Raw genomic sequence first — 55,684 nt, 5'->3', positions numbered from 1 at the left:
CACGCGACGCCCGGTTCGATCCACTCGCGGCCCTCCCACTCGGGGTGCCGCGCGATCATCAGCTCCCGCACCTCCTCCGCGACCAGCTCGGAACCACGGCGCCGCCACGTCTCGTCGCGCAGTTCGACCAGGTAGGACCGCACGTCCGCAAGCACCTCCTGCCCGCCGACATCGCCGTGGCCGGGCACCACGACGGACGGCCGCAGCGCGCTCAGCCGGTCCAGCACGTCGATCCAGCCCAGGCCGGACACGTCGGTGTCGTGCGGCGGGAACCACGGGAAGATCGCGAACTGCCCGGTCTCGGCGAGGTCGCCGGTGAACAGGACGCCGGCGTCGGGCACCTCGACCACCTGGTCGCCCAGCGTGTGACCGCGCCCCGTGGCCCGCAGCCGCACCACCCGGCCACCGAGGTCCAGGTCGTACGAGTCGTGCACGACGTCCGGCACCGGCACCTCGACGCCTTCCAGCCGGCGCGCGACCACGTCGCTCAGCCCGCGGAACATCTGCAGATAACCGGCGCCCTTGCGGTCCAGATCGGCGGCCTGCGCGCGGTTCACCAGGTACGTGGCCTCCCCCGCGAACACCTGCGCGCCGAACGCGTGCTCCGGGTGGAAGTGCGTCGTGGTCAGGTAGATCCGGCGGCCGCGCGCCACCTCCTGGGCGAACGCCAGCACGGCGGAGGCGTTCTCCACGCCCAAGCCGGTGTCCACGACGAGCACCGCCGCGGAACCGCCGATCACACCGATGTTCGGCACGAGCGGCACGCGTTCGCCGGGCACCACCAGCAGGTCGCGGGCGATCTCGACCGCCTTCCACCCGGACGACCGGGTCCATGAGCTCCATGACCACCAGCTCACCCGCGGGACCGCGCGCTGTCCAAGACCGGCTCCGCACACCCGATACCGGGCCGGTATCGTCGCTGATCGTGGAGCTGCGCACCCTGCGGTACTTCGTCGCCGTCGCCGAGGAGCTCCACTTCGGCCGCGCCGCCGCGAGACTGCACCTGAGCCAGCCGCCGCTGAGCCGGGCGATCAAGCAGCTGGAGCACGACCTGGGCGCCGTGCTGCTGCACCGCTCCCCCGCGGGCGTCGCGCTCACGCCGGCCGGTCGCCTGCTCCTGCACGGGGCGCGCGACCTGCTGGACCGGGCGGACCGCCTGCGCGACCGGGTCGCGGGCGCGGCCACCCTCACGATCGGCGTGCTCGCCGACAGCTCCGACCAGGGCGCGACCCGGCTGGCGGCCGCGTTCCGGCGCGAGCACCCGGACGTCGAGGTGCTGGTCCGCGAGACCGACCTCACCGACCCGACCTGCGGCCTGCGGGCCGGGCTCGTGGACGTGGCGCTGACCAGGGCGCCGTTCGACCTGACCGGGCTGAGCACCCACGAGCTGCGCGGCGACCCGGTCGGCGTGGTGCTGCGCGCGGACGATTCCCTGGCACAGCACGGGGAACTGCGGCTCGCCGACCTCGCGGACCGCCGCTGGTTCCGGTTCCCCGAGGGCACCGACCCGGCCTGGCAGAGCTACTGGCACGGCGGCGAGCCCCGTGAGGGCCCGGTCGTGCGCGCGGTCCAGGAGTGCCTGCAAGCCGTGCTGTGGAACGGGACCGTCGGCATGACCCCGTTGGGACACACCCCACCGGCCGAGCTCGCCGTCGTGCCGCTCACCGACATGGCACCGAGCCGCGTCGTCGTGGCGTGGCAGGACGGCGACCCGAACCCGCTGATCAGCTCGCTGGTCCGGACCGCCGTCACGGCGTACGCCTAGCGCAGGGCGGCCTGCAGGTCGTAGACGCCCAGGGTCTCCTCGGAGACCTTCCACAGCAGTGCCGCTGACTCCTCGTCCTGCGCGTACGGGGCCAGGCCGTGGTAGCTGCCCGGCAGCACCGCGGTCGTCGTGATCCCCTCGGCGGCCCACCGCTTGCCGGCCTCGATCGCGAACAGGATGTTCGCGGTCTTGGACTGGCCGTAGGCCTGCCAGCGGTCGTACTCGCGGTGCTCGAAGTGGAGGTCGTCGAACACGACATCGCTCTTGAGGTGCGCGGACGAGCTGACGTTCACCACGCGCGCACCGTCGGCCCGCAACGAGTTGAACAGCCCGAGCGTGAGCGCGAAGTGCCCGAGGTGGTTGGTCGCGAACTGCAGCTCCCAGCCCTCGGCGGTGCGGGTCAACGGCGTGGCCCGCACCTCGGCGTTGTTGACCAGCAGGTGCAGCGGGCCGTCCCAGTCGCGCGCGAACGCCTTCACCGACTGCTGGGACGCGAGGTCCAGCCGTGCGGCTGAGATCCGCTTGTTGCCGGTGGCCACCATCAGCTCCACGGCCACCCGTTGCGCGGCATCGAGGTCACGTGCCGCGATGGTCACCTCGGCGCCCGCGACGGCCAGCGCGCGCACGGTCTCGACACCGATCCCCGACGCCCCGACGGTCACGACCGCGCGGCGGCCGGAGAGGTCAGCGCCCTCGACGACGTCCAGTGCGGTGGTCTCGAACCTGGTGTTCATCACTGTTCCCCAACGTTGAGCGTGTCCTCGGAGACCTTCCACAGCTGTGCGGCGGCCTCCGGGTCGTGTGCGTATGCGGCGAGCCCGGCCGAACCGGTGGCAGGCGAGGCCTGGTTGCAGTCTTCGAAGTAGAGCCCCGACCGTCCGTCGACCAGCGGCGAGACGGCGAGCACGAGCGTGGTGGCCGCGCCCTGCTCCGGCGTCTTGAGCCGCACCGGCCGGTCGCCGCCGCGCAGCCGGCGCCGTTCCTCCAGCTCCTCCGGCGTGATGTGCCGCTGCAGGTTCGTCAGGATCGCACCCGGCATCAGCGCGTTCATCGTGATCCCCTCGGCGCCCCAGCGCTTCCCGGCCTCGACACCGAACAGGACGTTCGCGGTCTTGGACTGGCCGTAGGCCTGCCAGCGGTCGTACTCGCGGCGCTCGAAGTGGATGTCCTCGAACACCACCGGGCTCGAGAGGTGACCGGCTGAGCTGACGTTCACGACGCGTGCGCCCTCGGCCCGCAGCGCGTCGAACAGCCCGAGCGTCAGCGTGAAGTGGCCGAAGTGGTTGGTGGCGAACTGCAGCTCCCAGCCCTCCGGCGTGCGGGTCAGCGGCGTGGCCATGACGCCGGCGTTGTTGACCAGCAGGTGCAGCGGCCCGTCCCAGGACCGCGCGAACGCCTTGACCGACTCCTGGTCCGCGAGGTCCAGCGGCGCCACGAGGACGTTCTTGTTGCCCGTCGACTCGGCGAGCGACGCGGCCACGCGCCCGCCCACCTCGACGTTGCGGGCCGCGATGGTGACCTCGGCGCCGGCGGCGGCCAGTGCCCGCACGGTCTCGACGCCGATGCCCGACGCCCCACCGGTGACCACGGCGCGGCGGCTGGACAGGTCGACGCCGTCGATGACCTCGAGAGCGGTGGTCTCGAAGCCGAACGGGGTGGTGATGCGCTCCGTCATCTTCTTTCCCAACCTGTCGTACACTGAAACGGAGGTTCCTCCGGTTCGAGTTCCACACTAACCGGAGGCCCCTCCGGTTAGCAAGTGATCCCACGGGGAGTGTTCGAAGTGCGTGCTGATGCCGCCCGCAACCGGGCGTTGCTGCTCGAGGTGGCGCTCGACGCGTTCACCCACGGGAAGGACGTGACGCTCGGCGCCGTCGCCAAGAAGGCGGGCGTCGGGATCGGCACGCTGTACCGGCACTTCCCCACCCGCGAGGCGCTGATCGAGGCCGTCTACCGCGCGGAGCTGGAGAAGCTCTGCGACCTGGCCCCGCTCGCCGGCCTGCCGGCCGAGGAGGCGCTGCGGGCGTGGATGGACCGCTTCACCGCCTACATCGCGACGAAGCGCGACCTCAAGGACGCGTTGCAGGCGGTGATCGCGAGCGGCGTGAACCCGTTCGAGCACAGCCGCGCGAAGATGGTCGGCGCGTTGCGGGAGCTGCTGGAACCGCTGGGTGCCCGCAACGAGCCCGCGGACGTGATGGCGATGCTCGTGGCCGTCGCCCAGAACGACGACCCGGCTCAGGCCCGCAGGATGCTCGACCTCGTCATGGACGGGATTCGCTTCGGCGCTGCTCGAACCGCTCCACCAGCGCCGGCACCTCGCTGAGCAGGAACTCGTAGAAGTCCCGCATGTAGACCAGCCGCTCACGGGCGGGCCCCGGCTCGACCGACTCGACCCCGCGTGCGACGGCGTCGAGGATGTCGTCGATCGGGGCGTGCTGGCGGCCGTAGAGCGTCGTCCACGCCCGGTCGCGCATCCGGTAGTGCTCACGGCGGCTGCCCTGCACCGGCACGCGTTCGATCAGCCCCATCTGCATGACCATCTTGACCGCGCCGGACACCGACCCCGCGCTCGCGCCGAGCTCCTCGCTCAGGTCGCCCGCGGTCAGCGAGTCCTCGTCGGTGAACAAGAACGCGGCGAGCACGCGCGCGGCCATCCGCTGCATCCCGGCGCCGACCAGCGTCAGCGCCAGGTGCTCGGCCACCTGCCTGCGGTCTGTCTCGCCCGTCACAGTGCCCCAGTCTTCAGAAATTTCTGAACGTTCGCTAGCCTCAATCCTAGGGGGAAGGGGCAGGTCATGGCCACAGCACTCGTCGTCGGAGCCGGGACCGCCGGGCTCGCGACCGCTCTCCGGCTGGCCCGCAGCGACTGGCACGTCGTCGTCCTGGACCACGGCGTGCGGCAGGAACCGATGCCGGTGCTCGGACCGGACCGCCACGCCGCCCGCCGGCTCGCCGCGCTGCCACACCCGCTGCACTACGAGACCCGCCACGACCCGGTCACCGCCCTGTGCCCGGACCGGTTCGGCGTCACCGTCGCGTTCCCCGGTCACGACGAGTGGTTCGACATCGTCGTGTGCGCGCAACCCTGCTGCCAGGCGGAGCGATTACCGGGCCTGCGCCTCGACGCCTGGTCACGCGACCACGTGGCGCTGCTCCACCGGGCCGTGCGGGACACACGGCTGCCGCTGAGCTCGGCGGAGGCACTGGCGGACGGACTCGACCTGCACCGCGACCACCACGACGCGTTCTCGTGGTGGGAGAGCACATTAAGACCGCATACCACCGCCGTTAGGCGGTCCTTTACTCGCGCCGGGTAAGCCTGCGAGGCATGACCACGTTACGGAGACGCACCTTCATCGTGGGAAGTCTCGCCGGAGCGAGCGCGGGTGTGTTCGTGCCCCGGCTGGCCAACGCGATCGGCTACCCCTTCACCCTGGGCGTCGCGTCCGGTGAACCGGCGGCCGACGGGTTCGTGATCTGGACCCGCCTCGCCCCCACCCCCCTCAACGCCGACGGTCTCGGCGGCATGCCGAACACCACCACCTCCGTCGAGTGGCAGGTCGCCACCGACGAGCGCTTCACGGGCATCGCCCGCACCGGCACGGTCACCGCGGTGCCGGCGAGTGCGCACTCCGTCCACGTCACGCTGACCGGCCTGGAACCGGGCCGCGAGTACTGGTACCGCTTCCGCGCCGACGGCCACATCTCCCCCGTCGGCCGCGCGGTCACCGCACCCGCCGCCGGCACCTCCCCCGAGCTGTCCATGCTCTTCGCGTCCTGCTCGCACTACGAGGAGGGCTACTTCACCGCCTACCGCAGGATGGCCGAGGAGCACCCGCACCTGATCCTGCACCTGGGCGACTACATCTACGAGGGCGCGGCCACCACCACGAAGGTCCGCAAGTTCGCACCCGCCGGCGAGATCAGCACGCTCGCGAACTACCGGGTGCGGCACGCGCAGTACAAGACCGACCCGGACCTGCAGGCCGCGCACGCGACCGCGCCGTGGCTGGTCGTGTGGGACGACCACGAGGTCGAGAACAACTACGCCAACCTGGTCCGCAACGACTCCAGCCCCGCCGGTGACTTCAAGGCCCGCCGGGCGGCGGCGTACAAGGCGTACTACGAGCACATGCCGCTGCGCTCCGCCCAGGCGCCGAGCGCGGAGAACATGCTGCTGCACCGCAGGGTCCGCTGGGGCAGCCTGGCGACGTTCCACCTGCTCGACACCCGCCAGTACCGCGACGACCAGGCGTGCGGTGACGGCACGAAGGTCTGCCCGGACGCCGACGCCACGGCCCGCACGCTCACCGGCACCGCTCAGGAGAGCTGGCTGATCGACGGCCTGCGGCAGAAGCTCGGCACCTGGGACTTCCTGGGCCAGCAGGTGTTCTTCGCGCAACGGCTGGCCGCTGCGGACGGGTCGAAGAGCATGGACGCCTGGGACGGCTACACCGCCAACCGCACGCGCATCCAGAACGCGTGGGACACCAACGGCAACAAGGGCACCGTCGTGCTCACCGGCGACGTGCACCGCAGCTGGGCCGCGAACCTCATGCAGTCCTACCAGTCGCAGAACCGGATCATCGGCACCGAGCTGGTGACCACGTCCGTCACCTCCGGCGGTGACGGCAACGCCGCCGACAACAGCCTCAACCCGACGCTCAACCCGCACGTGAAGTTCTTCAAGAACCTGCGCGGCTACGTGAAGACCCGCACCACGAGCACCGAGATGCGGGTCGACTTCCGCGCCGTCGACAAGGTCACCGTCCGCGACTACCCGGTGAAGACCGTGCAGAGCTACGTGGTCGAGGCGGACAACCCCGGATTGCAGGCGCCGTGAAGACATTGCTGATCGCCTCGTTGCTCCTCGCCCCCGCCCCCATGACGTGGTCCACGGTCAACAGCGACTCGACCGGTGACCAGGACAACGCCGCCGTCTCCGCCACCCGCAACGGCTACACGGCCGTCGTGTGGGAGGACGACCGCGACACCGCCACCCCCGAGGACCCGGTCCACTCCGACGTCTGGATCCGGCTCTACCGGGAGGGCACGCCGGTCTACGAGAAGAAGCTCAGCACCGGCGGCACCGGCGACTGGCGGCACTGGCAGCCCGACGTCGCGCTGCACGAGGACGGCAGCGCTGTCGTCGTGTGGTCGGAGGACCCGGACGGCAACGGCTACTACAACATCGCGGTCCGCCAGGTGTCGGCCACCGGGACGGTCTCCGGTTCCGGCACCGCCAACGCGAGCGCCGACGGCCAGCAGCACTTCCCGAGCGTGGCGGCGGACCCGGACACCGCGCACTTCGCCGTGACGTGGGAGGACGAGCAGGGCACCGACCCGTCGACCGTCCGGATCGCCGGGTTCGCGTCCCTGACCAGCAAGACCTACGAGGCCCAGGTCAACAACGCCGGTGGCACGCACGCCAAGCCGCAGGTCGCCATGGGTGCGGCCGCCAACGCGGTCGTGGTGTGGGAGGCCGATGCGACCGTGGCCCGCAAGATCCTCACCCCGTCCGGTGGCGTGAAGCAGGCGCAGACCACGACGGGAACGGGGAAACGTCCCGCCGTGGCGGCCAACTTCAACGGCGACTTCGCGGTCGCGTGGGAGAGCGCCGGGGTGCGGACCCAGTCGTTCACCGCGGCCGGTGCGGCCACAGGGACGACCGCGCAGACCACCGGCGCCGACCCGCAGATCGGGGTCGACGACCAGCGCGGCGTCGCGGTGACCACGGCCGAGGCGCAGGACGTGCACACGGTGGTCTACAACCCGGACGGCACCACCACGGGCCGGCCGCCGCGGCAGCTCACGGTCTCGACCGCCACCGGCAGGCAGGACGAACCGGCCGTGGGCGTCGACCCGTGGGGCCGCGTCAGCGTCGTCTACACCGACGACAACGACGGCAACGGGTTCGACCAGGTCTACCTCGGCACGGGCCTCACGACCCAGGCGTGGTGAGCTGAGCCCCTGGCCAGAAGCCTTGCCCGACCCCTCGTTGCTTCCCAAGGATGTTGAGTTGGTGGTGCTTGCAGACGCCAGCAGAGCCAGGGGGCGAAGGCACGACAGCTGGCAACCTGCTCAGCGGAGGTCCAGGGGCCTGCGTCGCCGGTGGACGTCCACCAGCGACGCGGGCTTCCAGAACCCGTGCACGTCGTAGGTGTCGGTGCCGGGCGGCACGATCTCGTCGACGCGGTCCAGCACGTCGTCGGTCAGCACCAGGTCGGCGCCCTCCAGCAGCGACTCCAGCTGCTCCATCGTGCGCGGCCCGGTGATCGCCGAGGTCACGGCGGGGTGCGTCGTCACGAACGCGATCGCGAGCGCGGGCAGCGTCACGCCCATCTCGTCGGCGAGCTTCGCGAACTGCTCGACGGCGTCGAACTTCGCGGCGTTGCCCGGCAGCGACTCGTCGAACCTGTCCGGCGTGAGCGTCGCGCGGAACGCCTCGGCCGCCGCGCCCCTGCGGTGCTTGCCCGACAGGAACCCGCTGGCCAGCGGCGACCACACCAGCACGCCCATGCCGAGCCGCTGGGCCGTGGGCAGCACCGAGCGCTCGACCCCGCGCGCCAGCAGCGAGTAGGGCGGCTGTTCGGTGCGGAACCGCAGGAAGCCGCGGTTCAGCGCCACGTGGTGGGCCTCGACGATCTCCTCCGCCGGGAACGTCGAACACCCGAACGCGCGGATCTTGCCGTCCCGCACCAGGTCCGTGAGCACGGACAGCGTTTCCTCGACGTCGGTCGAGCAGTCCGGCCGGTGCACCTGGTACAGGTCGATCCAGTCGGTGCCGAGCCGGCGCAGGCTGTCCTCGACCGCGCGCATGATGTACCGCCGCGAGTTGCCGCTGCGGTTGCGGCCGTCGGTCAGCGGGAAGTGCACCTTCGTCGCCAGCACCACGTCGTCGCGGCGGCCGGCGAGCGCCTTGCCGACGATCTCCTCGGACTCCCCTGCCGAGTACATGTCGGCGGTGTCGACGAAGTTGATCCCCGCGTCCAGCGCGCGGTGGATGATCCGCACGCCCTCCCCGTGGTCGGCGTTGGCCACGTTCCCGAACATCATGGCGCCGAGGCAGTGGTGGCTGACCTCGATGCCCGTTCCCCCAAGTACGCGATAGCGCATCGTCATGAGCGAGAACGTACGAACTAGAGCCGCCTCTAGGTCAAGAACCTATGCTCGGGGCATGGGGATGAGCATCGGCGAGGTCGCCGAACACACCGGGCTGAGCGTGCACGCGCTCCGGTTCTACGAGAAGGAGGGCATCCTCGCCCACGAGGTCCACAGAGGACCGGGCGGTCGCCGGGTGTACACGCAGCAGGACGTGGACTGGCTGCGCATGTGCATCATGCTGCGGATGTCCGGAATGCCCGTCCCGGAGATCCGCCGCTACACCGAGCTGGTCCGCCAGGGCGACGGCAACGAGCTGCAGCGCCTCGACATCCTCAAGGAGCACCAGGACCGGGTCCGCGAGCAGATGGCGCGGCTGCAGGAGTGCCTGGACCTCATCACCTACAAGGTGGGCAAATACCAGGACTACGTCAATTCGATCGCATCGAGGGCAGTCGGCCAATAATGTCGATGCCATGCCAGTAGTGCTCTCGCTGAACGTCGCCTCGAAGACCGTCCCGGTCGACTACGCCCGCGCCGGCACCACCGGCATCGACAAGCGCCCGGTCGACGGACCGCTGCGGGTCGGCCCGGTCGGCCCCAAGGGTTCGGCCGGCAGCGGCGTGGCCGGTGACGAGATCGGCGACTGGACGGTTCACGGCGGCGCCCACCAGGCGGTGTACGGCTACGCCCGCGAGGACCTCGACTGGTGGCAGGCCGAGCTCGGCGTCGAGCTGGACAACGGCCAGTTCGGCGAGAACCTCACGACCCAGGGCATCGACCACACCCACGCGCGCGTCGGTGAACACTGGCGCGTCGGCACCGCGGTGCTGGAGGTCACCGGTCCGCGCGTGCCGTGCCGCACGTTCGCGACGTTCCTCGGCCAGCCCGGCTGGGTGAAGCGGTTCACGCAGGAGGCACGGCCCGGCGCCTACTTCCGCGTCCTCGAACCCGGCCTGGTCGCGCCCGGCGACGAGATCACCGTCGTGCACCGCCCCGGCCACGACGTCACGGTCGAGCTGTTCCTGCGCGCCATCACCACGGAGGCCGCCCTGCTGCCCAGCCTGCTGGAGGCGGGCGACGCGGTGCCGCCGGAGGTCCTCGAACTGGTGCACCGGCGGACGGTGATCGACCTGTCGCCGGAGATCGCGGCGAGCCGGGTGCCCTCGGACGGGTAGCTTCGAGATCATGACCGAACCAGGGTGGCCGCCTTCCCCGATCAAGACGGAACGGCTGGTGCTGCGCCAGTCCGAGGCACGTGACCGCGCGGCGTTCGTCGAGCTGTTCTCCTCACCCGAGGTCGGCACCCACATCGGCGGCTCGAAGCCGCGGGCCGAGGTCGAGGCCGCGGCCCCGGAGGTGCCGGGCCGCCGGTTCGGGTTCTTCGCCGTCGAGCTGGACGGCGAGACGATCGGGATGGTCACGTTCGACCGGCGGCTGCCCGACCAGCCGGGGCACTACCGGCCAGAAGGCGGCGAGCACCAGCTCGGCTACCTGTTCCTGCCCGCCTCGTGGGGCAACGGCTACGCCACCGAGGCGTGCGCGGCGGCACTGGGGTGGTTCGCCGCCGCGCTGCCCGGTGAGCCGCTGGTGCTCACGACCCGGGTGGCCAACGAGAGCTCGCTGCGGCTCGCGAAGCGGCTGGGGTTCACCGAGGTGGAGCGGTTCGACGCCTTCGGCGCCGAGCAGTGGTTCGGTGTGCTGGAGCCCGCTAGCTGACCGGGAACCGGCGCACCCAGCGCTTCTGCCACGGCGTCTCCACGGCACGGCGGTGGTAGTGGGCACGGGTCCACGCCACCGCCTCGTCCGCGGGCACCCCGGAGAGCACCGCCAGGCACGAGATCACGGTGCCGGTGCGGCCGACACCGCCGCTGCACGCCACCTCGACCCTGTCACCGGCCAGTGCGCGCCGGTGCAGCGCGCGGATGAACCCGATCGCCGCCGCGGGGTCGCGGGGCAGGCGGAAGTCAGGCCACTCGACCCAGTCGTGCTCCCACGGCAGGTCGACCGCGCGCGCCTGGAGGTAGAGGCCGTAGGCAGGGGCGGGCTCGACGAGCCTGCCGTCGCGCAGGCCGCGACCGGTCACCTCGGCGCCGTCCGGTAGCTGAACCGTCTTCACGAACTTCCCCCCAAATGGTGCTCGGCCGGCGTCACCGGACAGCAACACCACCGGCGCCGGGAGCTCAACGTCAGCTGGTCGGCGACGGCCGGCACGACGCCGGACGACACCATGAGCACCGCCGTGTATACCAGCAGCGTCCGCGCGCCCGGTGTGCACCGCCACCAGCCCCCGCGCCAGGAGCTGCGCCGACGGCGTGTGCGCGGTGACCGCGTCTCACCGGCTCGCGCCCTCGGGCCACAGCACCGTGACCGGCACGCCCCGCGACCGCGCGTAGGCGACCACGTCCGCCGTGCCGCCAGGGCCGCGCCCCGGCAGCCCGTCCCACACCGCGAGCAGGGCGGCGGACTCCCCCAGCTCGTCCACCATCCGCTTGCCCGCCTCCATGTAGGCGGTCGGGTCGGGCGTCACGAACGGCAGCTGCACCACCCGGCCCGCCTCCGCGAGCAACCGGTCGTAGACGGGCCGGAACTCCTCCGGCAGCGACGCCCGGTACTCCACCGCGGGCAGCACGGCCACCAGTTCGCCGCCCACGTCCAGCACGGCCTGGGCGAACACCGCGTCCGCGCCGTCGGCCAGGCAGGACACCCCGACCACGTCGTCGTCCGCGGTCACGGCGGCCCGGATCATCCGGTCGACCTCCGCCTCCAGCTCGGCGGAGAGCCCCCGGTGCCCCGTGATGGCGAGCTGCGTCGTCATCCCTGCAGCATAGGTGTCCGAGCAGCACAGCGGGCCTTTCCGCGCAAGACCGGTCCCGGCTCACCCCTGCCCGGCCAGCACCGCGAGGTAGTGGACGTTGGTCATCACGCCGAGCACGTTGCCGAACGGGTCGACCACCGACGCCGTCACGAACCCCTCGCCGCGCACCCGCGGTTCGTCGTGCACCTCCGCCCCCAGCTCGAACAGCCGGTCCAGCGTCGCCCGCAGGTCGTCCACCGCCCAGTAGAGGACCGCCCCGGACGGCCCGTCCGACGGCGTGACCTCGAAACCGCGGTGCACCAGCCCCAGCTCCGCCTGGTGGTCGCCGATGCGGAACTCGACGTAGGCCAGCAGCCCGTCCGGTGTGCGGCGCTCGAAGTAGGCCTCGACGCCCAGCAGTTCGGTGTACCAGGCGCGCGCCTCCGCCAGGTCGTCGGCGTAGTAGGACACGGTCGACATGCCTCGCAACATCTCGTTCTCCTTCGCAGGTCCGACTTGCTGATGTCCCCCAGCTTCGGCTGTGAAGTGCTCATCTTCTGAGCACTTTGACCGGGAAGCTGTCGACATGCGCGCAGACCGGCTCGTGGCCATGTTGTTGCTGATGCAGGCCCGCGGCCGGGTGACCGCCGCGGAGCTCGCCGAGGAGCTGGAGGTCTCCACGGCCACCGCCCGGCGCGACCTGGAGGCGTTGTCCGCGGCCGGGGTGCCCGTGTACCCGCAGCCGGGCCGGGGCGGCGGCTGGTCGCTGGTCGGTGGCGCGCGCACGGACCTCAGCGGGCTCACCGCGGCCGAGGCGCAGGCGTTGTTCCTGGTCGCCGGACCGGCGGCGGCCGTCGCGCCGCAGGTGAGGTCGGCGCTGCGCAAGCTCGTCCGGGCGTTGCCGGGCACGTTCCGGGCCGACGCGCAGGCGGCAGCGGAGGCGGTCGTCGTCGACACCGCGGCCTGGGGCGAGCACACCGGCGACCGGCCGGCGCTGGTCACGGCACTGCAGCAGGCCGTGGTGCGGCAGCGGAAGGTGCGGCTGACCTACGCGAAGCGCGGTGCCGGGGCGAGCGAGCGCGTGGTCGACCCGTGGGGGCTCGTCGACAAGGACGGCACCTGGTACCTCGTGGCCGGGACGCCGGACGGTCAGCGCACGTTCCGGCTGGACCGGGTGCGGGAAGCGGCGCTGACCGACGAGCAGGCGAGCCGTCCCGCCGGCTTCGAGCTCGCCGGTGCCTGGGACTCGGTCGTCACGGAGGTGGAGCGCAGGCGGGCGGAGACCACGGCCGTGCTGGTGGTGCCGACGCGGTTCCTCGACGTCTTCCGGCACCAGCACGGCCGTCACTGCACGGTCGTGGCGGAGCTCGGCGACCGGACGCGGGTCGAGCTGACCGCGCCCCGGCCGCTCGACCTCGCGCGCAACGTCGCCGGCTGGGGCGGCCTGGTCACCGTCGAGTCGCCAGAGTCCGTCCGCGACCACCTGGCCGCCATCGGGGCGGAGCTGGTCAGCCGATACCCGCGTGCCGCTCCAGCCGGGCCAGCCGACTCATGATCATTTCCAGGACCTTCGCCGCGTCCGGCGTGCTCTGCTGCTGCTTCTTGAGGTGGACGATGCCCGCGAGCGCCGTCTGCACCGCGCGCCGGGTGGACTTGAGGTCGGCACCGCGGTCCCGCAGCACCTGACCGCCCGCCCCCTCCGGTTCGGCGACCAGACCGAGCAGCAGGTGTTCGCAACCCACGTAGTTGTGGCCCAGTGCGATCGCCTCGACGACGGCCAGCTCCAGCGCGTTCGCCGCGTCGGCCGCCAGCCCGGCAGGAGCGGCACCCTCGGAGGCGGAGGTGTGGCGCAGGGTCGCGGGATCGATGTCGATGGCCTGCAGGACGTCCAGCGCGAGGTTCCCCCCTTCGCGCAGCAGTCCCTCCACCAGGTGTTCGCTGGTCACGCTCGGTTGTCCGCCCGCAGCCTCGACGGCGAGCCGGAGGGCGTCCTTGGCGCGCTGGGTGAAGCTCTCGATCCGGTCCGACCCTCTCACCAGGTCTTCGGGTTTCACCGCCCGGATGGCGGCTATGCGTTTGACGGAACCTTCGAGTGCACGCTGGCAGATCGCGGAAAGCGGGATGTTGAGGTCCTTGACGGCCTCGGCCAGGTCGTCCGGCAGGTACACGTTGACTTTAGGCATAACCCCATCTGTACCCCCAGTAGGGGTTACAGTCAATCGACATCGCGTCGCCCGTCACACTTGTAGGTGATCGAGGGGACAGGGAGAGCACACGTCGTGGAGGAGAACAAGCGGCTCATCGGGAGCCGATACCGGTTGAGGACGAAAGTCGGCCAGGGCGCCATGGGTGTCGTGTGGCAGGCCTACGACGAGAACCTGCACCGCGTCGTCGCAGCCAAGGAGCTGCTCGTGCTGGCGGGACTCGACGACTCCAAGATCGACCGCGCCAAGCACCGGGCCATGCGCGAAGCGCGCTTGGCCGCCCGGCTGGAGCACCCGAACGCGATTCGCGTGTACGACGCCGTCGAGGACGACGGCCAGCCGTGGCTGATCATGGAGTACCTCCCCTCGCGCAGCCTCGCGGCGGTGATCGCCGAGCAGGGCACCCTGCCGCCGCGCGAGGTCGCCCGCATCGGCTGCTACACCGCCGCCGCTCTGGCCGCCGCGCACCGCAACGGCATCCAGCACCGCGACGTGAAGCCGGGCAACGTGCTGATCGGCGACCAGGAGGTCAAGATCACCGACTTCGGCGTCTCGCGCGCCACCGGTGACGACGGCACCGCCACCGCGACCGGCACGGTCGGCACCCCCGCGTTCTTCTCCCCCGAGATCGCCCGCGGCGAGGAAGCCGGTTTCCCGTCCGACGTCTTCTCCCTCGGCGCCACGCTCTACAACGCCGTGGAGGGCACGCCGCCGTTCGGCGCGGCCGACAACCACATCGCGATGCTGCACCGCGTGGCGAGCGGCTCGATCATGCCGCCCGCGAACGCCGGCCCGCTGCTCTCGCCGGTGCTGTTCCGCCTGCTGGCCACCGACCCGGAGCGCCGCCCCACGATGGAGGAGGCCGTGCACCTGCTGGCCGCCGTCGTGAACGAGACGCCGCAGGCGTCCGAGGCCACGGTCGTCATCCCGGCGACGGTGGAGCTGCCGGTCGAGGCGCAGCCGGAGGAGAAGGCCAAGCAGCAGAAGAAGGCGGGCGCCTCGGCGGCCGGTGCGGCGGCGGCCGGGCTCGTGGCCGGTGCGGCGCAGGCGGAGGCAGCGGGTCTGACGGCGCCGGGCAAGGCCGATGCCGAGCAGGAGAAGGCCGACGCGGACCAGGCAGGCGCTGACGAGGCCGGCGCTGACGAGGCCGGGAACGCCGGTGCGGAGGCGAGCGAGCCGGAGGCAGCGGTCGCCGCCGCGGCAGCCGGGGAGCCGGAAGCAGCCGCCGCCGTGGAGCCGCCGCCCGCGGACACCGCCGACGCGCCCCCCGCGGAGCCTGCCGCGCCCCCCGCGGAACCCGTTGCGGCACCGGAGAAGACCGCGGTCGCAGCGACCACGCCGGAGGCCGCTCAGCCCGAACCCGTGCAGCCCGAACCCGCGCAGCCCGTTCCGGCACCGGCACGGCCTGAGCCCGCCACCCCGGCCGCGCCCGTCCGGTCCGCCCAGGAGGAGGAACGCCGCAGGAACCCGCTCGCCCTCCTCGGCATCATCGTCCTGGTGATCGCGGTGGGTGTCGGCGCGTTCCTGCTGTGGCCGAAGGGGGACCGGGAGCAGGCGGGGAACGACCCGACCGGCTCGGCGAACCCGCCGGCGGCGAGCCAGTCCCAGCAGCAGCCGCAGCAGTCCCAGTCACAGCAGCCGACCACCACGGCAGCGGAGACCACGACCCCGCAGGAGACGACGACCACGCCGGTCGTCCCGCCGAACACCGCGACCCCGCCGCCCGCGACGACGCCGGGCACGGCGCAGGAAGCGCTGACGGCGTACTACGCGCTGATCCCCGGCAACCTCGAAGCCGGGTACGCGACGCTGACGGACAGGTTCAAGGCGACCAGGACGCCGACGTTCCAGGAATACCAGCAGTGGTGGGGCCAGTTCAGCAGCGTCGACCTGTCCGACTTCGCGCCGCAAGGCGACAACGTGGTGGCAGCGACGCTCACGTACCGCAAGGGCGGGGCGGTCACGACGACCGAGCGCAACACGTACACATTGGTGCAGGTGAACGGCAAGTGGATGATCGACAGTCAGTCGCCGTGACCAGGCGCGCACTCGTGACCGGTGCCTCCCGGGGCATCGGAGCGGCCATCGCCCACGCGCTCGCCGCCGACGGGCACCGGGTCGCCGTGCACTTCCGCAGCGACCCGGAGCAGGCCGCGGAGGTGGCCGCGGGCCTGCCCGGCGACGGCCACGTGACCGTGCGGGGCGACATCGCCGCGGGCGAGGCCGAGCAGGTCGTCACCGAAGCGGTCGAGCGGCTCGGCGGGCTCGACGTGCTGGTGAACAACGCGGGCGTGTACTTCCTGCACCCGATCACCGCGACGAGCTTCGCCGAGTGGCAGGACGCGTGGCGGCGCACGGTCGAGCTCAACCTGTACGGGCCGGCCGACCTGGCGTGGCACGCCGTGCGGCACCTGCCAGAGGGCGGGCGGATCATCAACGTGGGGTCGCGCGGCGCGTTCCGGGGCGAACCCGACGCGCCCGCCTACGGTGCGGCGAAGGCGGGGCTGCACGCGTTGACCCAGTCGCTGGCGCAGTCACTGGCACCGCAGGGGATCGCGGTGGCGGCGGTGGCGCCGGGGTTCGTGCGCACCGACATGGTCACGGACCTGCTGGCCGGGCCCGCCGGTGACGCCATCCGCGGGCAGAGCCCGTTCGGGCGGGTCGCGGAACCCGAGGAGGTCGCGGCGGCCGTCGCGTGGCTCGCGACCCCGGCCGCGACGTGGGCCAGCGGCACGGTCATCGACGTCAACGGGGCCTCGTACCTGCGCTGATCTCCTGCTGCCACGACCGGAACCAGTTCCGGTCGGCTGCCGACCTTCCCGGCAACCGGTCTAGACCACTACCGTCGCTGTGGGCGCTCGACGTTAGTGAGAGGCAACCCTGCACATGCGTTCACTCCGCTTCCGCCTCGGTTCGGCCTGCCTCGCGCTGGCCGCCGCCGCGGCGACCATCACGGTCACGGCGCCTGCCGCGCAAGCCGCTTACCCGGCCGGGTTCAAGAGCGTCGGCTACCTGCCGTCGTGGTCCGGCAGCGTCAGCTCCATCCAGTACGGCAAGCTGACGCACATCAACTACTCGTTCGTGCTGCCGAACTCGAACGGCACGCTCCAGGGCGTTCCCGACCCCGGCAAGCTGCAGCAGCTGGTGAGCCTCGGCCACCAGAACGGCGTGAAGGTCTCGATCGCGGTCGGTGGCTGGAACGACGGCAACGACGACAACTTCGAGGTCCTCGCCGCGAGCGCGAACGGCCGCACGACGTTCGTCAACGCGCTCGTCGGCCTGGTGAACCAGTACAACCTCGACGGCGTCGACATCGACTGGGAGTACCCGGACCCCGGTGCCGAGGGTGACAACTACACCCTGCTGATGCGCCAGCTCGGCGACGCGCTGCACAGCCGGGGCAAGCTGCTGACCGCGGCCGTCGTCTCCGAGGGCGGCACGGCGGGCGGCGTGCAGCCCGCGGTGTTCGGCATCGTCGACTGGCTGAACATCATGGCCTACGACGGCGGCAACCCGCACGCGAACTACGACTGGTCGATCAACAGCGTCAACTTCTGGAAGGGCCGCGGCCTGCCCGCGAGCAAGGCAGTGCTGGGCGTGCCGTTCTACAGCCGGCCGACCTACATCGCTTACAAGGACCTGGTCGCGCAGGACCCGGCCAACGCCAACCGCGACAGCTACAACGGCAACTACTACAACGGCATCCCCACGATCAAGCGCAAGACGACGTGGGCGCTGTCGAACGCCGGCGGCATCATGAACTGGGAGCTGTCCCAGGACACCACCGGCAGCACCAGCCTGCTCAACGCGATCTGGGAGGCCGCGAGCGGCGGCACCCAGAACCCGCCCACCGGCGGCACGATCACCGGTTACGGCGGCAAGTGCGTGGACGTGGCGGGCGCGAGCTCGGCCAACGGCACGGCGGTGCAGCTGTACACGTGCAACGGCACCAACGCCCAGCAGTGGACCCGCACCGGTCAGACGCTGCGCGCACTGGGCAAGTGCCTCGACGCGTCGGGCACCGCCAACGGCGCCGTGACGCAGCTCTGGGACTGCACGGGCGCCGGCAACCAGCAGTGGACCGCTGAGTCGAACGGCCAGCTGCGCAACGCGGCCTCAGGGCGTTGTCTCGACGCCACCGGCCCCAGCTCGGCGGACGGCACCAGGCTCCAGCTCTGGGACTGCGCCGCCACCGCCAACCAGCGGTGGACGCTCAACGCCTGAGCCCTTCAGGAACTTGAGCCCGATGACGCAGGCGATGATCCCGGTGAGGAAGACGACCTTCCAGGCGGAGACGGCTTCCGCACCGGTGATCATCGCCCACGTCACGGTCAGCGCGGCACCGACCCCGACCCACACCGCGTACGCGGTGCCGACCGGAATCCGTTTCATCGCAACGGAAAGCCCCACCATGCTGAGCGTCGTGGCCACCGCGAAGACCACATAGGACTGTTCGGACAACGCGGTCGCCCACACCGCTTCGAGCACGGCGCTCACCAGCAACACGGCCCAGTGCACTCAGCTCACCACCTTCAGCCCGGCGACGCAGCCGATCAACGCGGCCAGCAGCACCGCCTTGGCGACCCCGAGCCTCTCCTCACCCCGCGCGACCGCGACGAGGACCGTGAGCACGGCCCCCACCCCGACCCACACCGCGTAGGCGGTCCCGACGGGAATGCCCTGCATCGCCCACGCCAGCCCGGCAACGCTCAACGTCATCGCCACGGCGAACACGACCACCGGCCACGGCCGGCGAAAACCGCGCGACGCGGCGAGCGCCGTGGCCCACACGGCCTCCAGCACTCCTGACGCGACCAGCACCACCCAGTACATTAGTACGACCGTACCAGAAAAACTTCCGCTGGTTCGCCCCCGTCCCGCTCGGATGAGTAGCCGTACTCATGACAGGCCCGGTGTGACCCAGGACGCTGGACGGCATGACCACCAAGCCCGCCAGCACCCCCACCTCCGGCGCCTTCTACGTGCAGGCGGTCCTGTCCTTCGGCCTGTCGCTCACCGCCGTCGGCATCGGGGTCGTGTTCCTGCCGGTCGACGGCTGGGTGCGGGCGTTCCTGGGCATCGCGATGCTCTACACGGTCACGTCGGCGTTCACGCTGGCCAAGGTGATCCGGGACCGGCAGGAGGACACCTACATCGCGAGCCGCGTGGACCGGGCGCGGCTGGACAAGCTGCTGGCGGAGCACGACCCGTTCAAGCTGGACGCGGCCTGACCGCGCGCAGTGCCGGTGCCACCGAACGAGAAGAGCCCGGCCACAGCTCGGCAGCCGAGATGAGGTCACCAGGGCGGTCAGTCCGCACCACCCAGGCCCCCTGCACAACTTCATGGTCAACATCAACCGGATCCGGCTGCTGGAGGAAGAACGACGCGCGAAGGAGCCCGAGTACCGGGTCAGACTTCGCGTCGCGATCGTGACGGCGAGGAACGCCCCGGTCAGCACCTGGTGAGCTCGGTCCCGTGCGTGCACGTTCGTTCGGCATCCGGAACGCGCGAACCGAACCGGGAGGAAAGAGCTCAGCTGCGAAGTGGCCGGTCTCCGTCAACCGCGGGTTACTCCGCCACCTCGCCGAGCGGCCCCGGATCGGCGATGCCGAGCTGCCCGCACGCGTCCGCGGCGAACGAGAGCAGCTCGCTCATCGGCACAGGCGACCGCGTGGCCCCGGCGACGTCGGTCGCGCCCTCCCTGGACCACAGCGGCGGGTACGCGGTGATGCCTTCGCGCGGCCCGAGCGCCGCCACGTCCGCCTCCCACCCCGGCCAGAACATGCCCTCGTAGTACCGCTCCACCCCACCGTCGAGCATCCACATCAGCCACGCGCCGTGCCCGCCGTCGAAGGTCTCCCACTCCAGCGTGTCCGGCGCGAAGTACACGACCTGCCCCGGCTCCCCCGGCCGGCCGGACCGCTCGCAGTCCGCGCCGTTCAACGCGAACACGCCACCCAGCACGTCGTGGGCGAGCACCAGCCCGCCAGCGGGCGCCCACGACGGGTCCACGGTCTCGGGAAACCCGTTGACCTCTCCGAGGCTCGGCAACGCACCGCCCGAGCCGCCGTACACGCGCAACCACCCGTGGTGCAGCACCATACCGCCGGTGTTCAGCACCACCGCGCCCAGCAACGACCGCACGGTCACCTGCAGCTGCAGCAACACAGCCCGGCAGGCACCCGGTTCCGGTGGCAGCACCGCACACGACGCGGGAACCGCCTCCGCCACCACCGGCCAGCCGGGGTCGTCCACCTCGGTCAGCTTCGCGATGTCCCGCACGACCACCCCCAGAACGCAGAAGAGCCCCGGCGACATCGCCGGGGCTCCTCCATCCAAGCACTAGCGGGCCAGACCGGCCTCCACGGCCTTGATGATCGCCGGCCGCAGCTCGGCAGCCGAGATGATCGCGTCCACGGACCCGACCTCCACCGCCCGCTGCACGCTGTGCACCCGGTCGAACTCCGCCGCCGTCTCGTTCAGCTTCTCGGTTCGCACCGACTGCCGCGTCGACGCCAGCTCGGCGGCCAGGGCCGCGCGTTCGGCACCGGAGGCCTCCGCGACCGCCGTCTCCAGCTTCTTCACCCGCGGGTCGTTGGCCGTGCGGCCGTCGACGTCACGGGCGAACACGACCGCGGCCGCCGGTGCGCCACCGATGACCGAGGCGTACGAGCCCTCGACGGCGAGCACGGTCATGGACGGGTTCAGGGCCTTCGAGAAGACCACGAACGCGCCGCCGTGGTAGCGGGAGATCACGCAGAACACGATCGGGCCGCGGAAGTTCACGATCGCGCGGCCGATCTCGGCGCCGTACTCCAGCTGCAGCAGGCGCATCGACTCGGGTGAGCCGTCGAAGCCGGACAGGTTCGCCAGCACCACCAGCGGGCGGTTGCCCGAGGCCGCGTTGATCGCGCGGGCCGCCTTCTTCGACGACTTCGGGAACAGCGTGCCCGCGGTGTAGGTGTCCGGGCCGTCGGTGGGCGGGAAACCGGCGCGGGCCACGCCGCGGGACTCGATGCCCAGCAGCGTCACCGGGATGCCGCCCAGGTGCACGTCCTGCACCACGGCGGTGTCCGCGTCGGCCATGCCCGCCCAGCGCTCCAGGACGACGTGGTCCTGGTCCGACAACGCGCGCATCACCGTGCGGATGTCGAACGGCTTCTTGCGGTCCGGGTTCGCCTCGGCCGAGAAGATCTCCCCGACCGTCGTGAACGGGCTGTCGCCCGCCACGTGCGGGTACGACGAGACGTCGCGCGCCACCGGGTCCGAAGTGGACACCCGGCGCGGGCCCGGCTCGCCCGGCACCACGTAGGTGTGCTCGTAGTGCGCCAGCAGCACGGCGAACGCCGCCCGCAGGTTCGGGGCCCAGTACTGCGCCTGGCCGTTCGGGCCCATGACGCGGTCGTAGCCGCCGATGCCGTAGTTGTCCTCCGCCGACACGCCGCCGGAGAAGTCCAGCGCCTGCTTGCCGGTCAGCACCATCGCCGAGTCCGGCGTCATGACCAGGATGCCCTTGGTGTGCATGAGCATCGTGGCTTCGGCGTTCCAGTACGGCTGGGCGCCGACGTTGATGCCGTTGACGACGATGTTGATCTCGCCGCCGTCCTGGGTGAACTCGACGATGCGCTTGAGCGCCGCCGCGACCCAGTCCATGTTCTCGACACCGGACGACATCGAGATCTTCGCGCCCGACGAGAGCGAGAACCACTCCAGCGGCACCGACAGCGACGACGCCAGGTCCAGGGCGTGGATCACCCGCGAGCACTCGGGTTCGGCGAGCGCGCCCAGCGACTTGGTCGGGTCGCCCAGCAGCACCACGCGCTTCATGCCCTCGGGGTAGGCCGGGGTCGGGGTGGTCACCACGCCGACGACGATGCCCGCCCTGTTGCCGCCGCGCGGGCGGTCGACCGGCACCAGGGCGCCGTCGACGAGGTCGTGCTCCACGAACGAACCGCCCTCGCCCGCGAGCATGTCGCACAGCTCGTACGGGTAGATCGTGCCGCGCGACTGGGCGCGCAGGACGTTCTGGCGGTAGTCGTCGAGCGGCTGGATCGCGTCGGTCGGCGGCTGCACGAACGAGAACCGCACGCCCGAGCCCGCGTCGGTGGCGATGCGGACGCCGATGTCGGTGAGCTCACCGGTCTCGCTGTCCTTGCGCCGCGCCAGGAACAGGACCTCCTCCAGGTCCAGGCCCGTGGTCGTGGGCAGCACGCGGGACGCGATCGCGTCCAGGTCCGCCGAGTGCAGGTCGGTCGGCGGCCACGCGTAGAGCACCACGCGGTTGGTCGCGAGGCGGGTGCGGCCACCGGCCTGCGCACGGGCCCGGCGGATGCCGTCCAGGCACGTCGCCAGCACGTCCTCGGCCGCGGGCAGCGCCACGATCCGGCCCTCGTCGTCGCGCAGCGGCGTCAGGTCGCGGACCTGGCCCAGCGCGACGAGGCGCTCGTCGGACTTGTTCGTCTTCGCCACCGCGCGGAACAGGTAGACGTCCTCGTCCACCGACGGCAGGCGGGTGAGGTCGAACTCGCGCAGGCGTTCCAGCTGCATGCGTTCGGCGATGCGCGGGTGCAGCCCGCGCACCAGCCTCTCCTCCGCGAACCCGTTCGAGGACGGGCGGAACGTGAAGTGGTGGTGCATCGACTCACCGCGGCGGCCGGCCACGGTGGTGGTGATGCGGGTGATCGTCGGCGGCAGCTGGTGCGCGGCCACCGCGGCACCCAGACCGGCGGCCAGCTCGTCCTGTTCGGACGGACCGTCGGGCCAGTTGACGTAGAGGTCGGCCACGACCGGGTTGCCGTCGGCGTGCTTGACGATGTCGCCGATCGCGTCCACCAGCGACGAGAACTCGACGGCGGTGCTGACCAGGCGGGTCTGCTCCGGCTCGTTCTCGGCGAGGAAGAACGCGCCGTCCACGCGCGGGTTCTCCAGCGCCTTCTTGGTGTAGTAGCGGCGGGCCAGCACCTCCAGCAGCGGGGTGTTGTCCGCGCCGGGCTTGCCGATGCGCTGGCCGAGCAGGCGCACCAGCGGTTCGGCCGACGCGACCATCGCGGCGATCCGGTCCTCGCGGTCGGCGGCCTGCGGCTGCGCGTCGAGGTGGATCAGGTGCCTGCGGACCTCGGTGTGCACGCGGGCGCGGTTGCGGCGCACCAGCGGCTGCGCGAACCAGGTGAACACGACGCTGCGGGCGAGGTCGGCCACCTGCGGGTAGCGGACCTGGGTCGCGGCGACGATGTGCTCCAGAACCAGGCCGACCCGCACCCGCTCCGACTCGACCGGCGGCGCCTCCTCCACCCAGCGGCGCAGCAGGGTCGTCGCGACGGCGGCGTCGAACACACCCCGGCGCAGCGCGACGAAGATGCGGAACACCGCCTGTTCCAGCTCCGGCGTGCGGTCGAGCTCGGTGATGCCGTAGTGGCTCAGCACGTGCTGCAACCGCTCGCGGAACGTCGCCGGCAGCGCGGCGCGGTCGGCGTCGAGCGTCTTGAGGTAGGTGTGGAAGTGCTCGCGCGGCGAGTGGATGTGGTTCTCCGGCTTGGTCTCCTCGCCGGCCGGGCGGTTGCGCGACAGGTCGCACAGGTCGGCGAAGATGCTGAGCAGCTGCGCCTCCGCGACCAGTGGCCGCTCCGCCAGGTCCTCCCGCGCGCTCATGTAGCCCGCCAGCACCCGCTCGGTGTCCGCGGCGGTGGTGTCGAAGCCCAGCAGCAGGCTGCGCAGGTCGTCGAGGCCCCGTGCGGCGAGCTGCTCGGCCGGGACGCCGGTCTGCGGCGCGGGCATCTCCAGCTCGACCGCGGACTCCGGCTTCTGCACCTGCACGGCGCCCGCGTCGTCCTCGACCTCCTCCAGCTTGAGCAGCGCGCCACCGGCGGGCACCTGGGTGCCGACGACGACGTTCAGCTCCTTGAGCCGGGCGCGGAACGGCGCGCGCAGCACCGTCTCCATCTTCATCGCCTCGAGGACCAGCACCGGAGCGCCGGCCTCGACCTCGGCACCGACCTCCAGCGGCGTGGCGACGACCAGCGCGGGCATCGGCGAGCGCAGCACACCGCCCTCGTCGCGGGTGACGCGGTGGGTGACGCCGTCGACCTCGACCTGGTGCACCACACCGGACGTGCCGGTGACGACGCGGAACCGGGTGCCGTTGACGGTGATCTGGCCGACGTGGTGGTCGAAGCGCTCGACGTCGACGTCGGCGGACAGCACGACGTCGGAGTCGGCCGCGGACACGCCGACGCGGTACCTGGTGGCGCCGGCGCGGGCCACGGTCACGACGTAGGGCTGACCGCGCAGCACGAACTCCAGCTTGCGCGCGCCCTCGTGGTTGGTGCGCGGCTGGCCGCCGTGCGCGGAGGCGAGCAGCTCGGTGCGGTTGATCTGCTCCTCGTCCTCGTACACCTCGATGGCCGCGGCGGCCAGCGCGATGGCGGAGTGGCGGTGCGAGATCAGGCCGCCCTCGGAGCGGACCCGGTCGATCCACGACGTGTCGGCGGAGCCGTCGACCACGGCGGGCTCGTCGAGCAGGTCGAGCACGAAGCTCTTGTTGGTCGTGCCGCCCTCGATGATGACCGTGGTCTCGGCCATGGCGCGGCGCAGCTTGCCGAGCGCCTCGTCGCGGTCGCGGCCGTACGCGATGATCTTCGCGATCATCGAGTCGAAGTCGGCGGGGATCTGCGAGCCCTCGGCGACACCGGTGTCCACGCGGATGCCGGGGCCGGCGGGCAGTTCGAGGCGGACGATCCGGCCGGGGCACGGCGCGAAGTCGCGGTCGGGGTCCTCGGCGTTGAGGCGGGCCTCGACGGCGTGGCCGAGCTCGGCGGGCTTGGCGCCTTCGAGCCTGCCGCCGCCCGCCACGTGCAGCTGGGCCTTGACCAGGTCGAAGCCCGTGGTGATCTCGGTGATCGGGTGCTCGACCTGCAGGCGGGTGTTGACCTCCAGGAACGCGAAGAGCTTCTCACCGGGGTGGTAGAGGAACTCGACGGTGCACGCGCCGCGGTAGCCGACGGCGTTCGCGAGCCGCTCGGCCGAGGCCTTGAGCTCGTCGACCTGCTCCGGCGCGAGCACGCAGGAGGCCGACTCCTCGATGATCTTCTGGTTGCGCCGCTGCACCGAGCAGTCGCGGACGCCCAGCGCCCACGCCGTGCCCTGGCCGTCGGCGATGACCTGCACCTCGACGTGCCGGGCGCCGGTGACCAGGCGCTCCAGGAACATCACGCCGGAGCCGAACGCACGTTCGGCCTCCATGCTGGTGCGGTCGAAGTTCTCCTCCAGCTCCTCCGGCGAGGTGATCTTGCGGATGCCGCGGCCACCACCACCCGCGGTCGCCTTCAGCATCAGCGGGTAGGTGACCTCCTCGGCCACCTTCAGGGCGTGTTCGAGGTTCTCGACGGCACCGCGCGACCACGGTGCGACCGGGACCCCGACCTCCTCGGCGATCAGCTTGGAGCCGATCTTGTCGCCCAGCTTGCGCATGGCATCGGCCGACGGACCGACGAAGGTGACCCCGACCTTCTCGCACAGCTCGGCGAACTCGGGGATCTCGGCGACGAAGCCCCAGCCGACCCACGCGGCATCGGCCCCGGTCTCGACGAGCGCCTTCTCCAGCACCCCGAGGTCGAGGTACGGACGATCGGCCGCCAGGCCGAGGTTGTGGGCGAGGTCGGCTTCCCTCACGAAGGGCGCCGACTTGTCGACATCGGTGTACAGGGCAACGGTCTCGATCCGTTCCCCTGACTCGGCGGCGAGCTCACGGACGGCGTGGATCAGCCGCATAGCGGCTTCCCCGCGGTTGACGATCGCTACACGACTGAACAACGACTTCTCTCCTCGCGGACAGACAACCTCAGCGGCAGTCGCCGCCCAATCGATGTACACACTCTCGTCTACTACCCGGTAACAAAACCGCTGGAGCGAAGCGAGTTGAGCAGCGTGCTTTGTATGAAACCAACAAGGCACCAGGTCCTCAGCACAGCTTCACTTGAGCCCCGTGTCTCAATTCACGACCGCGCCCGCCAGCGGCGGCGTGATGACGGTCACAGTCCGCGGTGGAGTGATCGCCCAGGAGCCACCCGGCGCTCCGCACCTGTGGGGACGGAGGTGCCGCACGAGTTCGTTCCGGCGGTGGCGGGGTAGTCAGGCACATGAAACCCGTGCAAACGGCAGCCAGGGTCGTCGGCGGGGCGTTCCTGCTCGTCGGCGTCCTCGGGTTCATCCCCGGCATCACCAGCCACTACGACCAGCTGACCTTCGCCGGCCACCACTCGGGCGCGCTCCTGTTCGGGCTGTTCGCCGTGTCCGTGCTGCACAACCTGGTGCACCTGGCGTTCGGGATCATCGGCCTGCTGATGGCGAGGACGGCGGGTGCCGCCCGGTTGTTCCTGGTGGTCGGCGGCGGGATCTACGTCCTGCTGTGGGTCTACGGCTCCGCGGTCGGCGAGCAGACCCGCGCGAACGTCCTGCCCGTCAACACCGCCGACAACTGGCTGCACCTCGGCCTCGGTGCCGCGATGGTCCTGCTGGCCATCGGTCTCACCATCGGGGAACGGGCCCGCGGCGACCACACCTCCGCGGGCCACACACCCACCAGCTAGTTCGCGACGGCGATGGCGATGTTCAGGGCCGCCGCGAAGCTGACCCACGCCAGGTAGGGCACCAGCAGCAGCGCGGCGGCCCTGCTGCGCGACCAGAACACGACGACGAGAGCGGCGATCGACAGCCACAGCAGCGCGATCTCCACCACCGCCACCGCGTACCAGCCGAGCGCGAAGAACAACGGCGTCCACAGTGCGTTCAGCACCAGCTGCACGCCGAACAGGGTCAGCTCGCCGCGACCGGCACCGGCGCGCCACGCCAGCCAGCCCGACAGCGCGATCAGCCCGTAGAGCACCGTCCACACCGGACCGAAGAGCCACGGCGGCGGCGCCCACGACGGCCGTTGCAGGGCCTGGTAGTCCGCTCCCGCCGACACGGAGAACAGCGAGCCGACGACGGCGGTCACCACGACCGCGGCGACGAACACGAGCAGCACGCGCACGGGGTGGTGGCGCACGGGCAGAGCGGTCATCAACAACTCCCCACAGGCAGGGCGCGGACGATGGCGAGCACGGTCGCGCGGCTCGGGGCCGCCCGTTCCGCGGCGCCGAGCAGCGACACCTCGTCGGCCAGCACCGCGCGCCGGATCTCGGCGCCCTTGCCGGGTACCTCCCGCAGCAGCGCCTCAACCAGGCGCGACCGCAGGGCCCGCCCGGCTTCGTCGTCGGAGGGCAACGCGCGCCAGTGGGCGCGCACGACCCGTTCGGCGACGGCCTCGTCACCCGCCGCCCACAGCAGACGGATCATGCGATCGGCGAGGCTCACGCCGACCAGACTAGATTCGATTCAAAATCGTTTCAACCGCGGCGGCCAGCGTGTCGACCCGCTGAACGCCCGGCGGAAGCGTCATCGAGGCCCACCCCGGCCCGCCGACCAGCACCGGCACCGCCGAGAGCTCGGCCAGGGGCACCTGCTCGGCATACACCCGATCGTGTGCCCACACGAAGACGACCCGCGGCTTCAGCACCTCCACCGCGCTCGTCAACGCGTCCCCCGGCACCCGCGCCCCCAGGTTGCGCGCCGCGTGCCCGTGCTCCGCGAGCGCCGCCGCCAGCACGTCCAGCGGCAGGCTGTGCTGCTCGTCCGGCGCGCACGCCAGCAGGGCCGACGGCGCACCGGCGACCGCGGACGCCCGCAGCACGTCACCGATGCTCGCGCTCGCGAAGTGCTCGACCTCGACCCCCGACGCCGAAGCCGTGACCCGCTCCCCCAGCTCCACCAGGAACGGCGCCAGCACCACGTCCCACGCGTGCACCACGCCGTGCCGGGCGATGAGGTCGACCGCGACGCGGCGCATCTCCACGGCGTCGAGCCTGGTCGCGGCACCCTCGAAGTCCAGGTCGTCCGACGTCGCCGGCACCACGGTCGCCGCGGCAGAGGCCGGCGCGACACCGGACGTGGTCAGCTCGACCATCCGCCGCAGCCGTGCCACGTCGTTCTCGCTGTACCGGCGGTGCTTGCCCTCCGCCCGTGTGCTCGGACCGAGCCCGTACCGGCGGTCCCAGGTGCGCAGGGTCGTCGGCGAGACGCCGAGCATCCGGGCCACCGCGCCCGCACTCCACTCCACCACTCACCCCACGTCCCGTCGCATCGGTTCTGAATCGTATCGCCCCGGACACGAAAACGGCCCCCGGCGCGACGCCGGGGGCCGTCGGGGTCCCGTCCACTCCGGACGGGCCCGCCTCACTTCTTCTTGCCGCCGAACAGCTCCTTGAGCTGGTTGCCGCGCCGCCGCAGCCCCCACTTGGTCACCCTGATGAGCGCTTCGCGGACGATGTTGCCGCTCATCTTCGACTCGCCGTACTCGCGCTCGCGGAACGTGATCGGCACCTCGCGCACGCGGAAGCCGAGCTCGATCGTGCGCCAGAGCAGGTCGATCTGGAAGCAGTAGCCGGCCGAGGCGACCGAGGCCAGGTTCAGCTTGCGCAGCGTGTCCGCGCGGAAGGCGCGGAACCCGCCGGTCATGTCGCGGATGTTCGCCCCCAGCGCGATGCGCGAGTAGAGCGAACCGCCGCGGGAGAGCACCTCGCGCTGCACGGGCCAGTTGACGACCTCGCCACCGGGCACCCAGCGCGAGCCGATCACCAGGTCGGCCTGCGGCAGCGCGTCCAGCAGCCGGTGCAGCTGTTCGGGGGCGTGCGAGCCGTCGGCGTCCATCTCGCACACGACGCCGTACTCGCGGTCGAGCGCCCACTGGAAACCCGCGACGTAGGCGGCGCCGAGGCCGGCCTTCTCCGTGCGGTGCATGACGTGGACGCGCTGGTCAGCGGCCGCCATCTCGTCGGCGAGCTGGCCGGTGCCATCGGGGCTGCCGTCGTCGACCACCAGGACGTGCACGTCGGGCAGTGCCGCGTGCAGCCTCTTGACGATCTTTCCGATGTTGTCCCGCTCGTTGTAGGTCGGGATCACCACCAGCACCTGCCCGAGTTCCTGGTCAGGCTGCTGCGCCATTCGAGTCCTTCCGTCGTCGTGTGAAGCCCAGCGCCAACGCGACAAGGCCCGCAGCGGTCAACACCCACGCGGGCCAGGCTCCAAGCCAGGTCGCCAGCGTAGTCTGTGACCGCAGGGGCAGTTCCGCCACCAGTGCGCCGGGCACGAAAAGGCCGGTCTTCTGCGTGACCGAGCCGTCAGGCCGCACGATCGCGCTGACCCCCGAGGTAGCGGCCACCACCACGGCCCGGCCGTGCTCCACGGCACGCACCCGTGACATGGAAAGCTGCTGGTAGGTCATCTCCGTGCGACCGAACGTGGCGTTGTTCGTCGGGATCGCGATGATCGTCGCGCCCGCCGTCACGGAGTCGCGGACAACTGAGTCGAACGCCACTTCGTAACATGTGTCAAGTGCGACCCGCGCGGGCCCCATCCGGAAGCCCTCGGGGTCGGTGCCCGGCTGGAAGACGCCCGCCCGGTCCACATCGGACGAGAACAGCCGGAAGAACGACCGCATCGGCATCGTCTCGCCGAACGGCTGCAGCTTGCGCTTGGTGTAGGTGTCCGTGGCGCCCTTCTCCGGGTCCCACAGCACCACCTGGTTGCGCGGCAGCCCGTCGCCCCGGTCGACCACGACGGCCCCGACCGCGATCGGCGCCTTGATCGCCTTCGCCGCGCTGTCGATCGCCGCCTTGGCGTCGGCGTTGCGGAACGGGTCGATGTCGGAGGAGTTCTCCGGCCAGATGACGACGTCGGGCTGCTTCACCCGGCCGGCGGCCACGTCGTCGGCCAGCTCGACCGTCTTCTTGACGTGGTTGTCGAGCACGGCCCGGCGCTGCGCGTTGAAGTCCAGCCCCGCACGCGGCACGTTGCCCTGGACCGCGGCGACCGTGACGGTGCCCGCGGAGGCGTCCACCCCGACCGGCACGCCGAACCCGGCCACCAGCGGCACCACGAGCAGCGGCAGGCCGAGTTTCCAGTTCCTGGTCAGCCAGAACAGCCCGAACCCGGTCAGCACGACCGCGAACGACACCAGCGGCGCGCCCCCGAGCGCGGCCAGCGGCAGGAACCAGCCCTCCGGCTGCCCGAACGCGATCTTGCCCCAGGTGAAGCCGCCGAACGGGAACACCTCGCGCAGCGCCTCGTCCGCCGCCCACAGGAACGCCGCCCACAGCGGCCAGGCGGGCAGCCGGGAGGTGAACGCCATCGCGGTCGTGCCGATCGAGATCATCAGCGCGCACGCGAACGCCAGCGGCAGCCACGCGACCAGCCCGACGAACTCCCCGGTCCACCGCAGCAACGGCACCATGAACCCGAGACCGAACAACAGGCCGTATCCGAACCCAGCGCGCGCACGACGGCCGTAGAGCACGTACGCGAGCACGGCGAACCCGACCGGCGCCAGGAACCACAGCGGCCGCGGCGGGAAGCTCAGGTAGACCAGCACGCCACCGGCGACGGCGAGGAGCACGCGCAGCAGCACGGACCCGCTGAACCGCTTGCGACGGGCGGGCTTTTCCGGCGATTCTGGCGAATCGGGCGCCATCGGGGGTGCTACCACCCGTTCAGCCTACGAGGAGCCGGAGTAGACAGGGTCCATGACCTACGTCGACCTCGTCCTCAACCGCCTCGCGACCGGGCAGGAACGGGAGGCGGTGATCGGCGGCGACACCCGCCTGACCCGCGGCCAGGCCCGTGACCTGGTGTTCCGGCTGGCCGACGGGCTGGCCCGGCGCGGGATCGGCCGGGGTGACGGCGTGGCGGTGTTCATCGGCAACACCCCGGAGGCGCTGCTGCTCACCGTGGCCGTGCACCTGCTGGGCGCCCGGCTCGTGTACGTGCCACCGGAGCCGGGTCAGCGCGAGCTGGCGGCGTTGATCGAGAAGGCGGAGGTCGCGGCGGTCGTCGTGGACCCCGGCTTCAGCACCCGCCTCACCGGCTGGGACCTCGCGGAGCTGCCCGGCGACCCGGTCGAGCGAACCCCGGCGCCGGACTTCACCACGGTCAGCTACACCGGCGGCACCACCGGTCTGCCCAAGCTCGCCGTCCACGGCCCGCGCTCGACGAGCCGCTGGGAGGCGCTGGGCCACACGCCGTCGCTCACCATGCTGTGCAGCACGCTCATCACGCACGGCAGCGGTGCCGGCGCCTCGGTCGGGGCGCTGGTCACCGGCTCGAAGCTCGTGCTCGGCCCCTCGGTGTTCGACGCGGACGCGTTCGTGCGGCTCGCCCGCGACGAGCAGGTCAACGCGACGTTCTTCGTGCCGCCCATGATGTACGAGGTGCTGGACCACCCGGACTGCCCGGGACCGCAGTTCCTCAGCATCGGCCTCGGCGGTTCCCCGCTCGCACCGGAACGCCTCCGGCAGGCGGTCGAGCGCTGGGGGCCGGTGGTGTACCAGGGCTACGGCATGACCGAGGCCATGGCGATCGCGTTCATGCCCGCGACGGCCGTCGACCTCGCGAAGCCGCACACGCTGCGCACCGTCGGCAAGCCCAACCCGGACATGGAGGTCGAGGTGCGCGACGGCGACGTGTGGGTGCGCGGCCCGCACGTCATGCGCGGCTACTGGGGCGAGCCGCCGCTGAGCGAGACCAGCGACGGCTGGCTGAACACCGGCGACGTGGGCCACTTCGACGAGGACGGCTACCTCTACCTCGACGACCGCAGCAAGGACGTGATCGTCACCGGCCGCACCTCCGACAACGTCTACTCGCGGCTGCTCGACGACTTCCTCGTGACGCTGCCCGGCGTCCGGCAGGCCGCGGCGGTGGCGGCACCGGACGAGAGGTGGGGCGAGGCGGTGCACCTGTTCGTCGTGCTGGAGGACGGCCACGAGCTCGACCTCCACGAGGTGGAGCAGGCCGTTGTCGCCGAACTGGGCGATCTCTATGCACCACGTGGCGTCACGGTCGTACCCCGTCTGCCGCTGACGCAGGTGGGAAAGGTCGACAAGCGCCGGCTGCGCGCGTTGCTTCGGTAAGGTCTCGAAGCAAATCATGGAGGTGACGGATGCCCCGTCCAAGCGTGGAAGCCGAACGCAAGGCGCAGATCCTCGCGTCCACCTGCAAGGTGATCGCCGCCGAGGGCTTCCGCCACCTCCGGGTGTCCGACGTGGCCAGAGACGCCGGCGTGTCCGGCGGCACGGTCCACTACTACTTCGAGACCAAGCGCGAGCTCACCGACGCCGCGTTCGAGCACTGCTTCGAGCAGTCGCTCAAGCGCCGCCGCTGGATCCTCGAGTCCGACGAGCCGCCGTTGTCGCGGCTGCGCATGGTCGTCGAGTCCTACCTGCCGCAGGGCGCGGAGACGGTCGAGGCGTGGAAGATCTGGGCCGAGCTGTGGGTCGAGGCGATCCGCAGCCCCGAGCTGCAGGAGCTCAACGAGCGCTTCTACGGCGAGTGGCGCGAGATCGTCGCGAGCATCTTCCGCGACGGCCAGGACACCGGGGAGATCCGGACCGGTGACGACCCGGTGGAGCTGGCGAACATGCTGGTCAGCATGCTTGACGGGCTGGCGCTGCAGGTGCTCGCCGGGTCCAGGTCCATGACCGTCGACACCATGCGCGCCACGTGCCTGAGGTTCGTCGACCAGTTGTCAGGGGTATCCCAGGGCTGTCCCTGATGCAACGAACGGACCGGCGGGAGCATTGTGGAGCTATGACCACGACAGTTGCTTTGAGCAGGCCCAGGACCAACCGGATGATCGCAGGTGTGTGCGCGGGGCTCGCCCAGCGGTGGGGCATGAAGGCGAGCACGGTGCGCCTTCTGTTCGTGCTGTCGTGCCTCCTGCCCGGACCTCAGTTCGTCGTCTACCTCGTGCTGTGGGTGATCATGCCCAGCCGCGGCTATTGATCGACGCCCTCGTCAGACCCACGCGCAGCAGCACGGCGCGTGGGTCGCGCCGTGCGTGAAAGAGCAGGTGGTGGAGGGCGTGTTCGAAATGCGGTAGAAGGATGCCCATGGAGATCACCGCCTTCCTGGACCGCAAGCTGGCCCGTCGGTTCCGCACCTACGACGCCGACGGCGACGGGTTCATCGGGTGCGATGACTTCACCACCGCGGGACTGCGCACCACGAGGGCGTTCGGTCTGGGTGACGATGAGCCGAGGGCGGTGCGATTCCGCGCGACGCTGACCGGGTTGTGGCAGCAGCTCTCGCTGGCCGCTGACACCGACCGCGACGGCCGGATCAGCGTGGACGAGTACAAGAAGGCGTTCGCGGACGGCCTGCTGGAGACACCGGAGTCGTTCGACGAGGGGTACGTGCCGTTCCTGGACGCGGTGATGGCGATCGCCGACGGGGACGGCGACGGCAAGCTGACCGTCGACGAGCACGTGAAGTGGACCGGCGCGTTGATGAACCTCTCCGAGGCCGATGCCCGGATGATCCACGACCTGCTCTCCGACGACGACGGCCTGCTGTGCACGCACGCGCTGCTGGCGGCCATCCGGGAGTTCTACTTCTCCGAGGACCCCGCGGCGGCCGGCAACTGGCTGCTGGGGTCGTTGGACTGACGTGCTGCTCAAGACGCTGCAGGAGTACGCGGCACGGGCTCAGCCGGCCGCGCACGTCGAAGAGGCCGGTGGCTGGTGGCTGCGCCATTCCCCCGACGACGCCTGGTGGGTGAGCGCGGTCCTGCCGCACGACCGCGAGGACCGGGTCGAGGTCGCCGAGGAGTTCTGCGCGGGCCGCGGTGCCCCGGTGCGGTTCCAGATCACGCCGGGCGTGTGCGCCGACGACCTGGACGCCCGGCTGGCCGGCCGCGGGTACGCGCGGGGTCACGACATGTCGTTGCAGATCGCGTCGACCGCCGACGTGCTCCGCCAGGCGCACGCGGACGCCGGTGCCGTGACGACCCGGCCGGACGACGGCTGGCTCGCGGCGTGGCACGAGGTGACGACACGCGACGTCGAAGCAGAACGCGAGCTGCTCAGCCGTGTGGAGGCACCGAGCGCGTACGCCTACGCGGAGGTCGACGACGAGGTGGTCGCCGTGGGGCGTGTGGTGGCCGACAACGGGTGGGCCGGCGTGTTCGGCATGGCGACGCTTCCGCACGCACGGGGCCAAGGCGCGGCACGGTCCGTGCTCGCCGCGCTGGCGTCATGGGCGGCCGCACGCGAGTCGAACCACATGTACCTGCAGATGGAAAAGGCCAACAAGTCGGCGTTCCGGCTCTACGAGCGGTCGGGGTTCCGCGAGCTGTGCACCTACCACTACCGCTGCCGCGAGTGATCAGTCAGGAATCGAGAAGCGCGGGACGGGGGTCTGCGAGTTAGCTTGTCGCCATGACCTCCAGGAGAGCGGCCGCCACCAACGCGCACGAGGCCGACACCCACGACATGATCCGCGTGCGGGGCGCGCGGGTGAACAACCTGAAGGACGTCGACGTCGAGATCCCCAAGCGGCGGCTGACGGTCTTCACCGGCGTGTCCGGTTCGGGCAAGAGCTCGCTCGTGTTCGGCACGATCGCCGCGGAGTCGCAGCGGCTGATCAACGAGACCTACAGCGCGTTCATCCAGGGGTTCATGCCGACCCTGCCGCGGCCGGAGGTGTACCTCCTGGAGGGGATCACCACCGCGATCCTGGTGGACCAGCAGCGGATGGGCGCCGACCCGCGTTCCACAGTGGGCACCGCGACCGACGTCAACGCCATGCTGCGCATCCTGTTCAGCCGCCTGGGCGCACCGCACGTCGGCGGCCCGCAGGCGTTCTCGTTCAACGTCGCGTCGATCAGCGGCGCGGGCGCGGTGACGATCGAGAAGGCAGGCCAGAAGGTCAAGGAGCGCCGCGAGTTCTCCATCACCGGCGGCATGTGCCCGCGCTGTGAGGGCCGCGGTCAGGTCTCCGACATCGACCTGACCGAGGTCTACGACTCGTCGAAGTCGATCCTCGAGGGCGCGATCAAGGTGCCCGGCTACAACGTCGACAACCAGTGGACGGTGCAGACGTTCACGCAGTCCGGGTTCATCGACCCGGCGAAGCCGATTGCCGAGTACAGCAAGAAGGAGCTGCACGACTTCCTCTACCGGGAACCGGTCAAGATCAAGGTCAACGGCATCAACCTGACCTACGAGGGCCTGGTCCCGAAGCTGCAGAAGTCCATGCTGTCGAAGGACCGCGAGGCGCTGCAGCCGCACATCCGGGCGTTCGTGGACCGTGCGGCGACGTTCGGCACCTGCCCCGACTGCGGCGGCACCCGGCTCACCGAGGCCGCGCGGTCGTCGAAGATCAGGGGTGTGTCCATCGCGGACCTGTGCGACATGCAGATCAGCGACCTGGCCGACTGGATGCGCGGGCTGGAGGACAGGTCCGTGGCGCCGCTGGTCGAGAAGCTGGTGCACACGCTCGACTCGTTCGTCGAGATCGGACTGGGCTACCTCTCGCTCAACCGCCCCGCCGGCACCCTGTCCGGCGGTGAGGCGCAGCGCGTGAAGATGATCCGGCACCTCGGGTCCGCGCTGACCGACGTGACCTACGTGTTCGACGAGCCGACGATCGGCCTGCACCCGCACGACATCCAGCGGATGAACAACCTGCTGCTGCGGTTGCGCGACAAGGGCAACACCGTGCTCGTGGTCGAGCACAAGCCGGAGACGATCGCGATCGCCGACCACGTCGTCGACATCGGTCCCGGCGCCGGCCGCGACGGCGGCACGATCTGCTTCGAGGGCACGCTGGAGGGGTTGCGCGCCAGCGGCACCGTGACCGGACGGCACCTGGACGACCGGGCGGAGCTCAAGCCGTCGGTGCGCAAGGCGTCCGGGACGCTGTCCATCCGCGGCGCGTCGAAGAACAACCTGCGCGACGTGTCGGTCGACATCCCGCTCGGCGTGCTGACCGTCGTGACCGGTGTGGCGGGGTCGGGCAAGTCGTCGCTCATCCACCAGTCGATGCCGAAGGACTCCGGCGCGATCGTGGTGGACCAGACCCCGATCAAGGGTTCGCGCCGGTCGAACCCGGCCACCTACACCGGGCTGCTGGAGCCGATCCGCAAGGCGTTCGCCAAGGCCAACGGCGTGAAGCCGGCGTTGTTCAGCGCGAACTCCGAGGGCGCGTGCCCGAACTGCAACGGCGCCGGTGTGGTGTTCACCGACCTGGGCATCATGGCCACGATCGAGTCGCCGTGCGACGTGTGTGAGGGCAAGCGGTTCGACCAGGCGGTGCTGGAGTTCAAGCTCGGCGGCAAGGACATCTCCGAGGTGCTGGCGATGCCGGTCGCGGAGGCGGTGGAGTTCTTCAGCTCCGGTGAGGCCCGCACGCCCGCCGCGCACGCGATCCTGGACCGGCTGAACGACGTGGGCCTGGGCTACCTGTCGCTGGGCCAGCCGCTGACCACGCTGTCCGGCGGTGAGCGCCAGCGCCTCAAGCTCGCCACGCACATGGCCGACAAGGGCGGCGTCTACGTGCTGGACGAGCCGACCACCGGCCTGCACCTGGCCGACGTCGAACAGCTGCTGGGCCTGCTGGACCGGCTCGTCGACTCCGGCAAGTCGGTCATCGTGATCGAGCACCACCAGGCCGTGATGGCGCACGCCGACTGGATCGTCGACCTGGGGCCCGGAGCCGGCCACGACGGTGGCAAGGTCGTGTTCGAGGGCACGCCCGCGGACCTGGTGGCCGGCCGCTCGACGCTGACCGGCGAGCACCTGGCCGACTACGTGGGGGCCCCGGCGCGCGTCAAGAAGCGCTGAGCGGGTAAACAGGCGCATGGAGATCACGCCGTTCCTGGACCGCAAGCTGACCCGCAGGTTCGAGACCTACGACAGCGACCAGGACGGTTGCGTCGAACGCGCGGACTTCGAGCTCGCCGGTGCGCGCACGACCGGCGAGTTCGGCCTGGCCGCCGACGACCTGCGGGCGAAGCGGTTCCGCGAGCAGCTCCTGGCCGCGTGGGACCACCTCTCCGCCGTGACCGACACCAACGACGACGACCTGGTCAGCCTCACCGAGTACAAGACGGCGTTCGTCGCCGGCCTGCTGGAACGCCCCGAGGTGTTCGACGACGCGTACGTGCCGTTCGTGGACGCGCTGATGGCCGTGGCGGACCACGACGGCGATGGCCACCTCGGCGTGGACGAGTACGTGCGCGCGAGTGGGGCGTTGCTGAACGTGCGCCCCGCCGACGCGCGCGCCGGGTTCACCCGGCTCGACGGCGATGGCGACGGACTGGTCAGCGGCGAGGACCTGCTGGCCGCGCTCAGGGCGTTCTACTTCTCCGACGACCCGAACGGTCCCGGTGCGTGGCTGTTCGGCCCGCTGGGCTGAGCCGTCACTCCACGGCGGTCTTGACGGCGGCGGCCTCGGCCTTGACGTACCGGCTGGTCAGCGACCGGGTGAGCAGCCAGCCGACACCGGCCATCAGCCCTGACATGGTCAGCGTGAGGGTGAGCCTGCTGCCGTCGGCCAGCGGTTCGACGACGTGCGCGGCGGTGACCGTGACGCCCGCTGACCGCGACTGCCAGGTGTACGAGGTGCCCTCGGTCAGCTCGGTGACCGTCCAGACGGCGGGCGACAGCCGCGGCTGCACCAGCCGGGTGCGCGACCCGACCGCCAGCGGGCCGGCGTCGAGCCGTTCGACGCTGTCGACCGTGGGAATCCGCTCCGGCCAGCGTTCGACGTCGGAGACCACCTCCCAGACCTTGGCGGGCGGGGCAGCGATCGTCACGGTGTGCTGCAGGCCGGGCATGCGCCGAGTGTACGGCTTCAGAACCGCTTTTCGATCTCCCGAACGGCAGCAGCGGCGAGCTGTGCGGCGGCGGCCCGCGGCCGGGGCGCGCCGACGACCTGCCGGACCAGCCGGCGCATGTTCTCGTCGATCTTCGCGAACGCCGACTCGGCCGTGGGCTCGATGTCGCCGAACAACGTCCACCACCACCACGAGTTGGTCGCCGAGTTCGCGACGACGTCCGGGATGACCAGCGCGCCGAGCAGGTCCTCTGCCTCCCTGGTGATCGGCATGTTCGCCGCCTCGACGACCAGCCGTGCCTTCACCTCGCACGCGTTGTGCTCGTCGATCGCATAGCTCGTCGCGGCGGGCACGAGCACGTCCGCCTCGACGTCGAGCCACCGGTCCCGGTCGAGCCGCACGTCGTCCGCGGCGAGCTCGGAGCGGTCGATGCCGCCGTGGGCGTCGCGGGTCAGCAGGAGCGCCTCCACGTCGAGCCCGGCCGGGTTGGCCACCACCCCGTGGACGTCCGCGAGCCCGACGACCTTCACCCCGGCCCTGGCGAGGTAGCGGGCCGTGGCGCCGCCCATGGAGCCGAACCCCTGGACGAACGCGGTGGGGTTGCTGAGCCGAAGCCGTTCGATCCCTTCCAGCGCGGCCGTCGCGACGCCGTACCCGCCGACCAGCTCGTCGAGGCCGACGCCGTCGACCGTGACCGCGAAGGCGTCCTGAAGTCGTTGCCGCGCTTGGTGTTCGTCGTCCAGCAGCGGGTACACGGCCTGGATGGACGACTGCAACCCGATCTTCTCGATGGCGGCGTCGATCGTGGACTGCCGCAGCCCCAGGTCCTCCCCCGTGGTCCAGAACCGCTCGATGTACGGCGACATCGCGTAGAGGTAGGCCGTGAGCACGTCGAACGCACGCGGGTCGTACGGGTCGAAGTCGATGCCGCCCTTGGCACCCCCGAGCGGCACGTACCGCGCGCCGGGGTCGTAGTTGAGGGCCTCCTTGGCCGTCATGCCCTCCGCGAGCCCGCGCACCTCGTCCAGCGTGCACCCGGCCCGCATGCGCAGTCCCCCGCTGCACACCCCGCGCACCAACCGGTCGACGACGAGGTAGCCGCGCGCGCCCGTGGCCGGATCGGTCCACGTGACCTGCAGGAAGCTCATTCCCCCATCTTGGCCGACGGCCGGTTCACCTCGACATCTGGCGCAGGAACTCGGCGTTGCCCTGGGTCTTGCGCAGTCCGTCGAGCAGCACGTCGACGTCTCGGTCGGCCATGGCCCTGCGCACGGCGTTGGTGACGGCGAGCTCCTGTCCGGACACCAGCAGCTCCACCTTGCGCGTGCCGGACTGGTGCAGGTCGATCGCGGGGAAGACCCGCCGCTGCGCGGCCTTGCGGTCGAGCTTGAGCTCGGCGTTGCCGGTGCTCTTGAGCTCCTCGAAGATCACCGTGTCGCCCACCGACCCGGTCTCCACGAGCGCCGTGGCGAAGATCGTGAGGCTGCCGCCCTCCTCGATGTTGCGGGCGGACCCGAGGAACTTCTTCGGCGGGTTGAGCGCCCCGACCTCGATGCCCCCGCTCAGAATCCGCCCGCCGCTGGGCGCCGCGAGGTTGTACGCCCGCCCCAGCCTGGTCAGCGAGTCCAGCAGCACCACCACGTCCTGCCCGTCCTCGACGAGCCGCTTGGCCCGTTCGATGGCGAGCTCCGCCGTGGCGATGTGCTCCCGCGGGTGCTCGTCGAACGTCGAGGTGAACATCTCCCCCGGCACCGTGGTGCGGATGTCGGTGACCTCCTCCGGCCGTTCCCCGACGAGCACGACCATGAGGTGGCACTCGGGGTTGTTCTTGGCCACCGCCTGCGCGATGTGCTGCAGCACCATCGTCTTGCCGGCCTTGGGCGGCGCCACGACCAACGCCCGCTGCCCCTTGCCGACCGGCATGACCAGGTCGATCGCCCTGCTGGTGAGCTCCTCGGGGTCGTGCTCCAACCGCAGCCGCTCGTTGGGGTAGAGCGGCGTCAGCTCCTCGAACCTGGGCCGCCGGTGCGGCTTGCGCCCGTTGACCGTGTCGACCGACGTGAGCTTGCCGTCGTGCGCCTCCCCCGTGACCCGGTCGCCCCTGCGCAGGTCGTGTTGCCGCACGAGCTGCTGCGGCACGACCGGTCCGTCGAGGAGGAAAGCCTTGTTGTTGCGTACGTCGAGTACACCGATGTGCATCGGTCTGTCCTTTCGGGAGGGTTGCGTGCAGATGCGCTCGTCCGCCCCGCCTCGTGTGCGTGGGAAAGCGCTGCAGATGTGGGTCCGCCAGCGTTCAGAAGCTGGGGGCTGGTTCGCTGCGGACTTCGGATGGTCCAGCAGCTGGTAGGTGCTTACATGCGCTCTGCGGCGCACTGCCTACCCGGACTGTAGCAGACAACGTCGCCGACGCGCCGCTTATTCCGCGCCACACCTCTGCTGTTCCCGCGCGTCCTCCCGGCATTTCCGGACAGGACAGGACGATCAGGCCACCTGCTGGTCGTCCGACTCGGTCAGCGCGGCATCGGCGGGGGTGATCAGCGCGTCCACGGCCACCACGCCGTCCGGGCCGACGCGCACCGGGTTCAGCTCGATCTCCGCCAGGTCGGGACGGGTGGCGATGAGCCGGGAGAGGGACGTGATGACCTGGGTCAGAGCGACGAGGTCGACGGGTGGTGCGCCGCGCCAGCCGCGCAGCAGCGGTACGGACCGCAGGCGGTTGAGCATGGTGTGAGCGGTGGCCGGGGTGACGGGTGCCAGTTCGAGGGCGGTGTCGCGGTGCAGCTCCGCGTGGATGCCGCCGGCCCCGACGAGGACCACTGGGCCGAACGAGTGGTCACGCCGGGCGCCGATGATCAGCTCGACGGTGTTCGGGCGGGTGTCCATCTCTTCGAGGACGTACGTGCCGGGACCCAAGCGGGCCTCCATCTCCTCGAAGGCGGCGGCCGGGTCGGTGAGACCGGTCTGAACGCCGCCGTGCTCGGTCTTGTGCGCCAGCCAGTCGGCCTTGAGCGCGAACGGGGCGGTGAGCGGGGTGGCGCGGGCCTCTGCGGCTGTGGTCACGGCGTGGGCGCGAGGGAAGCGGACGAAGTCCAGCAGCTCACGAGCTGCCAGGTAGCCTGGCCGGTACGCGCTCCCCGGTCTCTTGCGCGTGCTCACGCAGGGGTCCCCCGCAGGGGGTCCCCCAGCTTCAATTCTTCCAGCCGGCACCGACAGTTCCTGGCCGCTGAACAGCCCGGCCCCGGCTGCGGCAGAGGTACCGAAGCGAGCAGCGTTACCGAGAGCACCCACAACGCGCTCGATCGTGTGCTGAACGGACACGCCACCGGCACGCAGAGCACGAACCGCGGCGGAGTCGGCGCACATGCAGTGGGCGACGACCGGAACGCCGGTCTCCCTTGCCAGCGAACAGATCCGGGCGGCGACGGCGACCTCGGTGGACTCCAGGCAAGGCGTGTCCGCACCGTAACTGCCGAAGTAGCCGGACAACACGACCGAGTCGACCTCACCACCGCGCACCAGCACCTCGACGGCACGGGCGTAGTTCTCCAGGTCCTGCTCCCCCGCCCCGGCCAGGTCGATCGGGTTGCGCGCCGACACACCGGCCGGCAGCCCGCCCACGGCGGCCAGAGCAGGCACCACGAGCCCCGCACCCACCGCGAGATCCGCCGCGATCGCCCCCTGCCCGCCGGAGTCCGCGAGAATCCCGACCCGCGTTCCGCGCGGCACCCCTCGCGTCACCACAGCGGCAACGTCCACCAGGGCAGCCGGCGTCGCCACCCGCACGGCCCCGGACCGGCGGCACGCGGCGTCCACGACGTCCAAAGAGGACACCAGTGCGCCGGTGTGCGACAGTGCGGCGTCCCGTGCGGCAGCGGAAGCACCGACCGTCAGCAGCACAACGGGTTTCCCGGCCGACCGGAGCTCCAACAGGGCGGTCAGCATCCCGGGCCCGAAGCTCTCCAGGTACACCCCGACCACAGCGGTCAACTCATGCGGGACCAGGTCCAGCAACGCTTCCGCGGCCGTCACGTCGACCTGGTTGCCGACCGACACGAACCGCGACACCCCGAGCCCGGCGGCCGCGGCGAGTCCGGCGATCTCCAGGCCCACCTGCCCGCTCTGCGACACCACCCCCAGCGAACCGGGCTGGAACCGCCCCCACGCCAGGTGCAGCGACGTCGCCGCGTCGTACACGCCCAGGCAGTTCGGCCCGAGCAGCCGCGCCCCCGCCGCACGGATGCGCGCGACCACGCATTCGTCCATCGCCGACGGAATCCCGACGAAACCGCGCGTTCCCAACGCCAGAGCCTCGTCCACCACCGCGGCGACGTGCTGGGGAGGCACGGCGAGCACCACCAGCTCCGGCGCCTCTGGCAGTTCCGACAGCGTCCGCACGGTCGGCCGCGACAGCACCGCCCCGCCACCGCGGTTCACCAGGTGCACGGCCCGGCGGTCGCTGCCGGTCAACGCACCGCGCGCCAGCCAATGCCCCCACTTCGCCGGGTCGTCACTCGCCCCCACCACCGCGACGGACGACGGATCGGAGAAGATCACCTGGCACCCAGCCCGCGCGAGATGATCAGGCGCTGGATGTCCGAGGTGCCTTCCTCGATCTCCTCCAGCTTGGCGTCGCGCATCCAGCGCTCGACGGGGTACTCGCGGGAGTAGCCGTAGCCGCCCAACGTCTGCACGGCCGCGTGCGTGCACCACATCGCGTTCTCGGAACCGACGAGTTTCGCCATCGCGGACTCCTGCGCGACCGCCTCCCCCGCGTCGTACAGCGCAGCGGCCCGCAGCGTCAGCAGGTGTGCGGTGTCGACGCGCGTGGCCATCTCGGCCAACCGGAACGCCACGGCCTGGTGCCGCAGGATCGGAACGCCGAACTGCACGCGTTCAGCGGCATAGGCGGAAGCGAAGTCCAGCGCCGCGCGTGCCAGACCCGTGCAGGCGGCGCCGATCAGGATTCGGGAGGCGTCGAACGTCCGCATCAGGCCCGAGAACGCCTGCCCCTCCTCGCCGAGCCGGTTCTCGGCGGGCACGCGCACGTCGTCGAGGAACACCTCCGCGTTCACGATCGCCCGCTGCCCCATCTTCCGGAACGGCGGCCCGACGGTCAGGCCGGGCGTGTCGCGCGGCACCACGAATGCCGTGACACCACGGGAACGCAAGGAGGGATCAACGGTCGTGAAGATCACGAACATCGCGGCGTACGGGGCGTTGGAGATCCACGTTTTCTGTCCATTGAGGACGTAGGAGTCGCCGTCGCGCCGCGCCGAGGTCCGGATGCTCGCCGCGTCGGAGCCGGCGCCCGGCTCGGTGACCGCGACGGCGGTCAACGGCGGCAGGTCCGTCCCGAGTGGACCGAGGAAGCGCTTCTGCTGCTCAGGGGTGCCGAGGTGGTCGATCGGAGCACTGAAGAAGCCGTTGGACGTGAGCAGGTTGCCGATGCCGATGTCGCCGTGGCACAGCTCCTGCTGGACGAGCACCTGGGTGGTGAGGTCGGTGATCCCGCCGCCGCCGAACTCCTCCGGGATCATGAACGTCGTCAGCCCCAGCCGCGACGCCTTCTCCCACAGGTCGAGCGGCGACTCGGTGTCCGCCTCGTCCACGGCGCGGGCCCGCGGGCGGATCTCCTCCGCCGCGAACTGCCTGGCGAGCTCGACGAACTGGTCCTGTTCAGCCGTGCGCCGCAGGCCGTCCCGGACGGTCCGCACCATCTCCCACCCCTAAGTTGACTGATGAGTCAGTTATCTGCGGTTCACGGGGCAGCCTAACCGCATAAGGGCAGGTAAGAGGGTCCGCAAACGGGTGAGTGGCGTGCACGTTCGTGGCGGTCGTGATCACCTGCTTGGAGCAGGCAGGCATACAGATACGACTACTCGGCCACGCGGCGCCCGCAGCATGATGAACTGGCCGTGACGGCGGTGTTCCACCTCTGGCCAGACCCGCGGTGTCGAGCACGACGGGCGCATCGCGGCTCAACTGGGTGAGCGCGATGTCGTCATTCCAAGCGGCCACCGCGTTGTCGACGCCGGCGTCCATGCCCGCCCTGACTCGGGCGGGCACGGCGGTTCGTCCGGGCCCGTGGCGACACCTCGCCGAACGCCCGGTTCACGATTCGGGCGTGGCTCGCGACTTGTCCACAGGGCTTCGGTTGTCCACAGGTTCGCGAGCCGCGGGCTTGACACGCGCGGATTCTCGCTATGGTGGGTGGAGGTGGGCGGTCTGCCCCCAGGGTGGGCGGGGCCTTGCGCTCGCGTCGTTCACGCGATGAGCGCACTGCCGCTGCCCACGACCCGCATCTAGGCTCCTGACGTCCTTTCAGACACTCAAGGTCCCGCCTGACGCGTGGCATCCGCACCCGAGGCCAGTGGCCCCTTACCCCGACGCCGGTGGCCCGACCGGCACGTCCGGCCCCATCAGGCCCGGAACGCCGCCCGCACGATCTCCAGCGCCTCTTCTCTCGACAGTCCCAACTCGGCCGACATCGACGCATAGGCGTGCGCTGCCGAACGCACCCGCTCGCGGTTGCTGTCACCGTTCGCGCTGACCACGGTGCCCGCCCGGCCTCGTGTTTCCACGAGTCCCGCTTCCTCCAGCTCGCGGTAGGCGCGAGCGACAGTGTTCACCGCAAGGCCCAGGTCTTTCGCGAGCGCGCGCACTGTGGGCAGTTTGGCGCCGACCGGCAGTTCGCGGTTTGCGATGGCGTGTGCGTAGTGCACACGCACCTGCTCGTACGGGGGTGTCTCCCCGTGGTGGTCGATCTTCACTGCGCCGTTCCTCCCCGCTTGTAGCTACCTCTGTGTTGACCAACGGGCGAGGGCGGCAGAGGTTGCGGGTTTAATTCAGGCCGAACCGGAATTGGGCTGAACCGCTCTCATCTTCACGGAGAGCGACGGCCGGACAGACCCGGCAAGGCGGCGCCGGGACAGGAGCCGTCTTGCCGGGTCGAGCTGGGGCGTGCGGGCGTTCGATGTCGGTCCACACCCGCGGTTCTTGTTGCTACTCCGCGGGTTTCGGCGCGACCACGGTGCCGCGGGCGCGCGTTACGACGATCGGCTCAGCCAGCGCGTCCGCCGCGGAAGGGCCGCGTTCGGGCGCCGAACGGCACACCACGCGGGCCTCGAACTCGATCTCCCGCGATCGCTTCCCGATGCGCACCAGCGTCGCCACGGCCTCGATGACGTCGCCGGCCTGGATGGGCGCGACGAACTCCACGGAGCTGTAACCCGCGAACAGGCCCTCGTCGGAGTCGGTGTGGATGAGCATCTCGGTGGCGACGTCACCGAACATGCCGAGCCCGTAGGCACCGTCGACGAGGCTGCCGCCGTAATGCGCGTGCGAGTGCGGCACGTAACGCCGGTGTGCCACGGTGAAACCTTCGACCAAAGCCCCGCTCACGCGGCGACCCCCTTTTTCTCCTGCATCGCGTGCACCAGGTAGCTCGCGACCTCACCCGGAGTGGTACCCCGGGAGAAAACCCGGTCAACCCCCAGCTCGGCCGCCATCAGCGGGTCGAACCGCGGGCCGCCCGCCACCAGCAGCGGCCGCCGGTCCCCCATCGCCTCGCGGAACGCCGCCGACATCTCCTGCGTGTTCAGGATGTGCGCGTCCCGCTGCGTCACCACCTGGGAGACCAGCACCGCGTCGGCCTTCTCGGCGCGGGCGGACCGCACCAGTTCCGGAACGCTCACCTGCGCGCCGAGGTTCACGACCTTCAGCTCGCGGTAGTACTCCAGACCCTTCTCGCCGGCGAAGCCCTTGATGTTGAGGATCGCGTCGATGCCGACCGTGTGCGCGTCCGTGCCGATGCAGCCGCCGACGACGACCAGCTTGCGCCGCAACACCTTCTTCAGCGTCGTGTTCACCTCGGCCGGTGACAGCAGCGGGTACTCGCGCTCGACGACCTTGACCTCGTCGAGGTCCACGAGGTGCTTGACCGAGCCGTAGACGACGAAGAACGTGAAGTCGTCGCCGATGGGGTGCGAGTGGACCACCATCGCGGGGTCCATGCCCATCCTGTTCGCGAGCTGCTGCGCCGCGCCGTCCGCCTTGGGACCGAACGGGATCGGCAGCGTGAACGACGTCTGGACCATGCCGTCGCCGGTCGTGTCGCCGTAGGGCCGGACGTACCTCTTCGCGTCAGACATTCGAGGCCTCCAGCAGGTCCGAAGCCGGGTTGAAGTACTCGGGGGCCTTCTCGACCACGCCGTCCGCGCCCTTGCCCTTGTCGGCCGGGCGCTTCATCAGGCCGAACGTGCCGTCGGCGATCGCGTTGAGCAGCCCGTCGCCGACGATGCGCTCCAGCAGGTCCACCGCCTCGCCCAGCACCTGGTGCGCGCGCTTGACGATCAACCCGTCCGGTGCCGGCCGGAAGTCCTCCGCGAGACTGCCGGCCGCGTTGAGCACGTACCGGACGTTCTGCAGCGCGAGGTCGCGGTCGGACAGGAACGGCGTCACGACCGCCTCGGTCATCATACCGACGAGCAGGATGGACTGTCCGGTGAGGACACCCGCGAGGTTGAAGAACCCGTCCAGCAGGTAGCCGTTGAACACGTCGCCGGTCATGTGCTTGGTCGGCGGCATCCACTTGAGCGGCGCGTCCGGGAACAGCTCGCGGGCCAGCAGCGCGTGCGCGAGCTCCAGCCGGAACGAGTCGGGCACCTTCGGGTTGATCTCGAACGCGTGCCCGAGGCCCAGCAGGTGGTCGGGCAGTCCCGCCTCGTGGGCGAAGTGCTCGTTGAGCAGCTGGGACACCGTCACGGTGTGGGCGGCCTCGACGGCGTCCGCGGTGGTGAGGTAGTTGTCCTCGCCGGTGTTGATGATGATGCCGGCGCGCGCGTGGACCTGGCGGGAGAACCGCTGGTCGACGAACGTGCGGATCGGGTTGATGTCGCGGAACAGGATGCCGTACATCGAGTCGTTCAGCATCATGTCGAGCCGCTGCAACCCGGCCAGGACGGCGATCTCGGGCATGCACAGGCCGGACGCGTAGTTGGTCAGCCGCACGTACCGGCCGACCTCCTTCGACACGTCGTCCAGCGCCGCGCGCATGATCCGGAAGTTCTCCTGCGTGGCGTAGGTGCCCGCGAACCCGTGGTGCGTGGCGCCTTCCGGGACGTAGTCCAGCAGCGACTGGCCGGTGGAGCGGATCACGGCGATGACGTCGGCGCCGGCGCGGGCGGCGTTCTGCGCCTGCACGACGTCCTCGTCGATGTCGCCGGTCGCGACGATCAGGTAGATCCACGGGCGTTGCGCGGGGTCGCCCCACTTCTGCACCAGCTTCTCGCGCTGGACGCGGTTGCGGTCGACCGTCTTGAGGCCCTTGGTGATGGCGGAGGTGGCGGCCTTCTTAACTGCGTTCAGGTCCCTGCCAGTGGGGATTGAGAACTGGACCTGCCCGGCGGCGGTGGCCTCGGCGAGCTCGATCAGGCTCGCGAGGTTGTGCTGCCGCAGGGCGTGGAACGCGGGCAGCACCACCCCGTGCTCCAGCCCGCACTGCTCGCGGACCGTGTCGATCACGCGGTTGACCCACGGCACGTCACCGGCGCGGTGGGTGGAGTCCGCGCCGGTGATGCCGGCCAGCCGCAGCGTGGCGCGCTCGACCGCGACCGTGGTGTGCGCCTTCGCGATGGACACCACGGGTTCGGCCGCCCGCGCGGCGAGCTCGCGCGCGGTGGCGACGACCCTCGGGTCGAGGTCGAGCAACGCCATCAAGTCACTTCCTCTCGTAGATCGTCCGGCCGTTCAGCACGGTCCGCACGCACACCGGGGCGGGCCCGGTGAGGTCGGGCAGGCCGGGCACGCCCGACCGCGGGTCGGTGGACCAGCGCTGGACGCGGGCGTCGGACCCGGCCACCACGAGGTCACCGGTCTCCCACACGGCGTACGTCGCGGGCGCACCGGGCTGCAAGGTGCCGGTCACGCCGTCGTCCACGCCCGCCGCACGCCAGCCACCGCGCGTGTGGGCGGTGAACGCGGCGCGCGGGGACACACCGAAGCCCTCGGTCTTGTGGTGCACCGCGGCCTTCACGGCTGCCCACGGGTCGATGGCGGTCACCGGCGTGTCGGAGCCGAACGCCAGCACGACGCCCGCGGCGGCAAGGCGCGAGAAGGGGTTGAGCCCCACTCCGCGCTCGGCACCGAGCCGCTGCACGTACATGCCGGTCGGGCCGCCCCATTCGGCGTCGAAAAGCGGCTGCACCGAGGCGATGACGCCCCACCCGGCCAGCTGCTGGGCCTGTTCGGCCGAGACCATCTCGACGTGTTCGAGGCGGTGGCGGGCCGACGCCAGCGCCGGGGTGCCGAGCGTCTTCTCGGCGATCGCGAAGCCCTCGACCACGGCGGCCATGCCCGCGTCGCCGATGACGTGGAAGCCGGCCTGGATGCCCAGCTCCGTGCACTTCACCAGGTGGTCGGCGACCTGCCGGCCGGTCAGGTACAGCGCACCGGACGTGTCCGCGTCGGCGTACGGCTCGGCAAGCGCGGCGGTGCGGGAGCCGATCGCGCCGTCAACGAAGTGATCGCCGGCCAGGCCCTGCACGGGGACACCGGGCAGGTCGTGGTCTCCCCAGTAGGCCACGACCTGCGGGCCCTCGCCCAGCGCCAGCAGCTCGCGCAGGTCGTCCTCGCCGGAGATGTCCGGGCCGGCGCACTCGTGCACGGACGCGATGCCCATCGACGCCGCGTGGTGCAGGAACGCCAGCTGTGCCTCGCGGCGCTGCTCAGGCGTGATGGCGTCGCGTGCGATGCGTCGGACGTGGTGGTGTGCGGCGCGCGCGAGGGGGCCCTCGGCGGAGTAACCGTCAGCTGCGCGCGTTTCGTCCGTGACGAGGTTCGACGACACAAGTGCCGAGTGCACGTCGATGCGTGACAGGTAGACCCTCTTGTCGCCCGCCGCCTCGTCGATCTCCGCACGCGTCGGAGGGCGGTTCTCCGGCCACCGCGTCTCATCCCAGCCATGACCCCACACGAGCGGGCCCTCGGCGTTGCGGACCTGGTCCAGCAACGCCTCCAGCGACGGCGTGCGGGTCAGGTCGACACCGGTCAGCAGCAGACCGGCCGAGGTGGCGTGGACGTGGGCGTCGACGAACGCGGGCGCGACGAAGGCACCGCCGAGCTCGACGACCTCGGCGTCCGGGTGCAGCGCGCGCCCGACCGAGTCCTGTCCGATCCAGACGACCACGCCGTCCGTGACGGCCATCGCCGTCGCATCCGGTGCGTAGATGCGGCCGCCGACCAAAAGTTGCGTACTCACGTCACGCAGTCTGCCTCTGCTCGAACAACGCCCGCACACCCGCCTGGGTGCGGACGAGGTCGAGCGCGAACGCGGCGTGACCTGGCACATAGCCGTTGCCGACCAGCATCTCGACGTCCGCGGCCAGACCCTCTGCTCCCAGAGCGGCGGCGCTGAACGAGGTCGCCATGGAGAAGAAGATCACGGTGCCGCCGTCGGCGGTCGCGAGGATGGCGCCGTGCTCGCACCCCGGCACGTCCACGCACACGACCGTCACGTCGACCTGCTTGCCCACGGCTTCGGCGACGGCGACGGGGTTGCGTGCGTCCGCGATCACGACCTCGTCCGCGAGGCCTGCCGCACGGACCTGTGCCGCTTCACGTTCCGTGGGCACCAAAGCGACCAGACGCGACGCACCGGCCTGACGCGCGGCCGCGAGGGAGAGCGATCCCGACTTGCCCCCGCCCCCGAGCACGAGCACGGAACCGCCGGGGTGCCGGCGCACGACCCGGTCGGTCAACGCGGGCGCACCGCACACGTCGAGCACCGACAGCGCGAGCTCAGCGGGCAGGTCGTCAGGCAGCACGGCCGCGATCGAACGCCCGAACAGCACCGCGGTCCCCCGGCACGGCACCTGCTCGTCCTCGCCGCTCCAGTCCTGCAGCCCGTCGGTGATCCGCAACGGCGTCAGCGTGAGGCTGACCAGCGTCGCGATCCGGTCACCGGCCTTGAGCCCGAGCGGCGAGGACGGTCCCACCTCCAGGACCGTCCCGAACAGCATGCCGCCCGAGCCCGTGACCGGGTTCTGCATCTTGCCGCGCTCGGCGACGATGTCGAGCACCGCCTGCCGCACCGCGTCCGGACTCCGGTGCGCCTCCCTGAGCTGCCGGAACGACGCCGCGTCCAGGTTGAGCCGCTCGACCGCGACGACGACCTCGTCGTCAGCGGGCACGGGTGCCGCGTCGAGCCGCCACGCCTGCTGCGGCAACACGCCCGCAGGTTCGAGGACACGGTGCAGTCCGTACGCGCTCACCTGAAAATCCTTCGGTCGACGACGCTGTCTCGAAGATATCTTCACGTGAGGCGTCAAGATCCCGCAAGTATCATTCAGAATTCACGCGGAACCAGCGGCAGTCGTAGGGCGCCAGGTCGACCTTGGCACCGGTCTTGGCCGGCTTCACCGTGCCGCCCGTCGCCAGGTCCGTGAGCACCCCGTCGACCGGGACGCGCACGGTGACCTCCCGGTCGGCGAAGTTGTGCAGGGCGATCACCGCGCCACCGTCGCAGTCCGCGCGGTGGGCGAACACGGTCGGATCGCCGACGTCGAGCACCTGCACGGTTCCCCACGCCAGCTCCGGGGCCTCGCGGTAGAGCTCGACCAGCTTGCGCATCCACGTCAGCAACGAGTCGGGGTCGTGGCGCTGCTTGCCCGCCTCCTCCCAGTCCATCGGCACGCGCACCGCGAGCCGGCCTTCGAGCGACAGGTCCTCCTCCAGGCCGATCTCCTCGCCGTAGAAGAGCACCGGCGTGCCCGGCAGCGTGAACAGCAGGCTGTAGACCATCCGGATGCGGCGCTGGTCCCCGTCGAGCATCCCGGGGAGGCGACGGCGCAGGCCCCGGCCGTAGAGCTGCATCGAGGGATCCGGCCCGAACGCGTCGAAGACCTCCTGGCGCTCGTCGACCGGCAGCTTGTCCAGCGTCAGCTCGTCGTGGTTGCGGACGAACGTCGCCCAGTGCCCGTCACGCGGTGGCTGCGGGCGTTCCTGCAGCGCCTTCGCCAGCGGCCCGCTCGTCTGCCGCGCCAGCGCCAGGTACATCGCCTGCATGCCGACGAAGTCGAAGCACATGGTCAGCTCGTCGCCGACGCCCTGGCCGTAGAAGGCCATCGTGTCCTTGTACGGCAGGTTCACCTCGCCGAGCAGGACAGCTTCACCGTTGCGGCGGTTGAGGAACGCCCGCAGGTCGGTGAGGTAGTCGTGCGGGTCGGGCAGCTCGATCGCGTCGGACCGCTCCTGGTGCTCCAGCAGGAACGGGACGGCGTCGACCCGGAAGCCGCTCAGACCCAGCTCCGTCCAGAAGCCCATGATCCGCGCGATCTCGTCGCGCACGGCGGGATTGGCCACGTTCAGGTCGGGCTGGTGCTTGTAGAAGCGGTGCAGGTAGTACTTGCCGACCTCCTCGGAGTACTCCCACAGCGAGCTCTCCTTGTCAGGGAACGTGATGCCCTTCGGCCCGTCCTCCGGCGGCTCGTCGGCCCAGACGTACCAGTCGCGCTTGTCGGGGTCGTGGAACCACGGGTGCTGGTCGGACGTGTGGTTGACGACGAGGTCGGCGATGACGCGCATGCCGCGGTCCCGTGCGGCGCGGACGAACTCCACGAAGTCGCCCAGCGAGCCGAGGCGCGGGTCGACGGCGTAGAAGTCGGTGATGTCGTAGCCGTCGTCGCGCTCGGGCGTGGGGTAGAACGGCATCAGCCACAGGCAGGTGACACCGAGCGCGTGCAGGTGGTCGAGTCGTTCGGTGGCGCCGCGGAACCCGTTGTCGGAGAAGGTCTCCACGTCCAGGCAGTAGAGGACGGCGTTCTTCCACCACACGTCCGAGGTGCGGATCATGCCGTCACCTCCGGCAGCACGTGCTCGCCGAACGCGTCGATGAACGGCACCAGGTCCTGGCCGACGTGGTGCAGGTAGATCTCCTCGAAGCCCAGCTCGGCGTAGTCGTGCAGGCGTTCGGCGTGCCACTTGAGGTCGTCGGAGATGTTGACGACGCCTTCGAGCTGCTCGGCCGTGACGTTCTCGGCGACCACGTCGAAGTGCTCCGGCAGCTCCAGGTCCCAGCACACCGGCGGGCGGAACACGTTCGTGCGCCACTGGTCGTGCGCGATCGCGCGAGCCGTGTCGAGGTCCTGCGCCCAGCTCAGGTGCACCTGCAGGTGCAGCTTGCCGCGCCCGCCCGCGTCCCGGTAGGCGCCCGCGACCTCGCGCAGGCGTTCCGGTGCGGCGTTGACGGTGATCAGCCCGTCCGCCCACGACGCGCACCACCGCGCGGTCTCGGGGCTCACGGCGGCACCGATCAGCTGCGGCACCTCGCGGGGCAGGGTCCACAGCCGGGCGCGGTCGACGCGGACCAGGCCGTCGTGGCTGACCTCGTCGCCGTTGAGCAGCGCGCGGATCACCTCGACGCACTCCTCCAGCCGCCGGGTGCGGACGTCCTTGCGCGGCCAGCCGTCACCGGTGATGTGCTCGTTGCTCGCCTCACCCGTCCCGAGCGCGGCCCAGAACCGGCCGGGGTACATGGCGGCGAGCGTGCCGATCGCCTGCGCGGTGATCGCCGGGTGGTAGCGCTGCCCCGGTGCCGTGACCACGCCGAACGGCAGCTCGGTCGCCTGCAGCGCGGCACCGAGCCACGACCACGCGTACCCGGACTGGCCCTGCCGTTCGCTCCACGGCGCGAAGTGGTCGGAGCTCATCGCGGCGGTGAAGCCGGCCTCCTCGGCCCTGCGCACCGCGGTCAGCAGCTCGGCGGGGTGGATCTGCTCATGTGACGCATGGACGCCGTAAACGGTCATGCGACATCGGTACCCAGGACGAAGATCCAGGCAACCTCCGCTTCGGCGGCAACTCCCGGCGGGCGCGTTGAACCGATCCCGGCCGGCGTCCGTGTCCACGTCAGCACCTCGGAGCTGAGGAGGATCGGCGATGTACAACGAGACCCGAGTCGGGACGGCGACCGTTGTCCAGTTCATCCGGCCGGACGGCACGGTCGAACCCATGGACGTCGACCTCCACTACCGCACGGACGACCCCCACGCGGTGACGATGCGGTTCCACACCCGCGACCAGGAGTCCACCTGGCTCGTCGGCCGGGAGCTGCTCGCCGACGGGGTGCTGGCACCGGCCGGGCTCGGTGACGTGCGGCTGCGCCCCGGTGACGGTGACGTGCTGGTCCTGGAGCTGGTGACCGAGGACTCGCACGCGGTGTTCCACCTGCCGGCCGAGGAGCTGCACCGGTTCCTGCAGTCGACCTACCAGGTGGTGCCGTCCGGGCGCGAGGTCATCGACTTCGACCTGCTGCTCAAGGACCTGCTGGCCTAGTCCCTGCCGGTCTGGTCCCCGCTGATCTGGTCCTCGCCGGTCTGGTCTCCGCCGGTCTGGTCACAGCCGCAGGCCGAGCACCAGCTTCTCCTCCACGGCGATCTGCCGGAACCCGAGGTGCTGCCAGAACCCGATCGCGTGTGTGTTGTGGCGGCGCACGTGCACGTGGACGCCCTTCTCCAGGCGTTCGAGCACGGCACGCACGAGCTTGCCGCCGTACCCCTTGCCTGTCGCACGCGGCAGCAGGTTGGCGTGCATGTGCGCGGGATAGTCGATGGCGAGCATCGGGTCGACGCGCGCCGGGTTGTGGATGTGGCGGACGACCCGGTTCGCACTCGGTGTCATCGGGTAGCGAACGCGCAGGTCGGGCCACCAGTCGCGGTCCAGTCGGTCCTCGAACGCGAGGCTGTCGGCCGTGCCGATCGCGTAGCCGCAGACGCCGTCGTCGTCCTCCGCCACGAACGCGAGGTCGGGCTCGAAGGCGACGTACGGGCCGACGTGGGCGTGACCGAGCAGGCGCGGGTCGTCGAACAGGTGGCGGGCGCCCCGGCCGCCGTTGCCGGTGTCGAGGCAGATGTCGTGGAGCGCGTCGAGGTCGGCGGGGTGGTACGCGCGGATCACGGCAGTTCGCGGCGTTCCGCGACCACCACGTGGTCCGCGTCGACCGTCACGACCTCACCCTCGACGACCTGACCGGGGCCGAAGCGGCGCTCGTGCTCGAACTTGAGCGCGGCGGCCTCCGCCTTGCGGGCGATGCGGCGGCTGACGAGCCGGCGCGTGGGCGGGAAGAGCAGGAACAGCGCGGCCACGTCGCTGACGAAGCCGGGCACCATGATCAACGCGCCGGCGGCGGCGATGAGCACTCCGTCGGCCATCTCCTGGTGCGGCTGCTGCCGCTTGAACACCGACTCGGAGAACGCGGCCATCGTCTGCGCGCCCTGCCTGCGGACCAGCACGAGACCGACGAGCGTGCCGACCAGCAGCAACCCGATCATGGCCAGCGGGCCGATGGCGTTGCCGACGGCGAGCATGACCGCGACCTCGGCGAAGATCCCGGCGAGCAGCAGCGCGAAAAGGGGCATACCTCCACAACGCACGGACGCCCGCGGTTGCTCCCGCGCCCCTTCCACCAGCGCTTGAGCCGAAATATTTACGGCACGCTAGCGGTGTGACAGGATATCTTTACGCGACCTCGACGCTGAGGAGTACGGATGACTGCGCTGCACGACGCCCCCACGGCGCTGGAGCGGCTGGACCGCCAGCCGTACACGTACGTCCGCCGTGAGCTGGTCGAGCCCGACTGGCGCCGGTTCCCCGGCTGGGCGCACGTGACCGAGGCGCAGTGGCGTGACGCCCAGTGGCAGCGGGTCAACTGCGTGAAGAACGTGAAGCAGCTCCGCAAGGTCGCGGGCGACCTGCTCACCGACAGGTTCTACGACGACCTCGCCAGGGACATGGACGCCTTCGCGACGATGTCGATGCTGATCCCGCCGCAGATGTTCAACACGATGGCGGTCGGCGCGGACCTCTCCCCCGACGCCTTCACCGAGGCGTTCCTGGCCGACCCGGTCCGCCGCTACATGCTGCCGGTCTCCTCCGACCGCGACCCGCACTGGCCGTCGCACCCGCACTCGCAGCGCGACTCGCTGCACGAGGCCGAGATGTGGGTCGTCGAGGGCCTGACCCACCGCTACCCCACCAAGGTGCTGGCCGAGATGGTCTCCACCTGCCCGCAGTACTGCGGGCACTGCACCCGCATGGACCTGGTCGGCAACTCCACCCCGCTGATCGACAAGCACAAGCTGTCGCTCAAGCCGGTCGACCGCCAGGACCAGATGATCGACTACCTGAAGAAGACCCCCGGCGTCCGCGACGTGGTCGTCTCCGGCGGCGACGTCGCGAACGTCCCGTGGCCGCAGCTCGAGTCGTTCCTCATGCGCCTGCTGGACATCGAGACCGTGCGCGACGTCCGCCTCGCCACCAAGGCGCTGGCCGGCCTCCCCCAGCACTGGCTCCAGCCCCGAGTGGTCGAGGGTCTGGAACGCGTCGCCCGCACCGCCTCCCGCCGCGGCGTGAACCTCGCCATCCACACGCACGTGAACCACGCACAGTCCGTGACCCCCCTCGTCGCCGAGGCCGCCCGCACCGCCCTGGAAGTCGGTGTGCGCGACGTGCGCAACCAGGGCGTGCTGATGCGCGGGGTCAACGCCACCCCGGCCGACCTGCTGGACCTTTGCTTTGCCTTGCAAGGGGAAGCGAACATCCTGCCGTACTACTTCTACATGTGCGACATGATCCCCAACGCCGAGCACTGGCGCGTTGCCGTGTGGGAGGCGCAGGAGCTCCAGCACGCGATCATGGGCTACCTGCCGGGGTACGCGACGCCGCGGATCGTGTGCGACGTGCCGTACGTCGGCAAGCGGTGGGTGCACCAACTGGAGGACTACGACCGCGAGCTCGGGATCTCGTACTGGACCAAGAACTACCGGACCGGGATCGAGCTGGAGGACCCGGAGGCGTTGAACCGCCGGTACCCGTACTACGACCCGATCTCGACGCTCGGTGAGACCGGGCAGAAGTGGTGGGCCGACCAGAGCTGACGGGTCGCGACGGGGCCGTCTCAAGGACATCTCCCGAGGACGGCCCCATCGGCATGTTTGCCCGGTCGAGACCTATAGGGTCTTAGAGGTCCTAACAGAATCGTTGGACGTGGCGGTAGCAGATGATGCAGGTAGCGAGGCCGAGGAAGGCTTCGTGGATGTCGTCGCGGCGTTCCCGG

Annotated in this window: 55 protein-coding genes and 2 pseudogenes (1 of these 57 cut by a window edge); 24 read left to right on the top strand and 33 right to left on the bottom strand. The window is 70.8% G+C overall.

Features of this window, described 5'->3' with window-relative positions; translation table 11 throughout:
- On the bottom strand, positions 1–857 hold the 5' portion of the coding sequence (locus ACZ7CF_RS21005) for an MBL fold metallo-hydrolase (RefSeq protein ID WP_470370315.1). The gene continues 25 nt to the left of window position 1, outside the view; 857 of the gene's 882 nt are visible here — the first part of the coding sequence; its start codon is at positions 855–857; its stop codon lies off the left edge, out of view.
- Between the two features lie 68 nt (positions 858–925).
- Between ACZ7CF_RS21005 and ACZ7CF_RS21000 the strand changes: the two genes are divergently transcribed.
- Positions 926–1,765, top strand: a complete 840-nt coding sequence (locus ACZ7CF_RS21000; protein ID WP_360401218.1) for a LysR family transcriptional regulator — start codon at positions 926–928, stop codon at positions 1,763–1,765.
- Here ACZ7CF_RS21000 and ACZ7CF_RS20995 read toward each other — a convergent pair.
- Together ACZ7CF_RS20995 and ACZ7CF_RS20990 are read right to left on the bottom strand one after the other, a co-directional pair.
- On the bottom strand, positions 1,762–2,499 hold the full coding sequence (locus ACZ7CF_RS20995; RefSeq protein ID WP_458431652.1) for an SDR family NAD(P)-dependent oxidoreductase: 738 nt from the start codon (positions 2,497–2,499) through the stop codon (positions 1,762–1,764). The genes ACZ7CF_RS21000 and ACZ7CF_RS20995 overlap by 4 nt on opposite strands.
- Positions 2,499–3,440, bottom strand: a complete 942-nt coding sequence (locus tag ACZ7CF_RS20990) for an SDR family NAD(P)-dependent oxidoreductase (protein WP_470370314.1) — start codon at positions 3,438–3,440, stop codon at positions 2,499–2,501. The genes ACZ7CF_RS20995 and ACZ7CF_RS20990 overlap by 1 nt, the downstream gene beginning before the upstream one ends.
- A gap of 108 nt (positions 3,441–3,548) precedes the next feature.
- On the opposite strand from ACZ7CF_RS20990, the gene ACZ7CF_RS20985 reads away from it, so the two are divergent.
- Positions 3,549–4,091 carry a TetR/AcrR family transcriptional regulator gene (locus ACZ7CF_RS20985; protein WP_458431650.1) on the top strand — a complete coding sequence of 181 codons (543 nt, stop codon included), beginning with the start codon at positions 3,549–3,551 and terminating at the stop codon, positions 4,089–4,091.
- Here the strand turns inward: ACZ7CF_RS20985 and ACZ7CF_RS20980 are convergent.
- Positions 4,030–4,497: a GbsR/MarR family transcriptional regulator gene (locus ACZ7CF_RS20980; RefSeq protein ID WP_360401206.1), complete on the bottom strand. Its 468-nt coding sequence runs from the start codon at positions 4,495–4,497 to the stop codon at positions 4,030–4,032. The two genes, ACZ7CF_RS20985 and ACZ7CF_RS20980, sit on opposite strands and share 62 nt — an antisense overlap.
- A gap of 66 nt (positions 4,498–4,563) precedes the next feature.
- Here ACZ7CF_RS20980 and ACZ7CF_RS20975 point away from each other — a divergent pair, with 66 nt between their 5' ends.
- The 3 genes from ACZ7CF_RS20975 to ACZ7CF_RS20965 are packed head-to-tail and all read left to right on the top strand — an operon-like array spanning position 4,564 to position 7,729.
- A complete protein-coding gene (locus ACZ7CF_RS20975) occupies positions 4,564–5,085 on the top strand; it encodes an FAD-dependent oxidoreductase (RefSeq protein ID WP_470370313.1) in 522 nt (173 codons plus the stop codon).
- Positions 5,086–5,096: 11 nt separating this feature from the next.
- Complete coding sequence (locus ACZ7CF_RS20970; RefSeq protein ID WP_470370312.1) at positions 5,097–6,611, top strand: alkaline phosphatase D family protein; 1,515 nt, start codon at positions 5,097–5,099, stop codon at positions 6,609–6,611.
- Positions 6,608–7,729: a hypothetical protein gene (locus ACZ7CF_RS20965; RefSeq protein WP_470370311.1), complete on the top strand. Its 1,122-nt coding sequence runs from the start codon at positions 6,608–6,610 to the stop codon at positions 7,727–7,729. The genes ACZ7CF_RS20970 and ACZ7CF_RS20965 overlap by 4 nt, the downstream gene beginning before the upstream one ends.
- A gap of 120 nt (positions 7,730–7,849) precedes the next feature.
- On the opposite strand, the gene ACZ7CF_RS20960 is transcribed toward ACZ7CF_RS20965, so the two are convergent.
- Positions 7,850–8,884: an aldo/keto reductase gene (locus ACZ7CF_RS20960; RefSeq protein ID WP_470370611.1), complete on the bottom strand. Its 1,035-nt coding sequence runs from the start codon at positions 8,882–8,884 to the stop codon at positions 7,850–7,852.
- A gap of 61 nt (positions 8,885–8,945) precedes the next feature.
- Between ACZ7CF_RS20960 and ACZ7CF_RS20955 the strand changes: the two genes are divergently transcribed.
- The 3 genes from ACZ7CF_RS20955 to ACZ7CF_RS20945 are packed head-to-tail and all read left to right on the top strand — an operon-like array spanning position 8,946 to position 10,588.
- Positions 8,946–9,335 carry a MerR family transcriptional regulator gene (locus ACZ7CF_RS20955; protein WP_360393727.1) on the top strand — a complete coding sequence of 130 codons (390 nt, stop codon included), beginning with the start codon at positions 8,946–8,948 and terminating at the stop codon, positions 9,333–9,335.
- A 10-nt stretch (positions 9,336–9,345) separates the two neighbouring features.
- Positions 9,346–10,047 carry an MOSC domain-containing protein gene (locus ACZ7CF_RS20950; RefSeq protein ID WP_360393724.1) on the top strand — a complete coding sequence of 234 codons (702 nt, stop codon included), beginning with the start codon at positions 9,346–9,348 and terminating at the stop codon, positions 10,045–10,047.
- Between the two features lie 10 nt (positions 10,048–10,057).
- Positions 10,058–10,588 (top strand): GNAT family N-acetyltransferase, encoded by a 531-nt coding sequence (locus tag ACZ7CF_RS20945; protein ID WP_360393721.1) that lies wholly within the window; start codon positions 10,058–10,060, stop codon positions 10,586–10,588.
- Here ACZ7CF_RS20945 and ACZ7CF_RS20940 read toward each other — a convergent pair.
- The 3 genes from ACZ7CF_RS20940 to ACZ7CF_RS20930 all read right to left on the bottom strand — a co-directional run bounded on the left by ACZ7CF_RS20940 (position 10,581) and on the right by ACZ7CF_RS20930 (position 12,158).
- Entirely contained in the window at positions 10,581–10,988 is a 408-nt protein-coding gene (locus ACZ7CF_RS20940; protein WP_360393718.1) for a protein-tyrosine phosphatase family protein, read from the bottom strand. The two genes, ACZ7CF_RS20945 and ACZ7CF_RS20940, sit on opposite strands and share 8 nt — an antisense overlap.
- Before the next feature lie 216 nt (positions 10,989–11,204).
- The gene (locus ACZ7CF_RS20935; protein ID WP_360393715.1) at positions 11,205–11,687 is read right to left on the bottom strand and encodes a hypothetical protein; all 483 of its coding nucleotides are present in this window, start codon (positions 11,685–11,687) and stop codon (positions 11,205–11,207) included.
- Positions 11,688–11,747: 60 nt separating this feature from the next.
- Positions 11,748–12,158, bottom strand: a complete 411-nt coding sequence (locus ACZ7CF_RS20930) for a VOC family protein (protein ID WP_360393712.1) — start codon at positions 12,156–12,158, stop codon at positions 11,748–11,750.
- Positions 12,159–12,252: 94 nt separating this feature from the next.
- On the opposite strand from ACZ7CF_RS20930, the gene ACZ7CF_RS20925 reads away from it, so the two are divergent.
- A complete protein-coding gene (locus tag ACZ7CF_RS20925) occupies positions 12,253–13,221 on the top strand; it encodes a helix-turn-helix transcriptional regulator (protein ID WP_470370310.1) in 969 nt (322 codons plus the stop codon).
- Here the strand turns inward: ACZ7CF_RS20925 and ACZ7CF_RS20920 are convergent.
- Positions 13,175–13,849, bottom strand: coding sequence for a Clp protease N-terminal domain-containing protein (locus ACZ7CF_RS20920; protein ID WP_470370309.1), 675 nt, complete (start codon positions 13,847–13,849; stop codon positions 13,175–13,177). The genes ACZ7CF_RS20925 and ACZ7CF_RS20920 overlap by 47 nt on opposite strands.
- A 135-nt stretch (positions 13,850–13,984) precedes the next feature.
- Between ACZ7CF_RS20920 and ACZ7CF_RS20915 the strand changes: the two genes are divergently transcribed.
- From ACZ7CF_RS20915 to ACZ7CF_RS20905, 3 genes are all read left to right on the top strand, one after another.
- The gene (locus tag ACZ7CF_RS20915; protein ID WP_470370308.1) at positions 13,985–15,907 is read left to right on the top strand and encodes a serine/threonine-protein kinase; all 1,923 of its coding nucleotides are present in this window, start codon (positions 13,985–13,987) and stop codon (positions 15,905–15,907) included.
- Positions 15,904–16,641, top strand: coding sequence for an SDR family NAD(P)-dependent oxidoreductase (locus ACZ7CF_RS20910; protein WP_360393700.1), 738 nt, complete (start codon positions 15,904–15,906; stop codon positions 16,639–16,641). Before ACZ7CF_RS20915 ends, ACZ7CF_RS20910 begins: the two co-directional genes overlap by 4 nt.
- Positions 16,642–16,756: 115 nt before the next feature.
- The gene (locus ACZ7CF_RS20905; protein ID WP_470370307.1) at positions 16,757–18,094 is read left to right on the top strand and encodes a glycosyl hydrolase family 18 protein; all 1,338 of its coding nucleotides are present in this window, start codon (positions 16,757–16,759) and stop codon (positions 18,092–18,094) included.
- Here ACZ7CF_RS20905 and ACZ7CF_RS20900 read toward each other — a convergent pair.
- Positions 17,987–18,346, bottom strand: a complete 360-nt coding sequence (locus ACZ7CF_RS20900) for a DMT family transporter (RefSeq protein ID WP_360393748.1) — start codon at positions 18,344–18,346, stop codon at positions 17,987–17,989. The genes ACZ7CF_RS20905 and ACZ7CF_RS20900 overlap by 108 nt on opposite strands.
- Before the next feature lie 42 nt (positions 18,347–18,388).
- Positions 18,389–18,703: a DMT family transporter gene (locus ACZ7CF_RS20895; protein ID WP_470370306.1), complete on the bottom strand. Its 315-nt coding sequence runs from the start codon at positions 18,701–18,703 to the stop codon at positions 18,389–18,391.
- A 104-nt stretch (positions 18,704–18,807) separates the two neighbouring features.
- Here ACZ7CF_RS20895 and ACZ7CF_RS20890 point away from each other — a divergent pair, with 104 nt between their 5' ends.
- The gene (locus ACZ7CF_RS20890) at positions 18,808–19,101 is read left to right on the top strand and encodes a YiaA/YiaB family inner membrane protein (RefSeq protein ID WP_360393691.1); all 294 of its coding nucleotides are present in this window, start codon (positions 18,808–18,810) and stop codon (positions 19,099–19,101) included.
- 67 nt (positions 19,102–19,168) lie between these two features.
- Positions 19,169–19,336: pseudogene (locus ACZ7CF_RS20885) on the top strand (5'-nucleotidase); the annotation flags it as partial.
- A 103-nt stretch (positions 19,337–19,439) separates the two neighbouring features.
- Here the strand turns inward: ACZ7CF_RS20885 and ACZ7CF_RS20880 are convergent.
- Positions 19,440–20,189: a DUF2625 family protein gene (locus ACZ7CF_RS20880; RefSeq protein WP_470370305.1), complete on the bottom strand. Its 750-nt coding sequence runs from the start codon at positions 20,187–20,189 to the stop codon at positions 19,440–19,442.
- Between the two features lie 24 nt (positions 20,190–20,213).
- Positions 20,214–25,679 (bottom strand): ATP-binding protein, encoded by a 5,466-nt coding sequence (locus ACZ7CF_RS20875; protein ID WP_470370304.1) that lies wholly within the window; start codon positions 25,677–25,679, stop codon positions 20,214–20,216.
- Between the two features lie 326 nt (positions 25,680–26,005).
- Here ACZ7CF_RS20875 and ACZ7CF_RS20870 point away from each other — a divergent pair, with 326 nt between their 5' ends.
- Positions 26,006–26,455, top strand: a complete 450-nt coding sequence (locus ACZ7CF_RS20870) for a DUF4383 domain-containing protein (protein WP_458431638.1) — start codon at positions 26,006–26,008, stop codon at positions 26,453–26,455.
- Here the strand turns inward: ACZ7CF_RS20870 and ACZ7CF_RS20865 are convergent.
- The 5 genes from ACZ7CF_RS20865 to lnt all read right to left on the bottom strand — a co-directional run bounded on the left by ACZ7CF_RS20865 (position 26,452) and on the right by lnt (position 30,432).
- Positions 26,452–26,928, bottom strand: coding sequence for a TspO/MBR family protein (locus ACZ7CF_RS20865; RefSeq protein WP_458431637.1), 477 nt, complete (start codon positions 26,926–26,928; stop codon positions 26,452–26,454). The two genes, ACZ7CF_RS20870 and ACZ7CF_RS20865, sit on opposite strands and share 4 nt — an antisense overlap.
- Positions 26,928–27,221, bottom strand: coding sequence for a hypothetical protein (locus ACZ7CF_RS20860; RefSeq protein ID WP_360393676.1), 294 nt, complete (start codon positions 27,219–27,221; stop codon positions 26,928–26,930). The genes ACZ7CF_RS20865 and ACZ7CF_RS20860 overlap by 1 nt, the downstream gene beginning before the upstream one ends.
- A gap of 10 nt (positions 27,222–27,231) precedes the next feature.
- Positions 27,232–28,026, bottom strand: a complete 795-nt coding sequence (locus tag ACZ7CF_RS20855; protein ID WP_470370303.1) for a MerR family transcriptional regulator — start codon at positions 28,024–28,026, stop codon at positions 27,232–27,234.
- Positions 28,027–28,139: 113 nt separating this feature from the next.
- The gene (locus tag ACZ7CF_RS20850; protein ID WP_360393670.1) at positions 28,140–28,907 is read right to left on the bottom strand and encodes a polyprenol monophosphomannose synthase; all 768 of its coding nucleotides are present in this window, start codon (positions 28,905–28,907) and stop codon (positions 28,140–28,142) included.
- On the bottom strand, positions 28,891–30,432 hold the full coding sequence (lnt, locus tag ACZ7CF_RS20845) for an apolipoprotein N-acyltransferase (protein WP_360393667.1): 1,542 nt from the start codon (positions 30,430–30,432) through the stop codon (positions 28,891–28,893). The genes ACZ7CF_RS20850 and lnt overlap by 17 nt, the downstream gene beginning before the upstream one ends.
- A gap of 52 nt (positions 30,433–30,484) precedes the next feature.
- Here lnt and ACZ7CF_RS20840 point away from each other — a divergent pair, with 52 nt between their 5' ends.
- The 7 genes from ACZ7CF_RS20840 (at position 30,485) to ACZ7CF_RS20810 (ending at position 37,154) form a co-directional block, all read left to right on the top strand.
- Positions 30,485–31,870 (top strand): class I adenylate-forming enzyme family protein, encoded by a 1,386-nt coding sequence (locus ACZ7CF_RS20840; protein WP_470370302.1) that lies wholly within the window; start codon positions 30,485–30,487, stop codon positions 31,868–31,870.
- 29 nt (positions 31,871–31,899) lie between these two features.
- Positions 31,900–32,511: a TetR/AcrR family transcriptional regulator gene (locus tag ACZ7CF_RS20835; protein WP_360393661.1), complete on the top strand. Its 612-nt coding sequence runs from the start codon at positions 31,900–31,902 to the stop codon at positions 32,509–32,511.
- Positions 32,512–32,546: 35 nt separating this feature from the next.
- Entirely contained in the window at positions 32,547–32,741 is a 195-nt protein-coding gene (locus ACZ7CF_RS20830; RefSeq protein ID WP_360393658.1) for a PspC domain-containing protein, read from the top strand.
- A gap of 107 nt (positions 32,742–32,848) precedes the next feature.
- Entirely contained in the window at positions 32,849–33,403 is a 555-nt protein-coding gene (locus ACZ7CF_RS20825) for an EF-hand domain-containing protein (protein ID WP_360393655.1), read from the top strand.
- 1 nt (position 33,404) lies between these two features.
- Positions 33,405–34,121, top strand: a complete 717-nt coding sequence (locus tag ACZ7CF_RS20820; protein ID WP_360393652.1) for a GNAT family N-acetyltransferase — start codon at positions 33,405–33,407, stop codon at positions 34,119–34,121.
- Positions 34,122–34,174: 53 nt separating this feature from the next.
- A complete protein-coding gene (locus ACZ7CF_RS20815) occupies positions 34,175–36,580 on the top strand; it encodes an ATP-binding cassette domain-containing protein (protein WP_470370301.1) in 2,406 nt (801 codons plus the stop codon).
- Positions 36,581–36,596: 16 nt separating this feature from the next.
- On the top strand, positions 36,597–37,154 hold the full coding sequence (locus ACZ7CF_RS20810; RefSeq protein WP_360393646.1) for an EF-hand domain-containing protein: 558 nt from the start codon (positions 36,597–36,599) through the stop codon (positions 37,152–37,154).
- Between the two features lie 4 nt (positions 37,155–37,158).
- On the opposite strand, the gene ACZ7CF_RS20805 is transcribed toward ACZ7CF_RS20810, so the two are convergent.
- The 13 genes and pseudogenes from ACZ7CF_RS20805 to ACZ7CF_RS20745 form a co-directional block, all read right to left on the bottom strand.
- Positions 37,159–37,575: an SRPBCC family protein gene (locus tag ACZ7CF_RS20805; protein WP_360393643.1), complete on the bottom strand. Its 417-nt coding sequence runs from the start codon at positions 37,573–37,575 to the stop codon at positions 37,159–37,161.
- A gap of 17 nt (positions 37,576–37,592) precedes the next feature.
- The gene (locus tag ACZ7CF_RS20800; protein WP_360393640.1) at positions 37,593–38,723 is read right to left on the bottom strand and encodes a Glu/Leu/Phe/Val dehydrogenase dimerization domain-containing protein; all 1,131 of its coding nucleotides are present in this window, start codon (positions 38,721–38,723) and stop codon (positions 37,593–37,595) included.
- Positions 38,724–38,748: 25 nt separating this feature from the next.
- Positions 38,749–39,834: pseudogene (rho, locus tag ACZ7CF_RS20795) on the bottom strand (transcription termination factor Rho); the annotation flags it as partial.
- Positions 39,835–40,056: 222 nt separating this feature from the next.
- Positions 40,057–42,129, bottom strand: a complete 2,073-nt coding sequence (locus ACZ7CF_RS20790; RefSeq protein WP_470370300.1) for an acetate--CoA ligase family protein — start codon at positions 42,127–42,129, stop codon at positions 40,057–40,059.
- Positions 42,126–43,292, bottom strand: coding sequence for an acyl-CoA dehydrogenase family protein (locus tag ACZ7CF_RS20785; protein WP_470370299.1), 1,167 nt, complete (start codon positions 43,290–43,292; stop codon positions 42,126–42,128). Before ACZ7CF_RS20785 ends, ACZ7CF_RS20790 begins: the two co-directional genes overlap by 4 nt.
- 702 nt (positions 43,293–43,994) lie before the next feature.
- The gene (locus ACZ7CF_RS20780) at positions 43,995–44,345 is read right to left on the bottom strand and encodes a GntR family transcriptional regulator (RefSeq protein WP_360393632.1); all 351 of its coding nucleotides are present in this window, start codon (positions 44,343–44,345) and stop codon (positions 43,995–43,997) included.
- 232 nt (positions 44,346–44,577) lie between these two features.
- Positions 44,578–44,946, bottom strand: coding sequence for a 3-aminobutyryl-CoA ammonia lyase (gene kal, locus ACZ7CF_RS20775; protein ID WP_470370298.1), 369 nt, complete (start codon positions 44,944–44,946; stop codon positions 44,578–44,580).
- Positions 44,947–44,972: 26 nt separating this feature from the next.
- Positions 44,973–45,725: a lysine 5,6-aminomutase subunit beta gene (gene kamE, locus ACZ7CF_RS20770; RefSeq protein WP_360393627.1), complete on the bottom strand. Its 753-nt coding sequence runs from the start codon at positions 45,723–45,725 to the stop codon at positions 44,973–44,975.
- Positions 45,718–47,289 (bottom strand): lysine 5,6-aminomutase subunit alpha, encoded by a 1,572-nt coding sequence (kamD, locus tag ACZ7CF_RS20765; RefSeq protein ID WP_470370297.1) that lies wholly within the window; start codon positions 47,287–47,289, stop codon positions 45,718–45,720. The genes kamE and kamD overlap by 8 nt, the downstream gene beginning before the upstream one ends.
- Before the next feature lie 4 nt (positions 47,290–47,293).
- Entirely contained in the window at positions 47,294–48,841 is a 1,548-nt protein-coding gene (locus ACZ7CF_RS20760) for an amidohydrolase (protein ID WP_470370610.1), read from the bottom strand.
- Entirely contained in the window at positions 48,834–49,844 is a 1,011-nt protein-coding gene (kdd, locus tag ACZ7CF_RS20755; protein ID WP_470370296.1) for an L-erythro-3,5-diaminohexanoate dehydrogenase, read from the bottom strand. The genes ACZ7CF_RS20760 and kdd overlap by 8 nt, the downstream gene beginning before the upstream one ends.
- 70 nt (positions 49,845–49,914) lie before the next feature.
- On the bottom strand, positions 49,915–51,423 hold the full coding sequence (locus ACZ7CF_RS20750) for an alpha-amylase family protein (RefSeq protein ID WP_470370295.1): 1,509 nt from the start codon (positions 51,421–51,423) through the stop codon (positions 49,915–49,917).
- Positions 51,420–52,379, bottom strand: coding sequence for a TIGR03885 family FMN-dependent LLM class oxidoreductase (locus tag ACZ7CF_RS20745; RefSeq protein ID WP_360393618.1), 960 nt, complete (start codon positions 52,377–52,379; stop codon positions 51,420–51,422). Before ACZ7CF_RS20745 ends, ACZ7CF_RS20750 begins: the two co-directional genes overlap by 4 nt.
- A 130-nt stretch (positions 52,380–52,509) precedes the next feature.
- Between ACZ7CF_RS20745 and ACZ7CF_RS20740 the strand changes: the two genes are divergently transcribed.
- Complete coding sequence (locus ACZ7CF_RS20740) at positions 52,510–52,905, top strand: SsgA family sporulation/cell division regulator (RefSeq protein WP_360393615.1); 396 nt, start codon at positions 52,510–52,512, stop codon at positions 52,903–52,905.
- A gap of 60 nt (positions 52,906–52,965) precedes the next feature.
- Here ACZ7CF_RS20740 and ACZ7CF_RS20735 read toward each other — a convergent pair whose 3' ends face one another.
- A complete protein-coding gene (locus ACZ7CF_RS20735) occupies positions 52,966–53,526 on the bottom strand; it encodes a GNAT family N-acetyltransferase (protein WP_470370294.1) in 561 nt (186 codons plus the stop codon).
- On the bottom strand, positions 53,523–53,987 hold the full coding sequence (locus ACZ7CF_RS20730; RefSeq protein WP_360393610.1) for an FxsA family protein: 465 nt from the start codon (positions 53,985–53,987) through the stop codon (positions 53,523–53,525). The genes ACZ7CF_RS20735 and ACZ7CF_RS20730 overlap by 4 nt, the downstream gene beginning before the upstream one ends.
- A 129-nt stretch (positions 53,988–54,116) precedes the next feature.
- On the opposite strand from ACZ7CF_RS20730, the gene ACZ7CF_RS20725 reads away from it, so the two are divergent.
- On the top strand, positions 54,117–55,505 hold the full coding sequence (locus ACZ7CF_RS20725) for a KamA family radical SAM protein (RefSeq protein WP_470370293.1): 1,389 nt from the start codon (positions 54,117–54,119) through the stop codon (positions 55,503–55,505).
- Positions 55,506–55,684 lie beyond the last annotated feature (179 nt).

It is taken from the genome of Lentzea sp. NPDC036955, from assembly GCF_055608005.1.
Note: the sequence above shows the minus strand (reverse complement) of the source record. Positions and strands in the feature narration are given on the sequence as shown.

Excerpts from the sequence above, each read along its gene's own strand:
- ACZ7CF_RS20990 (WP_470370314.1), bottom strand. The coding sequence starts at position 3,440 with ATGACGGAGCGCATCACCACCCCGTTCGGCTTCGAGACCACCGCTCTC.
- ACZ7CF_RS20810 (WP_360393646.1), top strand. The coding sequence starts at position 36,597 with ATGGAGATCACGCCGTTCCTGGACCGCAAGCTGACCCGCAGGTTCGAG.
- ACZ7CF_RS20995 (WP_458431652.1), bottom strand. The coding sequence starts at position 2,499 with ATGAACACCAGGTTCGAGACCACCGCACTGGACGTCGTCGAGGGCGCT.
- ACZ7CF_RS20950 (WP_360393724.1), top strand. The coding sequence starts at position 9,346 with ATGCCAGTAGTGCTCTCGCTGAACGTCGCCTCGAAGACCGTCCCGGTC.
- ACZ7CF_RS20925 (WP_470370310.1), top strand. The coding sequence starts at position 12,253 with ATGCGCGCAGACCGGCTCGTGGCCATGTTGTTGCTGATGCAGGCCCGC.
- ACZ7CF_RS20880 (WP_470370305.1), bottom strand. The coding sequence starts at position 20,189 with ATGTCGCCGGGGCTCTTCTGCGTTCTGGGGGTGGTCGTGCGGGACATC.
- ACZ7CF_RS20935 (WP_360393715.1), bottom strand. The coding sequence starts at position 11,687 with ATGACGACGCAGCTCGCCATCACGGGGCACCGGGGGCTCTCCGCCGAG.
- kamE (WP_360393627.1), bottom strand. The coding sequence starts at position 45,725 with ATGTCTGACGCGAAGAGGTACGTCCGGCCCTACGGCGACACGACCGGC.
- ACZ7CF_RS20740 (WP_360393615.1), top strand. The coding sequence starts at position 52,510 with ATGTACAACGAGACCCGAGTCGGGACGGCGACCGTTGTCCAGTTCATC.
- ACZ7CF_RS20905 (WP_470370307.1), top strand. The coding sequence starts at position 16,757 with ATGCGTTCACTCCGCTTCCGCCTCGGTTCGGCCTGCCTCGCGCTGGCC.
- ACZ7CF_RS20815 (WP_470370301.1), top strand. The coding sequence starts at position 34,175 with ATGACCTCCAGGAGAGCGGCCGCCACCAACGCGCACGAGGCCGACACC.
- ACZ7CF_RS20970 (WP_470370312.1), top strand. The coding sequence starts at position 5,097 with ATGACCACGTTACGGAGACGCACCTTCATCGTGGGAAGTCTCGCCGGA.
- ACZ7CF_RS20825 (WP_360393655.1), top strand. The coding sequence starts at position 32,849 with ATGGAGATCACCGCCTTCCTGGACCGCAAGCTGGCCCGTCGGTTCCGC.
- ACZ7CF_RS20930 (WP_360393712.1), bottom strand. The coding sequence starts at position 12,158 with ATGTTGCGAGGCATGTCGACCGTGTCCTACTACGCCGACGACCTGGCG.
- ACZ7CF_RS20975 (WP_470370313.1), top strand. The coding sequence starts at position 4,564 with ATGGCCACAGCACTCGTCGTCGGAGCCGGGACCGCCGGGCTCGCGACC.
- ACZ7CF_RS20830 (WP_360393658.1), top strand. The coding sequence starts at position 32,547 with ATGACCACGACAGTTGCTTTGAGCAGGCCCAGGACCAACCGGATGATC.
- ACZ7CF_RS20890 (WP_360393691.1), top strand. The coding sequence starts at position 18,808 with ATGACCACCAAGCCCGCCAGCACCCCCACCTCCGGCGCCTTCTACGTG.
- lnt (WP_360393667.1), bottom strand. The coding sequence starts at position 30,432 with ATGGCGCCCGATTCGCCAGAATCGCCGGAAAAGCCCGCCCGTCGCAAG.
- ACZ7CF_RS20895 (WP_470370306.1), bottom strand. The coding sequence starts at position 18,703 with ATGTACTGGGTGGTGCTGGTCGCGTCAGGAGTGCTGGAGGCCGTGTGG.
- ACZ7CF_RS20785 (WP_470370299.1), bottom strand. The coding sequence starts at position 43,292 with ATGGTGCGGACCGTCCGGGACGGCCTGCGGCGCACGGCTGAACAGGAC.
- ACZ7CF_RS20840 (WP_470370302.1), top strand. The coding sequence starts at position 30,485 with ATGACCTACGTCGACCTCGTCCTCAACCGCCTCGCGACCGGGCAGGAA.
- ACZ7CF_RS20870 (WP_458431638.1), top strand. The coding sequence starts at position 26,006 with ATGAAACCCGTGCAAACGGCAGCCAGGGTCGTCGGCGGGGCGTTCCTG.
- ACZ7CF_RS20725 (WP_470370293.1), top strand. The coding sequence starts at position 54,117 with ATGACTGCGCTGCACGACGCCCCCACGGCGCTGGAGCGGCTGGACCGC.
- ACZ7CF_RS20945 (WP_360393721.1), top strand. The coding sequence starts at position 10,058 with ATGACCGAACCAGGGTGGCCGCCTTCCCCGATCAAGACGGAACGGCTG.
- ACZ7CF_RS20730 (WP_360393610.1), bottom strand. The coding sequence starts at position 53,987 with ATGCCCCTTTTCGCGCTGCTGCTCGCCGGGATCTTCGCCGAGGTCGCG.
- ACZ7CF_RS20865 (WP_458431637.1), bottom strand. The coding sequence starts at position 26,928 with ATGACCGCTCTGCCCGTGCGCCACCACCCCGTGCGCGTGCTGCTCGTG.
- ACZ7CF_RS20960 (WP_470370611.1), bottom strand. The coding sequence starts at position 8,884 with ATGCGCTATCGCGTACTTGGGGGAACGGGCATCGAGGTCAGCCACCAC.
- ACZ7CF_RS20805 (WP_360393643.1), bottom strand. The coding sequence starts at position 37,575 with ATGCCCGGCCTGCAGCACACCGTGACGATCGCTGCCCCGCCCGCCAAG.
- ACZ7CF_RS20850 (WP_360393670.1), bottom strand. The coding sequence starts at position 28,907 with ATGGCGCAGCAGCCTGACCAGGAACTCGGGCAGGTGCTGGTGGTGATC.
- ACZ7CF_RS20835 (WP_360393661.1), top strand. The coding sequence starts at position 31,900 with ATGCCCCGTCCAAGCGTGGAAGCCGAACGCAAGGCGCAGATCCTCGCG.
- ACZ7CF_RS20920 (WP_470370309.1), bottom strand. The coding sequence starts at position 13,849 with ATGCCTAAAGTCAACGTGTACCTGCCGGACGACCTGGCCGAGGCCGTC.
- ACZ7CF_RS20750 (WP_470370295.1), bottom strand. The coding sequence starts at position 51,423 with ATGATCCGCACCTCGGACGTGTGGTGGAAGAACGCCGTCCTCTACTGC.
- ACZ7CF_RS20955 (WP_360393727.1), top strand. The coding sequence starts at position 8,946 with ATGGGGATGAGCATCGGCGAGGTCGCCGAACACACCGGGCTGAGCGTG.
- kamD (WP_470370297.1), bottom strand. The coding sequence starts at position 47,289 with ATGGCGTTGCTCGACCTCGACCCGAGGGTCGTCGCCACCGCGCGCGAG.
- ACZ7CF_RS20800 (WP_360393640.1), bottom strand. The coding sequence starts at position 38,723 with ATGAGCTTCCTGCAGGTCACGTGGACCGATCCGGCCACGGGCGCGCGC.
- ACZ7CF_RS20745 (WP_360393618.1), bottom strand. The coding sequence starts at position 52,379 with ATGACCGTTTACGGCGTCCATGCGTCACATGAGCAGATCCACCCCGCC.